Here is a 57,671-nt window from a genome sequence, read left to right as displayed (position 1 = left end):
TAACTACATTACCATCTAGTATTGGATTTACACCTAAACAAGGTTGAACTTGGTCCATATGAGCACATAAACAAAGAGGTCTACTTCCTTCTTCTCCTTTTATATATGCGATAACATTTCCCGTATTAGCACCATATTTTTCACCAGCATCATCTATAATAGCGTCTATATTTCTTTCTTTTAGATAGTTTACTATCCACTTGGACATTTCTAATTCTTGATTAGATGGGCTGTCAATCCTAACCATATCCATAAAGTTATCTATAAGTCTATTTTTACTTAACATAAATCATTTCTCCTTTTAGAAAAATTTAAATAAATTACATACTATAAGAAGGGAATATTCCAGGTCCTAATGGAATATTAAACACCATAAATAGTATCAATAGTATAGTCCATACTATCAAGAATGATATAGAGTATGGTAGCATATTAGCTATTACAGTACCCATACCAGCATCCTTATCATACTTTCTTGTAAATGCTAGTATAATAGGGAAGTATGGGAATAAGGGGCTAAGTGGATTTGTTATACAGTCACCTATACGATAAGCCATTTGTGTAAGTGCTGGATTGTATCCGACCATCATAAACATTGGTACGAATATTGGTGCAAGTATAGCCCACTTTGCAGATGCACTTCCTATAAATAAATTTATAAAGCATGATAATATAATAAATCCTATCAATAATAAAGGACCATTTATTCCTGCTGATTTCAAAAACTCTCCACCTTTTACAGCGAGTATCAAACCTAAATTACTATTTGTAAATAATTGCAAAAACTGTGAAGCAGCAAATGCTAGTATTATATATCCGCCCATATCACTCATTGCACCAGCCATTATAGAGACAACATCTTTATCCTTTTTTATCTTACCTATAGTTTTTCCATATACAACACCAGGTATAAAAAAAGCTAAAGCTATTATAGGTACCATACCTTTCATAAGAGGAGCATTATTTAATAATAAATCTCCTGTTTCTGGGTCTGCTAAGAATGGTTTTTGACCAATTACACTAAGTGCTATCATAATTGCTGCATATATTAATATACTTATACCAGCTTTTTTAAGCCCTTTTTTTTCTACATCACTAAGGCTACCATCAACATCTAACTCTGCATTTCCTTCGTATTTACCAAATCTAGGAGCTACAATTTTTTCTGTTACCCAAGTTGCTAACAATATTAATACAAAAGTTGATGCTATCATAAAAAATAAGTTCATTGTTGCATTAGCTTCAAATCCAGAATCAATCATCTGAGCTGCTGGTACTGTAAAGCTTGCAGCAAGTATATCGTTAACACTTATCATGATGTTTGCTGCAAATCCTAGACAGACTGCGGCATATCCAGAAAATAAACCTATAAGTGGATGTCTTCCAACACCAAGATATACAAGTGCAGCCAATGGTGGGAATAGTATTGTACCTGCATCTGATGCAATATTTGCAAGCATACCTATAGTCATTACAACAAGAGTTACTTTTGTTTCAGGAATTTTGCTTACTGATGCCTTTATTGTTGCTGTCATAAGTCCAGTTTTATCACAAACACCAGCGCCTATCATAGTAACTAAAACTAGTCCTAAAGGTGCAAAGCCTTGAAAATTACTAACAATATTTCCTAATAAAATCTGAAGTTGTTCTACAGTTAATAAATTTACAGCAGTTATAGTTTCGCCAGTACCAGGATGAACTACTGATATACCCATAGAACCGATTATGCTAGATAGTATAAGTAAAAGTACACATAATCCTAGAAATATTGTAACTGGGTCTGGTAGCTTATTACCAACAATTTCTATTCTGTTTAATGTTCTGTCAAAAAAGTTTTTCTTTTTAACTACGTTATCATTCATAATATCCTCCCTATGTTTTTAAAATATAATATTGAAAATAAGTATTGTGGTCAAATTTATAATATAAATTATGACTGTCAATTTAAGACGTGTCCACAATGTGTCCTAAAAAAAGTATAAAATAAACTTTTTCCTATGTCAATGTAATTTTCTGAATTTTCTGGATGAGTGATGTTAATTAAATATGCTTTAAGTAGATTAATGACGAATTATATCTAAGTTATTTGTATTATATATATACTTTAAAATTAATTTTAAAACAAAACTTTATAAAAATCTAGTGGAATATTAAGTTAGTAAAAGAATAAATTAATAAAATACAAAACTTTATAACAACTAAATAACAACTCAAGTGGAGTATTTAGGTTAGAACTAAAAAATAATATGTAAGGGGATAAATTGTCATAAGGTTATATGAAAAATATAAAAAGATTAAAGAATCGTAGAGAAATAGTAAAATACACAAGTTTATATTATGATGAATATAACCTATGTAGGAGCTCTTTTTAATGACTTTTGTATATGAGAATGATATAATATATTCTAACAATAAGTAAAGAAATATTAAAATAAAATTAAAAATATTAAGTTATTTATATGTTTTTGTAAACTAGATAGTAATATTATTATATTTTTATAAAAAATATATTGGAAATATAATCAATTTATATAATTGGAAATTATTGGGTTAATTTTAATAGAAAAATGAAAAAATATGAATAATAGCTCTATATGATAGTTAAATCACTCTTTAAATTAATAAATAATGTGAGAGTTCATTTATAAGTGTATCAACAGTAGTTGAATTATAGAAGTATTAAAATAATTCATGAATAAGAGTGTGGAATGTACAAGGGAGGTAGGATGTTAGAAACAATATTAAAGAATTTTAAAGCAAAGAAGATGAATTTGTATAAATCTGAAATTAGATTGAGAAATTATAGATGTTTCTGCGGTTTGTCATTATTAGGACTCACTATTTCAGCTATGGTGTTTGTATTTGGATTGATTTTATCAGAAGTTGTTACTTTTAATATAGAGTTTTTTATTATACTTGGATACTTTTTTATTCTTTATATTATTTCTAAATTTTACTTAAAAAAACACTTTCAGCATATAACGCTTATCTTTTATTTGGCATTAACTCCAGTTATGATAATGGGTATTTTGATGGGAACTTTTCTAGATAAAACAGAACCATCAATCACAATTATGGTCTTTATATGTGTACTTCCTTTATTCATATTGGATAAACCATGGAGAATTACTCTCTACATAACAGGAACTGCTATAATCTATGGTATTTGTTGCTTTATAGCAAAGGATATAAATATGTTTATGGCGGATTTAGTTGATTTAGTTACTTTTTATTTTTTATCTGTGGGTGTTAACTTTTTTATTCTGAATGACCGTATCGAAAGTGTAGAAAACTACATTAAATATAGAACTAAATCAGAAATTGATTTATTGACAGGTATATATAATCGAGGTGCTGGTGTTGAAATGATTGAACATCTTATGGACGAAAAAAAGTATGGTGCTTTTATTCTTATCGATATAGATGATTTTAAATATATCAATGATTCCTATGGTCATATTGTAGGTGACCGTTATTTACAAGCTGTAGCTGATAATATAAAGAATATTTTCTATGATAGTGTAGTTTTAAGATTAGGTGGTGATGAATTTGCCATCTATGCTAAGGATTTAAAGAATGAGGAGAATTGTAAAATACGCTTTGAGAAATTATTTGATGCATTAGATAATATGGAAGATTTATCACAAAATGATTATGTATTTCATATTAGTTTAGGATGTTCAATTTGTGATAAAAACATTGCTAATTTTGAAGATTTATATAGTAAGGCAGATGAAGCTCTTTATGCAGCAAAGGAAGCAGGAAAAGGGTGTTATCGAATAAACTGATTTAATATTTTATCATGATTTTTATGTATATGTAATATATAATTTTTAAAAAGAAAAACGGTAGTTTCAGCTGGAATTTTGAAACTGCCATTTTTCTTTTCTGATTTTTTTGTAACTGGAAGCCAGACTTCATGTTCTGCATTTTGTAGGTATGAATTTAAGTAAACTTCTATATCTGAAATATTTTCTACATATTTATAACTAGAGTCAGGAAGCCACTCTGTTCAAATTCAACGTTCTAAATATTGTATGCTTTCTACAAAAATGGTAACCTTGTAAATATTACAATAAGTAGCATCAGTAAATATCTATTATGTTTACCAATGCTATTTTTTGCAAATTTATAGTATAAAGTGCTAACTGTAATATCAAGTTTTTATTTTTCAAGGTATGCTTTTAAAGCAAGACCAATAAATTTTGATGCTCCATCTCCATATTTATTATCGTTAACCTCAATAAATACAGGGTTTGATATATAATTTTCAGACATAATAGGCCAATAATTATCTCCCATATCTATTCCATTATTAATTTTATTAGTAAAAGAAATCAGTTCTTTAACTAATTCTTGGACATCTAAAGATGCAACATCTTTACTTAGATTTTTTGTAAGTTTTCTTGTAATATCATCACCTTTTTTAATAAGGTTAAGTACTTCTGATTGAGAAATAGTAGTACTGTTAGATAAAAAATTTTGAAAGTTATTTTCCATAGCCTTTGTGTATTTTTCAAGACTTCCAAACTGCTTAATTGCCATATTTGCTATTTCATTTTCATATGATTTGATTTCTGAAGTTATTTTATCAAAATCTTCAATGCTTTCAGTTTGTGCGACAATCTCATCAGTGTGAGATTCTTTGAACTCAGTTAAAATATGAAAATACTCACTCATATTAAAATCTTTAAAATCCACACATTTATCTACTTTTATAAGTTTATTAAGTAATTCTAATAGAGCATTTAATCTATCTCGCTTTATTTGGATTAGTTCTCTTTGATTTTTAAATGCAGTTAGACAATCAAATTGAGGATTTTCCATGATTGCTTCAATTTCTTTTAATGTGAAATCAAGTTCTTTAAAAAATGTAACTTTTTGTAGAACTTCTAATGCGTTATCATCGTATAATCGTAATCCATCAGTAGTTATTTTTGTAGGTTTAAATAAACCAACTTCGTCATAAAACTGTAGAGTACGTATACTGACACCAGTTAATGAAGAAACTTGTTTTAATGTCATCATTTCAACTCACCTTCTTTCGTACCCTAATAATTGAGAGTTAGCTAATATTTTTTTATAAGAAATATACAGTATTTGTAAATGCTATCTCTAACTACTAATGTATGCTATTACTATACATGAGGATGAATATATTTGTTATATTTTTTCTAAATAAATATTGAGGACTTTACGAAGGAAAAGAAAAGATGGTATAGCTTTTAAAGCATATACCACCTTTGTATTATAAAAAGAATACTTAATAGACCTATAAAGTTTTGTCGTGTTTTTCTAAGAATGTTAAGTATTCTTCTTTAGTCATAACTGGTGTAAAGGCATCTAATATACCTTTAGTCTCTTTAGCATTATCAAAAAGAAGGTCTATAACTGTAAGTGCCATAGCCTTAGCAGGTACTATGTAAGCTAAGTCTTCATCAATTATTTCAAAATCTCTTGTATGAAGAGCACCTTTTACACCACCAATCATAGGGTGAAGGGTAGGCATTATATGAGATACATCTCCAAAATCAAATGAACCAGTGAAATCTCCACCATCAATAATTTTTCCTTTTAAACCTAAATCTTCAAGGTTATTTTTAAATAAGTTATCAAGGTTTTTGTATCTTAATATTGGTAGATACCCAGGAATTTCAGTTATTTCAACATCAGCTCCAACCGCCATTCCACCAGCCATCAATGCTTTATTTATTCTTTTATTAGCATCTATCATGCCGTTTATAGTTCTAGCTCTTACATATGATTCCATATGAACATCAGCAGGAACAACATTTACTATATCTCCACCTTTTGTGATGATAGGATGGAATCTAACTCTTTCAGATTCTTTAAAAGTCTCTCTAAGTGCATTTACATTATTTATAGCAAGCATTGCTGCATTTAAAGCATTTATTCCATCATGTGGAGCAGAACCAGCATGAGATTCTTTTCCTATAAATTTAACTTTTTTGCCGACAAAGCCATTACTTTCAGGACCAACTAGAGCCTTATCTTCTCCTAAATCTGAAGAGTGAAACATCATAGATATGTCTATATCATCAAAGTAACCTCTTTTTATTAGTTCTTGTTTTCCACCAAAGTAAGTTATTTTTCCTTCTTTTTTCAATTGTTCCCTGTATTCCAATTCAATAAATTCTTCAGCAGGAGTAGCCATAAATGATATTTTACCATCTAAATGTTCTAAAACCCCACTTTTTACTAAACCAATAGCTGCACCTAACATTCCAGCTATTTGTATGTTATGTCCACAAGTATGAGATGCACCTATTTCATTAGAATCTTTGTGTTCTTTGCATGATATACCATCTAATTCTCCAAGTATAGATATATGAGGACCTTCTTTACTAGAATTTGCATCTGCCTTACATCCTGTAACAGCTATATTTTTTTCGACAGATAAGTTTAGTTCTTGTTCAAAAAAGTTTGAAACAGCTTCTGTAGTTTTATACTCTTTATATCCATATTCTGGGTTTTTGTAGATTCCATGACCTATTTCTAATATTTTTTCTTTATTTTCATCGATAGTCTTTATTACTAGAGATTTTAATTGTTCTTTATTCATAATAAGTTCCTCCTATATTTTACCTTGAATACTTAAAACTATATGAGCTATACTTGCACATGCAAAGAATATAGTTGTAAAGACAACAAGTGATATTATAACTATTTTCCATGACATTTCCTTTAAAGCTTCTATTTTGTTTCCAACAGAAATTCCTGCAAAAGCTAATAGAGGAGTTGTTATAGCCATAAAATTAATATTATTAGTGTTAGTTAAGAATACTTCAGATGTTGGGCTATATGGCATACTAAGTAAAAGACCTATTATAGTTGCAAATCCAAAAGCAGGAAATATTGATTTAGGAAATAAATCCTTTATAATCATAGCAGCCATAGCAGCTAATATTAACATTACCATTCCAGGAAAAGCTGTTACTATAGATGTACCAACACTAATTCTTTGTCCTATAAGAATTATAACTCCAATAATAGACATAACCAATAATTGATATGAACTTTTCTTTAAATCTAAATTAGCAAACATTTATTAGCACTCTCCTTTTGTAGTTTTTGTTTCGTCAGTTTTTTTACTTCTTGAAAATTTAGGTTCTAAAATTTTGTACATAAAATTAGTAAATGGTAAAGATACAAAGACCAAGAATATAATTCCTGTTATACTAGACATCATATTACTTGTTGCTGCATAGGCAAGTATTGTATCTGCCATTTCTGGAGGTACCATGGTAGAAAGAGAGCCAGCAGCAGCAGTCATCATACTTCCACTACCAACACCACAAGCCATTCCTAAAGCATATGGATGAAGGCCACTATAAATTGAGACTGAGCCTAATACGCTAAAATATATAGTACCAAGAACTGTACCCATTAAATATGTACCAAGTACGCCACTACCTTCTGGAGAATTTATCCCATATTTTTCAGATATAACTCCTAAAGAGGGTTCACGGCTTATACTTGCAGTAGCTCCAATAGCTTCTCTTTTCATACCAAATATTAATGCAAGAGGTAATGCAACTATTGGTGCAAGTATGTGACCAAATTCTTGAGCAAGAAATGCAGGTCCAGCTTGAATTATCTTATCGATGTTTGGGCCAACTGTAGTCCCATATTTTATACCAAGCATTACTAGCGCAATTCCAACAACTTCACCAGCAATATTGATTTCTTTTTCTCCAATAACTTTTTTAAGTGCTTTAATTTTTTTGCCTAATAAGTCAGGTGTTATTATAAGTCCGATTATAACTGCATAAAGCATTGGAAATAGTATTATAGAAGCTGAGCCAATAGCTAATGTTCTTTGTCCTATAAATTCACATACTACTACTAAGATTAAGCAAGTTAAAAAGACTTGAATAAAGTGTTTTTTATTAATTTCCATGATTGCCTCCCTAAAAAAATAAATATTGTACTTATTTGAATTTGAAATAGAAAATACGTTTTCTTGAATATAATACGTTTTCCTAAATTACATAAAATTATATAGTAAAATTGTTTTTCAAATAAGTTTAAGAACTGTCAATAACATGTCCTTAATTAAGGATAAATCAAAAATTTAACATTGTCAACGAAAAAATATGTAAAATATTACATAACTTCAAAATATTAACATATAAATTTATTTATTAAAAATTTACTTAAATATTGTATGAATAAAATATAAAAAGCTTTAAAATAAATAATATAATTATAGAAAATAAAGATAAATATAATAATCTTAGTAGGTGATAATAGATGAAAATAAATAGATTAACAGAAATAATAGTAATACTATTAAATAAAAAATTAGTTACTGCTAAAGCATTGGCTGAGAGGTTTGAAGTTTCTACAAGAACTATATATAGAGATATAGAAACTCTGTCTATGTCAGGAGTACCAGTATATATGACTAAAGGCAAAGGAGGAGGAATATCTTTAATAGAAGAATATTCTATAGACAAAACTATATTGTCAAAGGAAGATAAGGAGAGTTTAATAATAGCACTTCAAACATTACAAGCAACAAAGTATCCAGAAATAAATTCAGTAGTAGATAAAATTGGCTCAATATTTGGAGAAAGTAATTTTGCAAACTGGATTGAAATAGATTTTACTGAATGGGGAAGTAATTTTAATGAGGATGATAAATTTACAAAAATAAAAAATGCTATTTTAAGACGCAATACTATAAATTTTGATTATGTAAATAGTTTTTCAAGTCAGACAAATAGGACTGTTGAACCGATGAAGCTAATGTATAAAAGTAAGACTTGGTACTTGTATGGGTTTTGCAAATTAAAGGACGATTTTAGAATATTTAGAATCAGTAGAATGAAAAACTTAGTAGTAAAAGAAGACATATTTTCAAGAAAGATAATTGAAGAGGCATACTTAGATGACTCTAAAATAATTAAAGAAGATACAGTAACTCTGAGGCTAAGATTTAAGGAAAAGATTCTCTATAGAGTTTTTGATGATTTTAACAATGATTTAATAACTAAAAATGAAGATAATACATATGATGTAATTGCAGAATTCCCAATTGGAGAGTGGATTTATGGATATATCTTATCTTTTGGAGATAGTGTTGAAGTACTTGAACCTAAATTCATTAGAGATAATGTTATAAATAGATTGAAAGAGATGCTTAAGATGTATTCCTTATAAGTTACTATTACTAAATTTAATTATATTAAAATATATGACATATAGATGTCGTATTTTATAAATTATAATTAAATTAAAGAAACAGATAATCAAAAGCAATCAATAAAGCTAAAGTGAGGTATAAAGTATGGATTATGAAATAGTACATATAAGTGAAAAAATAGTTGTGGGTGTATCAAAAGAAACTACAAATAACAACGGACAAGCAGTAAAAGACATAGGTGAATTATGGAAAAGCTTTATGGGGAAGGGTATCTATAATGCTATAAAAGGTAAAAAAAATGATAAAACAATAGGTTTATATACAGACTATCAAGGTGATTTTACAAATCCATATAACTTTGTAGCATGTTGTGAAGTAAATAGTGAAGATGATAAGGACAACAACTTAAGTGAATTTAATGAAAAAGATATTTGTGGAGAGTTTGTTATAAGCAAAGTTATACCAGGTGGTAAATATGCAAAATTCACTATAACAGGAGATATACAAAAGTCAGTAGGAGAATTCTGGTTTGAGTTTTGGAAAATGGATTTTGATAGAACTTATATAAGTGATTTTGAAGAATATCAAAATAATACATATGATATGAATAAGCAAGAAGTTCATATTTACATTGGAATAAGATAAATTCATTGATAAATTTTAATATATAAAACTTATTATAGGAATAAACAAGTTGATAATCATGAGGGAGTGTACTATACACTCCCAATTTTTATTTTATCTTTAAAAGTGATAATATTGTGATTTCTTTAAGTATACAATTTTTGAATAGTTCACAAAATTATCTATAATCGTTTATAATCAATATTTTGTTCATAATTTAAATCTTCCTTTAGCAATATGTAAGAATTTATTAATTAATAATAGGATATAAATTTAATTATAGTTCAGCCGATAATAGATGTATATTATATAAATATTTTCAATTTATTATATATCTATATAATTGGTTTTTGACAACTTTTTACGTTTTTGTGTTTTTTACGTTTTTATGTGATTATGTTTTTAATAACTCGTCAAAATGCAAAACATATATTACAATAGATATATAAGTTTTTTAATTTATAAACTGTATTAATAAAGTTGAATATAGTATAGCATGAATATGTACTTTTATTTATAGATGAAATGTATTTATTATGTAGGGAAAATAGTCAGTAAGTATAAACAATGACTGAAAAATAATAGCATTTATTGTTACAAGTATGGAGGAGTTAGTTTTATGGAAAATAAAATTTTAATAGTAGATGATGCTATTTTTATGAGAATGATGATTAAAGAAGCTCTGAGTAAAAGTGGCTACGAGAATTTAGTAGAAGCAAGTGATGGAGAAGAAGCTTATAATATGTTTAAAGATGAAATGCCTGATTTGACATTACTTGATATTACAATGCCTAAAAAAGATGGTCTAGAGGTATTAAAGGAAATAAAAATGTTGGATTCAAATGCTAAAGTGGTGATGTGTTCTGCAATAGGGCAAGAAAATATGATTGTGGAAGCTATAAAGCTTGGAGCACTAGATTTTATAGTAAAACCATTTAAAACAGAAACATTGGTTAAAGTTGTAAATAATGCCTTAAAATAAAGGCTGTAAATACACCTTTATATAGTAAAAATACATAAATGTAACAATAGAGGGAGGGGTTTATATTATAAATTATTCACAACTTGATAATATTCATATAGATGCTCTTAGAGAAATTGGTAATATAGGCTCTGGGAATGCAATTACTGCACTTGCATCCATGATAAATAGTAAGATAGAAGTATTAATACCCATGGTCAAGATACTTAAATATAATGAAGCTACAAATTTACTTGGAGGTCCAGAAAACAAGGTTGTATGCATTCTACTTGATATGAAAGGCGATATTAATGGGATGTTTATGTTTTTGTTGGATGAATCAATCACTAAACTTATGCTTAATTCTCTTTTTAATAAAGATGAAGCTTTCTTAGACGAAATTACAGGTATTGAAATTTCTGCAATCAAAGAAATAGGAAATATTATGGCAAGTTCTTATGTAAATGCTATTGCATCTATGCTAAACATGAACATAAGTATTTCGGTTCCAGATATGTGTATTGATATGGTCGGAGCTGTGTTGAATGTTCCTATGATAAGATTTTCTGATGTTGGGGACAAAATTTTATTTATAGAAAATAAATTTAAAAATAGCGATAATTATTTTATTAGCCACATATTGATGATTCCAGAAATGGACTCGCTTAAAGACATATTAGTAAGATTGGGATTATCAGTATGAGTAGAGAGATAGTAGTAAATATTGCAGACATGAAAATAGTGTATAAACCAAATGTTTTGGTTACTTATGCACTTGGTTCTTGTGTAGGAGTATGTTTAATAGATAAAACAGCAGGAATTGGTGGAATGTTACATGTTATGTTGCCATATAGTAAAGATGCTATTCACATTGAAAATAAATATAAATTTGCTGACACAGGAATAAAGGAACTTATTAAGTCTATGGAGCATATAGGTGCAAATAGGACATATATAAAAGCAAAAATAGCTGGAGGAGCCCAGATGTTTTTAGGAAATAGTAATTCATCAATTGCAAGCATAGGGTATAGGAATGTTGAAGCAGTAAAAAAAACTCTTTTAAGCTTAAAAATTCCAATAATAGCAGAAGATACAGGAATGAATTATGGAAGAACAATACGCTTTTATACTGAGACAGGCGATTTAATTGTAGACTCAATAAATAAAGGAAAGAAGAAAATATAGATTATTTTTATTTAGAAGATATTTAAGGGGGAGGTATTAAATGAGATTTCCAGATGACCCATATTTAGGTTATGAGTTAGTAGATGAGGGGATTAAGTACCTAAAATTTAAAATGGACGAACAGAACTTTGGTATTGAACTTGAAAAAGTCATAGAAATTGTTGGGAATCAGGAAATCATATTTATTCCAGAACTTCCAACCTATTCAAAAGGAATAATAAATTTGAGGGGAAAAATTATCCCGATAATAGATATGCATTTGAGACTGAGGAAAAATAATTTAAATACTACTGATTATGTATATATAGTAATAGCCGGATTGGAAAATTTAGTAGTGGGATTTATGGTTGATAAAGTTGAGGAGATAATAGATTTAGAAGAAAATCAGATATCACCTCCACCAAGGGTTACTCTTGAATATTCAGATTATTTTGTAAGTGGTATTGGAGAGATAGACAATCAAATAATTACCTTGTTAGATTTGAAGAAGCTTTTGACTGATGGAGAAGAACTTTTGATAGATGAATTGCTTTTTAAATACAATTAAACTATCATGTAACACAGATATATAATTTAGTGACATTGTAATTATATTATAATGAGAACATTTGGAACTATAGTGGTATAATTATTAAGTGTAAGAATTTTAAATTATTAAAATTTGAATATATTATGTTTAAGAGAGGTTTGGATATGGAAAATAAGCAACAAGGAACAATTTTAGTTGTTGATGATAGTGTTCTAATGTGCGATTTAATAGATAAAACACTTACAAAAGATAATTTTAAAGTCATAAAAGCATTTAATGCAATAGAGGCAAAAGAGTGTATTAAGGAGTGTACACCAGACATTATTCTGCTTGATATAATTTTGCCAGACAATTCTGGATTTGAATTGTGTAGAGAACTCAAATCTAATATTCGTACAGAAGATATACCTATAATTTTTATAACTTCAAAAAATACAGATACAGATGTAGTAAAGGGTTTTGGAGTAGGAGCAATAGACTATATGGTAAAACCTTTTAGTATGACAGAATTAAAAGCTCGTGTTATGGCTCATATTGAAGTCAAAAAATCTCAAGATAAATTAAGAAAAATAAATAATGAACTGGAATCTTCTCTTGAAAAATTAAATAGATTAGTTGTAAGGGATTATCTAACAGGTCTTTACAATAGACGTCATATAATTAATCAGCTTATGGAACAAAGAAAAATTAATAGATATAGTCATGAAACAGTATCTCTTATTCTTGGAGATATTGACGATTTTAAAGTTATTAATGATACTTATGGTCATGAAGCAGGAGATTTTGTGCTAACAGTAATCTCAAGTATAATTAAAAAGAATTGTAGACAAATTGATACTGTATCAAGATGGGGTGGAGAAGAATTTTTGATAATGCTCACTAATACTTCAATAGAAGGGGCAAAAATACTTTCAGAGAGAATTCGCAAAGAAATAAAGGAATTTGAATTTAACTATAAAGGAAATGAAATAAAGTGTACTATTACATTAGGAGTAGTAGAGGTAAACTCAAACATATCATTAGAAGAAAATATATCCCTAGCAGATAAGGCAATGTACGAGGGAAAAAATCTAGGAAAAGATTGCAGTGTAGTAAGTACAATGAATGGACTAAAGAAGATATAGATTGATATCTTGATAAACTTACTTTATAAAGGAGTATAGATATGAAAAGAGAAGTAAAGCTTTCCAAATTGGCAATAGTATTGCTAATTATTATAGTACTAGCTGTTATGGCAGGCATTTTTTCTTCAATTTCATCTTATAAAGCATTTGAAAAAGTGGAAAAAAGTATCAATGACATGAACAATTTGAGAAATGAAAGTCAGTATATAAAAGACACAACAAGAGAAGTTTGTGACATGTTAAGAAGGTACGTTTTTACAGGTGAAAAAAAGGATAAAGATGTCTATGAAAAAGAGCTATATGGAAAAACAAGAGAATCTGCTTTAAATAAACTTGAAAAAATTGGTCTTACAAAGACTGAGTCAAATAAAATTTTGGAAGCTAAGGAGATATCTGATTCTTTGGTACCAAAAGAACAAAGTGCTATAAATGCAGTTGAAAGTAATGACAAGAGCTTAGCTCAAAGTATAATTTTTAGTAGCGAATATGTAGAATCTCAGGAAAAAATGGATTCTTTAATAGATGAATTTCAAGAGGATGTAGTTACTCGTTCAAATTCTGAAATTGTAGAAGTTAAAAAAGAATTACAAAGTTTGATACTAAGAACGATATTTATACTCTCACTATTAATCATATTAACAATAATAGAATATGCAGTAATAAAACTAAAGATAGTAATTCCTATTAATAAAGTAGAAAAACATTTTTCAAGAATTGCATCGGGTGATTTAAGAACAAGTATAGATGTTGAAGAAAGTAAATCTGAAATAGGAATGTTAGTAAGTTCTGTCAAAAAGATGCAAGATATGTTATTAAATTATATAGACCTTATAGACAGTACATTAACTAGCATTGCAAAAGGGGATTTAAGAATAGACATAGAACAAGAATTTATAGGAGATTTTAAATCAATCAAAACATCATTAGAAAGTATAATAAATTCTTTTAATGATGATTTCTATGAAATAAATCTGTCAGCTGAGCAAGTTGCAAGTGCATCAGAACAAGTAGCAGCAGGAGCACAAGCTCTTTCGCAGGGTGCTACTGAACAAGCTAGTTCAGTAGAAGAATTAGCCTCTACAATTAATGAGATATCTGATGGAATTAAGCAATGTGCAGATAGTGCTAGTCTTGCATGTGAAGTATCTGACCAATCAGCATTACAAGTTGGTTTTGGAAGTAGATGTATGGATGATATGATGACATCAATGGAGGCAATAAGTGAAAAATCAAATGAAATATCAAAGATAATCAAAACCATAGATGAGATAGCTTTTCAAACTAATATTCTTGCATTAAACGCAGCCGTTGAAGCAGCAAGAGCAGGCCAATATGGTAGAGGATTTGCAGTTGTTGCAGATGAAGTTAGGTCTTTGGCTGGAAAAAGTGCTAAAGCAGCTCAAAACACAGCAATTCTTATAGAAGAAGCTATTAAAACAGTGGAAAATGGTGTCAAAATTGCAAAAGAAACTGCAAAAGCATTAGACTTAGTTGTAAATGGTGTAGAAAAAACTACTGATTATATTAATGGAATTTCTTCATCTGTGCATAGTCAAGAGATAGCAATTACACAGATTTTATCTGGAATAGAGCAAATTTCAATAGTAGTTCAAATGAACTCTGCAACAGCAGAGGAAAGTGCTGCAGCTTCAGAAGAAATGTCTGCTCAAGCACAAATTTTAAAAGAATTAGTAGAAAAATTTCATCTAAAAGAAAGTGAGATAAGAAAATCATCGTGGATTTAGATTATAGAATATTATATATAAGAAAAAATAGAAATTTATTTGTCGACTGTAGGTGATAAATATGAATTACATTGAACCAAGTATGAGACCAATGTTAGATATGTTTATATTTGAGACAAGTCTATTACTTGAGCAATTAGATGAAATTATGATTCAGACAGAAAAAGAAAGAATATTTAGCGACAGTAATATTAATGAAACTTTTAGAATTATGCATACAATAAAAGGCTCAGCTTCTATGATGGGTCTAGATAATATGTCTGCTTTAGCACACAGTGTAGAAGACCTATTTTATATTATACGTGAAAGAAAAATAGAGATTATAGATAATGATTTATTGTTTGATTTAGTTTTTCAAGCATTAGATTTTATAAAATATGATATTGGTAAATTACAATCAGGAGATTGTACAACTTCTGATTGCTCTAGCTTTATAAAAGATATTGAAGATTATGTAAGTACTCTAGAACTATCAAGTTCTACAAAATTACAAGATAAGTTGAACTTAGAAGACACATACGAAAAAGAAATAAATAATTTAAATTTTTCATATAAGGAAGGTTCAGACATAGTCAAAATAGTTTTTGAACAAGATTGTATGATGGAAAATGTAAGAGCTTTTATGCTTACATTTGAATTGCAAGATTACTGTGAATTTCTAGCATTTTATCCTGAAGACATAGAAAAGAATACAGGTACAGCAGAATATATTAAAAAATATGGATTTTATATACAATTTATTGCTAAAGATGATAAAAACATAATTTATAAAACAATAAAAGATAATCTATATGTAAAAGAGTATTCAAATGTTGATAAAGATGATATATATACAAGTGAAAAACAGGATGATATGTTGGTGAAAAACCCAAAAACTAATTTGGAGACAAATTCTAAAGATGAAAATAATTTTGTAAAAGAAAAAAGTGCATTACAAGAAAGTGTCTTAAATGAGAAAATTGACTTAGAGCAAGATGTTTTAATTGAAGGAAATGAGCATCTTCCTATAAGTAAACAAAATATTATGACTGTAAATTTAGAAAAACTAGATTTACTTCAAAATATAGTTGGAGAAATTGTAATTATGGAATCAATGGTTGTAAATAGTGTAGATTCTAAAGGTGTTGATATAGATAATTTCAATAAAGCAACCAGACAATTACATAAGCTTACAGATGAATTGCAGGATATAGTAATGTCAATGCGTATGGTTAAAATTGCAGGTGTATTTCAAAAAATGCATAGAATTGTACGAGACATGAATAAAAAATTAGATAAAAATGTTGAACTAGTAACTATAGGAAATGAAACAGAAGTAGATAAAAATGTAATGGATAATTTAGCAGAACCATTTATGCATCTTATAAGAAATGCTATGGACCATGCAATAGAGCCTGCTGATGAACGCATATCTAAGGGTAAAAAAGAAATAGGAACTATAATTTTATCTGCTGAAAATTTAGGCGGAGAAGCTGTCATAAGTATTTCAGATGATGGCAGAGGTCTCATGAAAGATAAGATTTTGGAAAAAGCTAAAGAACAAGGTCTTCTTAAACATCAAATTAATGAATATACTGATGATGAAATTAACTCTTTAATTATGACTCCAGGATTTTCTACAAAGGAATCTATAACTGAATTTTCTGGTAGAGGAGTAGGGATGGATATTGTTCGTAAAAGTATTGAAAAAGTTGGTGGTTCAATTGGTGTAAAAAGTACAAAAGATGAAGGAACAACATTTACTATAAAAATACCACTGACACTTTCTATAGTAGAAGGTATGGAGTTCAAAGTTGGAAACTCGATGTTTACTTTGCCAATATCATCAATAAGAAGTACATTTAAACTTGCAGATTTAAGCCAAGTAATTAAAGATGGTAGTGGAACAGAATTAATTACAATATATGGAGCATGTATTCCTATTATAAGATTGCATAAAATATATGATATTCATACAGATATAACTGAATTAGTAAATGGAAATATGATAATCATAGAAAATGAGTATAAAGCAGTATGTATTTTTGTGGATGAAATAATAGGAACTCAACAGGTTGTAGTAAAGCCATTTCCAGTTTATTTTAACAGATTTAATATGAAAAACAATGGTTTTTCAGGATGCACAATACTTGGTGATGGAAGTATAAGTCTGATTATAGATGCAGATAACATTATGGAAATATATTAGGGGATTTAAAGTATGTCTACAAATGATATTATAAAACAAGTATTAACATTTTATGTTAATGATGTTATTTATGGAATAGAATTAGAAAATGTAATTGAGACTATAAGGTTTCAACCAATAACATATGTACCACGTCTTCCAAATTATATAAATGGAGTTATTAATTTGAGAGGAAGAATTATACCAGTTATTGATATGCATATTAGATACAATCTTCCTGAAGTTGATTATAATGAGAGAACATGCATAATAATTATAAAAATTGATGAGTATCAAGTTGGAATTATTGTAGATAAAGTTGTTGATGTCGTTCTTATAGATGACTTAAACTTACTAGAGACAACTATTTCTAACAACATAAATATAAATAAAGTTATAAAAGAGATTGTAAAAGTTGGAGATAAGTCTATACTAATTTTAGATATTCGAAAGTTTCTAATTGACAGCATGTAATTAGCTTTGATAAATTGGCAGGAGGAAGTTTTTTGTATGATAAAACTCACTGATGAAGAATTTAAAATTCTTGGAAACTATATAAAAAAAGAGTACGGAATTGATTTAAGCAAAAAAAGAGTATTAATTGAAGGACGACTATATAATACAATGCGAGAGAGAAAGTTTAGTTCTTTTAGTCAATATATGAACCTATTATTTAGAGATAAGACAGGAAATGAAGCTATAAATTTAATAAATAGGTTGAGCACAAATCATACATTTTTTATGAGAGAACATCAGCATTTTGAGTATATGTATAATAATATACTTCCTTTTTGGGAAGAAAATAATAAACTCAGAAACTTAAATATATGGAGTGCAGGTTGCTCTAGTGGAGAAGAAGCATATTCAATAGCTATGACTTTAGATGATTATTTTGGGAGTAGGAAAGACCTGTGGAATATTAAAATTATAGCCACAGATATTTCAATGAATTCACTTGAAAAAGCTAAAAGAGCTGTATACACAGAAGCAAATGTTGATAATGTTCCAAAATTATGGAAGAAAAAATATTTCATAGATAATAAAGATGGTACATTTAAAGTTTGTGATAAGATTAGAAAAAGTGTATTTTTTAAACCATTCAATTTAATTGAAGATTTCTCACATCAACTTTTTGATTTGATTTTTTGTAGAAATGTTATGATTTATTTCGATTTAAAAACAAAAGAAGAGCTTATAAATAAATTTTATGATGTAACTAAAAAAGATGGATTTTTATTTGTAGGTCATGCAGAGATAGTAAATAGAAGAAATACAGAATACGACTATGTAAAACCTGCTGTTTATAAAAAATAGAAGAATATTTTAGATATATGATTTTGTGGGGGCGGTAATGTGGAAAATATTAATAACAGGGTCATTGCTATAGGCGCATCTATAGGTGGAACAGAAGCAATACTTGAGATTATAAAAGACTTACCAAAATCTACACCAGGGGTTGTTGTAGCTCAACATATGCCAGCTATATTTACTGAGATGTATGCACAACGACTTGATAAGCAGTGTATTATGAATGTAAGAGAAGCTAAAAATAATGATAGAGTAGAGCAAGGAAATGTACTTATTGCACCTGGTGGATATCAAATGAAATTACATTTAGATAAAGATGGGTATTATGTAACTTGTGAAGAAGGTGAAAGAATAAGTGGACATTGTCCATCTGTAGATGTTTTGTTTGATTCAGTAGCACAAGTAGCAGGTAAAAACTCAGTAGGAATAATACTTACAGGAATGGGTTCAGATGGAGCAACTGGACTTTTGAAAATGAGAGAGAAAGGTTCATTTACAATTGGGCAAGATAAAAATTCTTGCATTGTATATGGAATGCCAATGGTAGCATTTGATAGAGGTTCTGTTGTAATCCAATTACCACTTGATAAAATTTCAAGTTGTCTGATAAGTCATCTTAATATTTGAAAAGAAAAAGATTAATTTTTATAAATAAAAATTAATCTTTTATTAAATTATATGGATAAAAAACCCTAGAAACTCCAAATATAATAAGAGAGATTTATATTTAGGAGGAAAATAATAAGATGAAATTTTTTAAAGTAAATACGAAAGCTAGAGTTTTAAGATATGTGTTTGTTTTATCCTTGACTATAATAGCTATTTTAGCAATTAAACATGACTATAGATATAATAATTTGGGGAAAGATGCTTTACTTAATCTAAATAAAGACAAAGAAGCTGTAAGCGTTATGAGTAATCAATCATTGCCAAAAGATACTACAAATAGTAAACAAACTTTATCAGTAAGTACAATAGGAAGTAAGACAATAGTGAAAAATGATGAATATATAGAAAGTACTATAAATATGCCTATAATAACAAATTCAAATAAGATTGTTGAAAGGTCTACAAATGATAGAATAAAAAATGATATATTTGAATTTTATAACAAATCGTATAAAGAGGCAAAACAATACCTTAAAGATAATCCTGATGAAGAAAATAAATTTGTTGCAAATGTAGACTTTGAACTTAAAAAGAATACTGATTCTGCTCTTAGTATAAAGGTAAGATATTATACTTACAGTGGTGGAGCACATGGTTATTATCAAGATATAGCTTATAATGTAGATATGAGAACAGGGAAGTTTTTAGAATTAATGGACTTATTTAAAGATAATACTAAATATAAAGAAGTTATAGATGAGGAAATTAAACAACAAATAACTGATTTAGAAAAGAAAGATAAAGAAAATGTAGGAATATATAATTTTAAAGGGATAAAAGAAAATCAAAATTTTTATTTGCAAGATGATAACTTAGTTATATATTTTGATTTATACGATATAACTCCATATGCAGCAGGAATACCAGAATTTTCAATAAACAAAAAACTAATAAGCTATATGTTAAAATCGGAGTATGTAGATTTGTTTAATTTGAAATAGGATTATTTAATTTGAAATATATTTATTTAATATGAAATAGAATTTGTATTAAAATGTTATGTTATAATATCTAGCATAGAAACTTATTAAAATTGGGGGTATATAAAATGCTACTTTTAAAAAAAGACGACATAAAAAAAGTATTTACTATGAGAGATGCAATTGAGGCTGATAAAGAGGCTTTTAGAATTTATTGTGAAGGAAAAAGTGTAACTCCTTTGAGAACTAATATACCAGTTCCAAGTCAGGATGCTAGTATGTTATTTATGCCAGGATATGTAGAGGACTTAGGGTGTGCAGGAATAAAAATTGTATCTGTATTCCCTAAAAATGCTCAAAAAGGCAAACCAGTAATTCCAGCAACAGTATTATTATTAGATGGGGAGACTGGAGAAGTATGTGCTGCTTTAGATGGTACTTATATAACTCAAGTTCGTACTGGTGCAGCATCTGGTGCAGCTATAGATGTTTTAGCTAAAAAGGATTCTAAGATAGGGGCTTTAATAGGCTTGGGAGGACAAGGTGAGTCACAACTTGAAGCTATGTTAGAAGCTAGAAATTTAGATGAAGTAAGAGTTTTCAGTAGAAATAAAGAAAGTAGAGAAAAATTTGCAAAAGAGATGAACTTAAAGCTAAGTAAATATAATACTAAAATAGTTGCAGCTGAGTCATCTGATGAAGCCATAGATAATGCTGATGTAATAGTTTTAGCAACAACATCAAAAAAACCAGTATTTGATGGAAATTTGGTTAAAAAGGGAGCATTAGTGAGTGCTGTAGGTTCATACTTACCAGATATGCAAGAGATGTGTCCAACTTGTTTAACTAGAGCATCTAAGATATTTTTTGAATCAACAGATGCAGTTTTATCAGAATCAGGAGATATATTAATTCCTCTAGAAGAAGGTAAAATAAGCAAAGCTGATTTTAGTGGTGATTTGGGAAATGTTATAAATGGAACTATTTCCGGAAGAGAAAATGATGACGAAATAATTGTGTTTAAAAGTGTCGGAATAGGTGTACAAGATGTCGTAACAGCGAAAAGAATATATGATAAAGCAAAAGATAGAGGGATTGGAATAGATTGGGAATGGTAAAATTTTCAAAATAAACTTATAATTAGACAAAATTATGCTATAATATTAATAAATAAATTTTTTTATTCAATTAACTGAGGGAGGATATTTGTATGAAAATGGTAAAAAAATTAATCTTGTCTTCTATTATGGCTTTAGTTTTAGTTCTAACTATAGGCTGTTCTAATGCAGAAGAAAAAGTAAAGTCGAATTTTGAAGCTAATTTAGCAGCACTAGAAATGTATAAATACGATGAAAAAGGCATTTCTGATGCTTTAACAGAAGCTGAATATAAACAAATTCAAACTTATAATAACACAGATAAAGTTTCAATGCTTGCTCAATTAACACCTCTTTATGGAAAAGAGAATGCTGAAAAGATATATGAAACAATTGTTAAATTAATACAAGGTGTTGAAAAGACAGTAACAGTAGATTCTTCTAGTAAGGATAAGATAACTTTAAAAGTTGTAAGTAAAGCATTGGATACTAGTAAAGTAATGTCTGAGGCAAACGATTTAGTAAAATCATATGTAACTGATAAAAATAATTACAATAAAGCAGAAAAAGAAGTTCAAGATGATATGGCAAAAATGATTATAGACCTTTATAACAAAAAGCCAACGAAAGATGTTACAACTTCAATTACATATACAAAAAAAGATGGTAAATGGCAACCACCTAGCAATATACAAAAATTATGTGAAGGAATATATACAATTTAATTTATTTTAAAGACACTAAAACTATCTTTTAAACATATAATAAACTGTTTGAAAGATAGTTTATTTTATTATTTATTGAACACTACCTTTCAAATTTATTTGATATACTTGGCAGTTTTGACTATATAAAACTTTCAATACAATTATGCTATATCTTGATAAAACATGGTGAATAATTGTGTGTTATATAGTCGAAAATATGATATATTAATATTATATTATATGATAAAAGTTTATTTATATGCTTTTAGGGAGATTTTTTATATAAAATGAAAGGGGTGTTTTTTATGTTATCAAGGCAAGAATTAAAAAGAGTATCAAAAGCTCAGTTATCTGGAAACTGGGGAACATGTGCAATTAATATGGCAATATATATTGCGTTGATAGTAGCTATATCATTTATAGGATTACCTTTTGAACCCTTAACTACTATCATAGTAGCGATAATAGGTTTTTTAGTTGCAGCAGGATTTACATGTATGTTTTTAAAGATTACTAAAGATAAAAAAGTCAAGATGGGAGATATCTTCGTAAATGGAAGAATTTATTTAAGAAGTTTTGGACTTTATATATTAGAATCAATTGCTGTTTATATTTATTCTTTTATAATCACAATTATCGGAGCATTTTTGTCATTTGGAGTTTTAATTACTAGTGGAGCAATTGAATATCTATCAAGTAATAATGTTGGAGTAGGAACTGTAATTTCTACTGCCATAACTCTAGTTATTATAGTAATTGTGTTGATGTTGCCAGTTTATATATTGTTATTATACATTTCTCAAGCTGCTTTTTTAATATGTGAAGATAAAGATAATCTTGGTGTATTTAAAGCAATGGGTGCTAGTTTAGATATGATGAAGGGTAATGTACTTAAACTATTTATATTAAATCTTAGCTTTATAGGATGGTATATATTGACTATATTTACTTTAGGAATAGGTTTGTTATGGTTAATTCCATATATAGGAGTTACTAATTGTAATTTCTATAGAGAATTATTAAAAGATAATCCAGATGTAGAAGATATATTATTAGATAAGGAAAAATCTTATTCTATGTATTAAGATGGTTTTATAGTTAAATAAAATAAAGCTTTATTTAGATATTAAAGTATAAAAATGACAAGACTGTCTTTTACAAGAACTATTTCTTTAAAGGACAGTTTTTGTTATTAAAAAAATAAATGGTTGACATCACATAGACTACTGTGATAGTTTTAAATTATAATATTGACTATTGTGATAACCATATTTGAGGAGCGATTTTATATGGAAATAAAATTATTTGATTCAGAACTTAAGGTGATGGAAGTTCTATGGGAGATAGGAGAAAGTAAAGCAGGGGAATTAGTAAAAGTTTTAAAGGAAGAAACAGGGTGGAATAGAAACACTACGTATACAGTTATAAAAAAATTAGTATCAAAAGGTGCAATAGAAAGAATTGAACCAAACTTTGTTTGTAGACCTTTAATAAGCAAAGAAGAAGTTCAGAAGCATGAAACAGAAAGCTTAATTAATAAAATGTTTGGAGGGTCTTCAGAGAAATTTCTTTCAGCTTTTATTAATAAAGAAAATCTCTCAAGTGATGAGATTACAAAACTTAAACAGATTGTTGAGAAATTAAAGTGAGGTAAGATTAATGTTCACTAAATTGTTAGAAATGAGTGTTACTTCTGGGGTTTTAATTTTAATTGTTATTTTTATAAGAGCATGTTTGTTTAAAAAATTGCCTAAAAAAGTATTTGTATTATTATGGCTAGTTGTTTTGTTTAAACTTTTAGTACCAGTAAGTTTAAATTCTACTTTTAGTATTTATAGCATTATTGAGTCAAATTTTGATGCTCAATTGGGAAATGCATCCGCTGTGGATTATTCAATTAAGAAGAATAATAATTCTATCAGTAAGAATAATTTTGGAGATTCTAAGGCTTTATTCAATCTTGAGAATTTTACAGCATTGGAAATATCAAGTATTTTAACGTTTGGAATTTCTATTACTTTTATTATGTTTTTATGCTTTAAGTATACCAGGACGATTAATCTTTTTAAAACTTCGATACATATAAAAAATCATGAATTTATTAAAAAGTGGGCATATGATAATAGAGGTCTTAGAAAATTCTTTGTTTGTATTTCTGAATTTACTAAAACACCTCTTACAACTGGTATTTTAAAACCGAATATTATTTTGCCAAAACAAATGGACTATAGCAATAACCAAACTCTAAACTTTGTCTTAACTCATGAATTGGTTCATATCAATAGGTTTGACAATATATTGAAGTTGTTTATGATTGTAGCTCTTGCTGTCCATTGGTTCAATCCTTTAGTTTGGGTAATGCTTTTTTTATTGAATAAAGATATAGAATTTAGTTGTGATGAAAAGGTAATGAGTATAGTTGGTGAAGAATATAGAGCTGATTATGCAACTACGCTTATAAGTTTAGCAGAGGAACATAATACATTTCCAATGACACTTTATAACGGATTTGGAAAGACAAAGATAGAAGAAAGAATAGTTAATGTTATGAAGTTTAAAAAATCAACCTATATTACTTTTTTAGTTTCAGCTGTGTTAATTTGTGGGACTAGTGTTGTTTTTGCAACTGGAAATAAAGAAATTGATGAAGTTGAATCTTTTAATCTAATGGAAATTGAGCAAAGTAATAAAAACGACTTTTCAATAGGAGGTCAGCCATTAAAAATAGAATCTAAGATAAATAATACAAATATTTCTGTGGGATTATCAGCTAAAAGTGATGAAAGCATTGATTTAAGTACATCAGAAACATATAAAATGCAGAAAATTACTTCAAAGGTTGATGTAGAAGAAGTGTATTCTAATATGTCAAAGTATTCAGTTGTACCAACTGATAATATTTCTAAGAAGATATCTGTAACAAAAAGTATGAAGATTTTAACAAATAATAAATTGCAGTATAAAGATTCTGAAAGCAACTAGATATATGACAAATAAGGATGGGTTGAGAATTAGGAATACTATCTTAAAATAATTAAATTTATTTTGAGATAGTATTTTTTATTAAAAAATTTTATAGAAATACTTGACACAATTATGACTATTATGATAGTCTAAAGATGTAGTAAATAACTATTGCAATAGTCATAATGAACTACACTACCCAAATAAATCTCTAAGAAAGGAATATAAATTATGAAAATAAAAAAATCCCTTATAAGTGCAATGATGGTATCTGCTATGGTACTAGGAGGAACAGGAGCAGTATTTGCAAGTGGAAATGACGATGTATCTAATATTGAGTTATCTAAGTTTAAATCTCTAGTAGAATCAGGTGTAACTGATGCTGCTGACTTAGAAAAACATGGAGTTGAGTATTATACTTATGAAGAGTACGCTAAGCAGATTGAAGAGTTAAAAGCATATGCTAAAGACTCTTCAGCAGTTAAAGATGTAAGTTCAAAAGACCTTGAAGATACAATTAAGATTATGGAAAAAGATTTAGAAAAGATAAAAACTGAAGGCTTAAAGATAATGAAACCTATCGTAATAGATAATGAAGATGGAACTCAATTGGCAGTTTCTTTATCTAGAGCTGAATAATTAATATTAAATTTTTTAGATATAGGTGGAAAAAGTATTTAAAAAACTAAATAAGCGTAATTAAACATAGTAAACAAGAATAAAACAAGTAACAAATAAACGATAACAAAAGGCTTAAAGTCTATATGAAGATAGAGAAGTAAAAAATAAACAAATTAAATAGTATAAAAATAAATCTAGTCAAAGTAAAAGTATTAAACCCAGTTTGTAATGTTAACATTTTTTATATGTATTAAGAAATGTTAACATTACTTTTTTTATTCAAAATATGGATTTTTACTAAAAAACGTTGTAGAAATACTTGACATAAATATGACTATTATGATAGTCTAAAGGTGTAGTTAATAACTATTGCAATAGTCATTGTGAACTACACTACCCAAATAAATCTCTAAGAAAGGAATATGAGTTATGAAAATAAAAAAATCCCTTATAAGTACAATGATGGCATCTGCTATAGTATTAGGAGGAACAGGAGCAGTATTTGCAGATGGAAGTAGTGATGTATCTAATATTACGTTAGATAAATTTGATTCTCTAATAAAATCAGGAATAACTGAGCCTGCTGACTTAGAAAAATATGGAGTTGAGTATTACACTTATGAAGAATATGCTAAGCGTATTGAAGAATTAAAAGAGTATGCTAAAGACACTACACAAGTTAAAGACTTAAGTTCACAAGACCTTGAAAATACAATTAAGAGTATGGAAAAAGATTTAGAAAAGATAAAAAATGAAGGTTTAAAGATTATGAAACCTATTAGAATAGACAATGGAAATGGATTGATAGGTTTCTATGGTCGTTAAATAATTAAATGATACAAAAGTAAATCTAGCCAAAGTAAGAGTACTAATTCAGTTTGTAATGTTAACATTTTTTAATGTATGTTAAGAAATGTTAACATTACTTTTTTTTTATTTAAAATAATATTAAAAATATTATGAAAATTCTAACGAAAATTAATTCTTAATTATTAGAGTCATTAAAATTTAAAGAAAAATGGCAATTTGGTATTTTAAAAGTGAGTTTTAAAAAAATTAAGGCTATTGGCATGGCAATTGCTTAGTAAATAAAATAAGAACAATATTATAAATTTATGGATTCATATTATTATTTGCTATCAATATTTAAATTGTATTGATAATAAATATATAGTTGATAGCTTCTAAAATGTATCGCTAACAAATACACTAAGTTATCAAAGAGGTATTATTTCTAAGGAGGGGGAAAGCATGAAACAATTGCTTACAGGAAATGAGGCAGTAGCACGTGGTGCTTACGAAGCAGGCATATCTTATGCAGCTGCTTATCCAGGAACACCAAGTACTGAAATATTGGAAAATATAGCACTATATAAAGATGACATAATTGCAGAGTGGGCACCAAATGAGAAAGTAGCAGTAGAGTCAGCAATAGGAGCCTCTATTGCAGGAGGTAGAGCCCTTGCAGCTATGAAGCATGTTGGAGTAAATGTTGCTGCAGACCCAATATTTACATATGCATATATGGGAGTAAATGGTGCGATGATTATTGTATCTGGAGATGACCCTGGCATGCACTCATCACAAAATGAACAAGATAATAGACATTATGCTAAATTTGCAAAGATAGCTATGATAGAACCAAGCAACAGCCAAGAATGTAAGGATATGCTAAAGGCTGCGGTTGAGATAAGTGAAAAATACGATACAACAGTTTTATTTAGAATGGTGACTAGAATATGTCATAGTAAAGGACTTGTTGAGTTAGGAGAAAAAGAAGAAACAATTGTAAAAAAATATGAAAGAAATCTTTCTAAGTTTGATGCTATTCCAGCAACTTCAAGAGGATTAAGAATTAAACTTGAAGATAGATTAAAAAAGCTTGAAGAGTTTTCTAATGAAACTGACTTAAACTTTATAGAATGGAATGATAAGAAAATAGGCGTGATAACTTCAGGAGCTTCTTATGAGTATGCTAAAGATGTGTTTGGAGATACTGTATCATATTTAAAATTAGGATTTACATATCCTCTTCCAACAAAGAAGATAAGAGGTTTTGCAGAACAAGTAGAAACTGTTTATGTAATCGAAGAATTAGAACCTTATATAGAAGAACATCTTAAAGAAAATAACATACCATGTATTGGAAAAGAAAAGATACCTAATATAGGTGAGTTAAATCCAGATATTATAGCTCAATCAATTTTGGGAGAAAAAAGAAAACTAATAGAGTATAGCCAAGAAAAAATAGTTGGCAGACCTCCAACTTTATGTGCAGGATGTCCACACAGAGGATTTTTCTATGAGCTAGGAAAGGTTAAAAATGTACTTATAAGTGGAGATATAGGATGTTATGGTCTAGGAGGAGCAGAGCCTTTAAATGCTAAAGATACTTGTATATGTATGGGAGGAGGGCCAGGTGTAGCTCATGGAGCACAAAAGATATTTACTAAAAATAATATTAACATGAGGACTATATCTACAATAGGAGATTCAACATTCTTTCATACAGGAATAAATGGTCTCATAGATATAATCTACAACAAAAGTAATACTGTAACATGTATTCTTGATAATAGAATTACTGGAATGACTGGTCATCAAGAAAATCCTGGAACTGGATTTTCATTGCAAGGTGATGTTACTGAAATGATGGACATTGAGACTATAGTAAAAGCTTTGGGTTGTAAAAATGTAAAGGTAGTTAATCCTAATATGTTGAATGAAGTTAAAGAAGCATTAAATTGGGCTTTATCAATTGATGAACCTTCAGTAATAATCACTAGATGGCCATGTGCATTAAAAAAATTTACAGAAGATGATAAAAAAAGATTCGACCTTACACCATCAATTTGTAGCGTAGATGATGAGAAATGTATTGGATGTAAGAAATGCCTTACAACAGGATGCCCTGCTTTGAGATTTGATAAATCTAAAAAGAAATCAAGTATAAATCAGGCTCAATGTGTAGGATGTACAGTATGTGCACAAGTATGTCCAGTAAATGCTATAAAAAAGGTTGGTGAAAAGTAATGAAAAAGGTTAAAAATGTATTGTTATCAGGAGTAGGAGGTCAGGGTACTGTTTTAGCAAGTAAAATACTTTCTGCTGGTCTTATAGATGCTGGATATGATGTTAAGATGTCAGAGGTTCATGGTATGGCTCAAAGGGGTGGAAGTGTAACAACACAAGTTAGATATGGAGAAAAAGTACACTCTCCTATACTTGGAAAAGGAGATGTTGACGTATTAGTTTCATTTGAGACTATGGAGGCTTTAAGATATCTTGATTTTCTTAAGCCTGAGGGTAAATTAGTAGTAAATGATTATGAAATGCCTTCTGCACCAATTTTAACAGGTAGAGTGGATTATCCTGAAAATATAATAGACGATATTAAAGAAAAAGTGGATGTAACAGTGATAAAGGCAGTTGATATTGCCAGAGGTTTTGGAAATGAGAAGGTTATGAATGTAGTACTTTTGGGAGCATTGATTAAGGCTTTACAGTTAGAAAATGATATAGATTGGGAAAAGATAGTATCACAACAGGTTAAACCTAAGTTTATAGAAATTAATATAAAAGCTTTAAGAGAAGGAATGAATATTTAGAAAATAAAAATTACAGATAAAAAACTATATAAAGAATCAGAAAAAATAATTATATATAATATACAAAGGGTTAGGAAAGATTAATTATAGATATAATACAAAAAGGGTTAGGAAAGATTAATTAAAAATATAATATATAAAGGGTTAAAAAATAATTGCAAAAAAAAACTATATGTAATAGTTATTTAATGCAATAGCTATTTACTGAGATAGTTATTTAAAAATGAAATTTTATCAATTTAAACATGGAAAATGAATACCTAAGTAAGTAATATTTAATAAATATATTTATATAGAGATAACAATAAAATAAATACTTGAAAGGAAGGAGAACTATTTAGATTATTAAATAGTATTTATAATATGAAAAAAGGCGATTTTATATGGAGTGGAGTTCTTATTTGTCTTATTGCTATTTTAGTGATACCAAGTAGTAGAGCGGTATTTATGGAAGCAACAGGTGCACATCCATATATTGGAGGTTTTTTCAAGTTTGCTGTGTTAGCAACAATGGGAGACTTACTTGGTGCTAGAATTTTGCATAAAGACTGGAAAATACCAGTAGGAATCTTTTACAGAGCCGTAGTTTGGGGAATTATAGGTGTAGTTACAACATATGCTATGTCAATTTACTCAGCAGGTGTAGGGCAGGCACAAGTAGATGGTATGCTTCCATTTGAAGGAATAGCTTTTGCAAATGCTCTATTTAAGAGTGCAACTATGAATATATTAATGTCACCAACTGTATTTTTATTCCATAAGGTTATGGATTGTTTTATAGATAAAAAATACGAAGTTGGAAAGGGTGTTAAGGTAGTTCTTAAAGATGTAGTAAATGTTGTAGACTGGAATGCATATCTTGGTTTTAGTGTTTTGAAAACTATACCATTTTTCTGGATACCATGTCATACAATTGTATTCTTGTTCCCTGCTGAATATAGAGTAATTGCCTCTGCTTTTGCATCTATAGCTCTAGGATTAATTTTAGCATTAGCCAATAAATCTAAAGCTACAAATTAATATTATTAATAAAGTTAGAGTTATTAAGTTAGAATTATTGATTGCTGTTTTTAAGAAGCTTAAAATCCCCCATTTAAGAGTTTTAAGGTTCTAAAATAATAAGTTATAACTACAAAAAATGGCTGCTAAGACTATTATGATTATAGGTTAAAAAACTTATAACAGATAGTAGTTTATAACAGCCATTTTTTATGTTAAGCTAATAAGTTAGTTAAAATCTAAATTAGAGGATTTAAAGAAGCTATTCTAGTTGTAGCTACGTAAACCCTGGATATTTCATACCATGTCTTAAAGTCAACTACTCCAGTTTGAGGTAAACCAAAAATTCCTTGGAATATTTTTACAGAATTTTCTGTATCTGTACCATAGATTCCATCTTCCCTCACTTTTGGTATAGCTGGATAAGAATTAGATATAGCATTTAACTGGTTTTGTATAGTTCTAACGTATTGTCCAGAAGAACCAACTTGTAGTGTAGTTCCAGGAAATGATACTGGTACACCACTAACTACTGGAGCTTTTTCAAACACTATTTCGTCTCCATAGAAATATCTTAGTATTCTTTCATAATCGTATCCTTGGTCACCTAGGTCCTTACTACCCCATTGAGTCATTTGATTAGGACATTGAGATTTTTGACCATCACAATATTGAGCTAGTAGTGGCTGTCTTGATGTAGGAGGTCTTTTTATAAATGTATTAAATATAGCATCTACAACTACGTTAATTGGTTCAAATAAGTTTCTATTGTTTATAAATTTATGGTCATATGCTGTTGATGAGGTGATTGTAAAGTTATATCCTTTGTTTCTGTACCATTCAGTAAAGACTCTATTTAAAGTAAATGATATTATAGCTATTACATTTGCGTAGATTGTCTGCTCAGGCCAAGTTGAATATATTTCAGATGAGGCTATGTTTTTAATGTACTCTTTAAATGGAATCCAATAATTTGCCGCTGATGTATTTTCTGGTAAACCATCATGAACTACTATAAATTCAGGCACTACAGGGTTATCTAATACAACAAAACCAGTAGGTGGTGGTAATGGTTTTAGGTTACTTTCTGGAATTTTAGGAGGATAAGTACCGTATAAAGTATGTTCTCCTATATCAAAAATCAATTCACTTTGTCTTGAGAAGGAACGCTTACTTCTTGTTCTAGGAAACATAGGAACTCCTTGTCTCGCCTCAATTGTAGCTAGTAACTGTGTCCCTTCTATGACAACTGTCTCATATCCATCCGCTATAGCTTCTACTATATACTGGCTGTAAGGTCTAACATCAGATGGTTGTAGAGAGTAATCTACATCTGGTGCTGGTAATACTAATCCAGTCACTTGGCCAGATTCATTACTTATTAGGTTCTGGTATAAAGTTGATGAGCTTTGGCTACCATTAGACATTGAATATATGTTTACTGTTGCATTTTGAATGGGTCTATTGTTAGTAGCATCAATTATACTTACTGTTAAGAAACCATCTTGCATCAAATCACCCTTTCTTTAAATGAATTTAGTTCCCTTATATTTCAAGATATGAATATGGCTTGAGATTTGTTAAATAATATAGATATAAATTTAAATTTTTTTAAGTATTTTTAACCTATCAAATGATAAAGAGTTTAGTATATAAATTTGAGTGTAGAAAAATTTAAAATAAAAGCTGAAAGAAAATAAATTAAAAGTAAGTGTATATTTAAAACACAAATAAACTAAAAATAAGTAGTAATTATAAAACATGAATGAATTAAAAACTTTGAAAGGAAAATTACCTATGAAGCTGGATTTATTTTTATTAGCAGTAGTACCTATATTAATAGGTATGTTTTGGATAAGATCTAAAGATAAATATTGTAGAGAGCCACTAATCCATTTAATTAAATTTTTTATGATAGGTGCTTTTTTAAGTGTTATAATTATTCTTTTAGAAAATCTATTAATGAAGTTTAATGTATTTGAAGGATATTCAGAATTATTATATGTATCATTTATAGTTGCAGGTCTTGTGGAAGAAGGTGTAAAAGCTTTAATACTAATTCCTTCATTGATTAAAGAAAAGCATTTTACTGAAAAATTAGATGGTATTATTTATTCTGTATTTTTATCTTTAGGATTTGCAACAATTGAAAATATAGTTTATATTTTCTCTGAAAGTAGAAATTTAGCACTACAGGTTGGTATTAATAGAGCAGTTATCTCCATTCCAGCTCATGTAATGTTTGCTATTACTATGGGATATTATATTTCTAAGTATAAGTTTGAGGGGAATGAAATTAAAAAACGTGAATACTTATTTATGGCTGTATTAATTCCGATTTTATTACATGGAGTTTTTGATTTTATATTGATGATAGAATATAGATGGGCTATTATATTATTTATAGTTTATGTCATAATTTTGTGGAAGATAAATCTTGATAAACTTGAAAAATATATGAATAACTCTAAAAAAGTGTTTTTTGGAAACTTAAAGAAAAAGAAAATAAAATAAATGACGAACAAGTAACGCAGATAAAAAGGGGGATTATAAATTTGGCAAATTTACCAAAAGAATTTTTAGAAGATATTAGAGAAATACTAGAAGATGAATATGATGATTTTATAAAAAGTTATAATGAAGAAAAGACTACTGGTCTTAGAATAAATACACTAAAAATTGATAAAGAAAAACTATTGAATTTAAATTTATTTGATTTATATCAGATACCGTGGGCAGATGAAGGTTTTTATTATGATGATAAAATTAATAGGCCTGGTAGAAATCCATTACATGAGGCTGGAGCATATTATTTACAAGAGCCTTCTGCAATGAGTGTAATACCAAAAGCAGATATTAAAGAAGGAGATAAAGTACTTGATATGTGTGCTGCACCTGGTGGCAAATCTACATATATATTATCTAGATTAAACAACACAGGTTTATTGGTTTCTAATGAGATTAATACAAGTAGAATTAAAGCTCTAGGAGAAAACTTAGAACGATTTGGGGCGAGAAATTGTATAATAACAAATACTGATTCTAATAGCTTAAGAAAGACATTTAATGGGTATTTTGATAAGGTGATTATAGATGCTCCTTGTTCTGGGCAAGGGATGTTTAGAAAAGATGAAGTGGCCATCTTAGATTGGAGTCAGGCAAAAGTAATTGAATGCCAATCTATTCAAAAAGAGATTATAAGAGATGGATATAAAATGTTAAAGAAAGATGGTATTTTAATTTACTCAACATGTACTTTTTCAAAAGAGGAGAATGAACATGTTATAAATGAGTTTATCAGTGAATATCCACATGCAGAACTTGTTGAGATGGAAAGGCTATGGCCTCATAAAATAAAGGGAGAAGGTCATTTTGTAGCTAAGATAAAAAAATTAGAAGAAGAAGAAAGTAATGTAAAAGAATTAAAAATAAAAAATTTAGATAAAGAAATAAAGGATTATAGGGAGTTTGAAAAGAAATTTTTAAAGACTGATTTTTATAGTAATAAAAAAAATAAATTTTATTTAAGAGGAGAAAATTTGTACCTACTTCCTGAAATATATCCAGATACAAAAAAACTAAAAGTATTGAGATACGGTTTGCATTTAGGGGTTTTAAAGAAGAATAGATTTGAGCCTTCTCATGCATTATCTCATTACTTAAAAGTTGAAGATGTAAAAAACGTTGAAAACTTTAGTGTGCAAAGCGAATCGATTCTTAAATATTTAAAAGGGGATGTTATAAATTCTAATGAAAGTAGAGGATGGGTTTTGGTATCAGTTGAAGATATACCTTTAGGTTGGGGAAAAGAATCTGCTGGTACAATTAAGAATCATTACCCTAAAGGTCTTAGAAAAGTATTTTAAACTATTAGAAAAAAGAAGTATAATATTTATATTGTAAGTTTATGGTAGATTAGTTTTGCTGTAGATTGACTTAATATTGAACACAGAGGAGACGATTTTAGTGGGTGAAGCAGTTAAAAAAGAAGTTGTAGAGTGGATAAAAGTGATTGTCATAGCTCTTGTTTTGGCATTTGCAATAACGCGTTTTATAGTGCCAACAATAGTTAAAGGAGAATCAATGTATCCTACGCTTGTAGAACGTGATTATTTGATAGTCAATAGAATTGCGTACAAAGTAGGAGAGCCAAAATACAAAGATATAATAGTATTCAAAACCGACTTAACAGAAGAAAATGGAAAGAAAAAAGATTTAGTAAAAAGAGTTATCGGGGTTCCTGGTGACCATGTAAAGATAAAAGACTCCAAGGTATATGTAAATGATAAATTGTTAGATGAAGTTTCCTATATACATAATAATCGTACTGATGGAGATATTGATATAGTAGTTCCAGAAGGAAAATTATTTGCAATGGGAGACAATAGAGAAAGAAGTTTAGATAGTAGATACGATGAGGTTGGATTGGTCGACGAGCACACCGTTCTAGGAAAAGTTCTAGTCAGATTGTATCCATTTTCTAAGATAGGAACTATTGACTAAACATTATAAATATAAAATTTGGAGCAATCGCTGATTAACTGAAATCACCAGACCATACACAATAGTTGTCTATATAAAAAAGACAACACCTTATTTAGTAGACTTATCTAAAAGATAGTGCTTAAAAGTAGCATTATCAATAAAGATAATATAACTATAAAGGAGAATTTGTGAATGAATGAAACTATTAAAGAAGAGATTGTAGAGTGGATAAAAATAATTATTACTGCACTTTTTTTGGCATTTATTATAACTCGCTTTATAAAACCAACATTAGTAAATGGAGAATCAATGTACCCAACACTTAAACCACACGATTACTTAGTGGCAAATAGAATAACATATAAATTATCAGAACCAAAATGTGGAGATATAATGATATTTAAGACTGACTTGTTGCAAGATAATGGGAGAAAAAAAGAGTTAGTAAAAAGGGTTATAGGTGTACCAGGAGACCATTTAAAAATTAAAGATTCTAAGGTTTATATAAATGGTAAGTTATTAAATGAAGTTTCATATATACATGATAATTATACTGAAGGCGAGATTGATATGGTGATTCCTCAAGGTAAAGTATTTGCTATGGGAGATAATAGAGAAGTAAGTTTAGATAGTAGGTATAAAGAAGTAGGATTAGTGGATGAACAAAATATTAAAGGAAAAGTTATTTTAAGAGTGTTTCCTTTTACACAAATAGGTATTTTTGAGTAGGTGATTTGTATGGCAGTTGGTGTGGCATCTTTGTTATTTAATATTGAGGGTGCTTTAAAACTTTGTGAAAGTACAAAGGAAATAACTCATTTGGAAATTGGTATTGATAATATATATGAATGTAGTGAGTTATGTAAATATAAGCAGAGAATTTCTAAACTAGGGTTGTCTATAGGGATACATTTACCTATGGAATTAAACACTTGTGAAAATATAGAATATATACGAGCTTCATGGATAAGTTTTATTGAGAAGATAGAATTAGAGCTAAAAGGATTTGATATAAGGTACTTTAATCTTCATTTGGGTTATGTTATGACAAATAGACTTAAAAATAATAGGGACAAGTATTTAGATAATAGTGTAGATTTTTTTAATAAAATAAATACAGATTCACATATTTGTATAGAGAATACTTATTCAAAAGGTGGAGATTTTTCAAATATTGGAAATATATCCTATGATTTTGAATATATATTTAAGAGGATTAAAAATTCTAAGATTTGTTTTTGTTACGATACTGGACACTGTTTAATTGATGAGGATGATTATTTAAATAACTTGAAAGATAAGATAAAATTGATACATTTAAGTGATAATGATGGTATCAATGATATACATGTTGGTATAGGAAGAGGTATTTTATCTGAAGAGAGTGTTAAAGAGGTTTTAAAATTAGATGCAGAATATTTAGTATTAGAAATAAATTACGAAGACATTGAAGATACTATAAGTAAATTGAATCATATTGTAGGAGAGGGTTAAATACCTCTCTTTATCTTGTTGATATGCCTCGTTGATTAAAATGTATATTCATCAAAAGGAAGGAGATGTTGAAGTGAAGAAAATAAATTTAAAAATAGACGGAAGAAGTAAGGAGTATTCATTAGACGAAAATTCTTTGGGAATTAGACTAGGAGATATAGCAAAAGAGTTTTGTGATGAACATAAAGGATATATAACACTTGCGGTTGTAGATAATAAATTGAAAGAGTTAAATTATAGAGTGAAAAAGGATTGTGAGATAGAGTTTTTGGATACGACAAATGAAGATGGAGAAAGAGTTTACTTTAGAGTCATGTCATTTGTGTTTGTGATGGCTTGTAGAGAGATATTTTGGGACAGCAGAGTTACAATAGAACATTCACTATCTGGTGGACTATATTGTGAAGTTCATATAGAGAGAAAACTTAAAGAAGTTGATGTTGAAAATATAAAAAATAAAATGAAAGAGATAATAAATAATGACTACACTATAGAAAAAATAGAAGTTACGAGGGATGAAGCTATTTCTATATTTGAAAATAATGAGATGTATGAAAAAGCAGAACTTTTGAAATACAAGGAATATGATAGTGCTAAAGTATATAAATGTAGAAACTATATAGACCATTTTTATGGATATATGTTGCCATCAACTGGTTATATAAAATCGTTTGATATCATACTTTACAATGGAGGTATTATAATTTTAGGGCCTAGTGAAGAAGATAAGACTCTACCTATGAAATTTATACCTCAACCTAAGCTATCAAACGTATATTATGAAGCAGAAGAATGGTCAAGACTAATGGGAATTGATAAGGTAGTATCACTTAACAGAATAATAGAAAATAATGAATATGGAGATATAATAAGAACATTTGAAGCATTACATGAAAAGAAACTATCTCAAATAGCAGATATGATAAAAGATAACAATAAGAGAGTAGTTTTAATAGCAGCGCCATCATCATCTGGAAAAACAAGCTTTGCTCATAGACTATCAATACATCTTAGAGTAAATAACTTAAATCCGATTTCAATATCTTTAGATGATTATTTTATAGATAGAAAACATACTCCTTTAGATGAATATGGAAACTATGATTTTGAGTCAATTTATGCTATAGATTTAGAGAGATTCAACTTAGATTTAAATAAACTTTTAGCAGGTGAAGAAATTGAGGATATAAGGTTTAACTTTAAAGCTGGGGAAAGAGAATATACTGGTAAAAAGATAAAGATAGACTCAAATCAACCAATTATATTAGAAGGTATACATGGGCTAAACCCTATTTTAACAGCATCTATACCAGATGAAGATAAATTTAAGATATACATAAGTGCCCTTACTCAAATAAATTTAGATGACCATAATAGAATTCCTACTGCCGATTTGAGAATGATAAGAAGAATTGTTAGAGATTATAATTTTAGAGGATATAGCGCTGATAATACTATTTTGCAATGGGCATCAGTTAGAAGAGGAGAAAAGAAAAATATATTCCCTTATCAAGATGAAGCAGATGCTATATTTAATTCCGCTTGTGTGTATGAATTAGCGGTTTTAAAGCGATTTGCTAAGCCTCTATTGGAGGAAATAGATGAAGATAATCCTGCTTATATTGAAGCTACTAGATTATTAAAGTTTTTACAGTATTTTGTTGAACTAGATGATATTTCTGATATACCAGGAACTTCAATCCTTAGGGAATTTATTGGAGGAAGTAAAATAGTTGATTAGCATGTATTATTGATTATTTTATTGTACTCATATTGAACTAAATATTTTTTTAGAGATACTGAATAATCTATGGTTTATATTTTAAGTAATATTGCTGGAGTATTAAAGTGAAAATTCTATTTAGTTATCAAAAATTCTTTGTTTTGTGAGAATTAGTATAGATAATAAATACTATTTAACTTTAATACTCCTTTTATAATATTATGATATTTTTTATAATATGTTTGAAAAATAAAGTTAAGTCTGCAAAAAATAGTTTTAAAGTATAATTTCTTTTAACACTGTTTTATTATAGTATAAACTTGTGCTAAAATAGAGTATATAACATAAGATGATGAGGTGCATATGAATACGTTAGATGAGACATTATTAAAAGAAATTATAAGTTCTAATAAAAAATATACAAATTATGGACAAGTTGCTAGTTACATACCAGAATTAAAAAATGCTCGTAGAAATGATTTAGGAATTTGTATTATAGATAGTGAAAATAACATTTATAGTGCTGGAAATTGTAGCACAAAATTTACAATACAAAGCATTTCAAAACCAATTGTGCTTGCCATGGCACTTATGGACAATGACTGGGAAGACGTTTTTTCAAATGTTGGAATGGAGCCAAGTGGAGACCCATTTAATTCTATAATGAAACTTGAGATTAATGATACTAAAAAGCCTTGTAATCCAATGATAAATGCAGGAGCAATAGTTACCACTTCTCTTATAAATGGGAGCTGTTTGGAAGAAAAAGAAGAAAGAATGCTTAGCTTTTTTAGAAAATTGGCAAGAAATGATAACATAGGAATAAATTATGATGTCTATAAGTCTGAAAAAATGACTGGAGATAGAAATAGAGCTATGGCTTATCTGTTAAAAAGTGATGGATTTATCAGAGGTAATGTAGAAGATGTTTTAGACCTTTATTTTAAACAATGCTCAATTGAGGTGGATTCTATAGATTTAGCGAGAATTGGTATAAATCTTGCTAATTATGGAGTAGACATAGAAAATGGAGAGCATTTAATGAGTGAAATGGTATCTAGAATTGTCAAGACATTTATGATGACTTGTGGAATGTATGATGCTTCTGGGGAATTTGCTATTAAAGTTGGAATTCCTGCAAAATCTGGAGTTGGGGGTGGTATAATGGCTTCTGTGCCAGGACGTATGGGTATTGGTGTTTATGGACCTGCACTTGACAAAAAAGGTAACAGCGTCGCAGGAGTTAAAGTTTTAGAGGAGTTGTCAAATAAACTCAGATTAAATATTTTTTAAAATTTTAAGAAAGGATTTTTTTGACAACAACATATAATTTAATATATAATTAAATTGTAAAGAAATATGAATTAAATAAATTTTTTAGGAGGGGTCAATGAAAGAGGTATTGGTATTACGAGATTTGGAGTGCATAAAGGCTATTGCACATCCACGTAGAATAGATATTCTAAAAGCATTTGACAAATCGCCATTGTCAGCAAAACAATTATCTCAATTATTGGAAGAACCTCATGCAAAAATAAACTACCACATAAAAATGTTATACAAAGTTGGTATTTTAGAATTAGTTGAGGAAAAAATAAAGTCGGGGATTGTGGAAAAATATTATTATCCAAGTGCAAAAAATGTGGTTATAGGGAATAGGATACTTAATTTTTCTTTAGACAATGGGGAAGAAAAAGAAGAATTGTACATATCAAGATTTGAAAATATGAGTGAAGTTTTTTATAAAGCAGCAGAGGAAGATGTTTTAGAAAATGAAAATATAGTTGATTATCATGATATTTCTCTTACTCATGATGAATTAGTTGAACTTAATGATACTATGAAATCAAAGATAGATGAAATTTTAAATAAAAGACAAGACAGCGTTGAAGGTTCTAAGTATGATATAGCTATGGTTGTAGTTCCTACAGTTGAAGAAGAATGTCCTAATTAGAATCATTAATTATGTATTAGTTATAAAACATAAGATTAGAGATTGAACATCAGAATTTACTTAATAATCAAAAAATACTTTTGAGCATGAGTAAAATAATGATTTTTAATCTCTATTTTTTTGTTATTTGAATGACTAAATATACTCTTTGAAATTTATCAAAATGGGTATAATTAAACTATAAATATTAAAATTTAGAATTAATATATACGAAATTAATTATAGTTATACTAAAATTAAGACTTAAGTATCAAAAATTTATAAATTAAAATTATGTACAACCAAAAGGAGATTAATATGATTAAATTAGGAACACATATTTCAATAGCAAAAGGATTTGCAAAGGCAGCCGAAACAGCTGTATATATTGATGCAAATACATTTCAATTTTTTAGTAGAAACCCAAGAGGAGGAAATGCTAAAGAATTTGATGAGAAAGATATAGCTAAATTTCAAGAAATTAGAAAAGCAAACAATTTTGCACCATTACTTGCACATGCTCCATATACTATGAATCTAGGTGGAGTGAAGGATGATGTTTATGAATTCGCAACAAGAGTAATAGATGAAGATATAAGAAGAATGGATTCACTAGGTATAGAATACATGTGTTTTCACCCTGGAAGTCATGTAGGTGGTGGAGTAGACTTTGGTATAGATAGGATAGTAAAAGGGCTAAACAATGCTATTAAAGGAGATGAAAATATAACTATACTCCTTGAAACAATGTCAGGAAAAGGGACTGAAATAGGATTTAGTTTTGAGCAGTTAAAGAGCATAATAGACAATGTCGAACATAAAGAAAGAATAGGTGTGTGTCTTGATACATGTCATATTTTTTCAGCTGGTTATGATATAGTTAATGACTTGGATGGAGTTTTAGGGGAATTTGACAAGATTATAGGTATAGATAGATTAAAAACTATACATTTAAATGATAGTATGATGCCATTTGGGGATAAAAAAGATAGACATGCTCCTATAGGTGAAGGTAAGATAGGGCTAAAAGCTTTAACTGATTTTATGGAACATCCAAGCATTAAAGATTTGCCATTCTTCTTAGAAACACCTTTTGATGAAGAAGGTCATAAGAGAGAGATTAAGATGATTAAAGAAATTTTATCTAGTAAATAGTATTTTGATATGATGTAAATAATATTTTGATGCTATTTAAGTAGCATTTTGATTATATTTGGATTAAATTTAGATTATATGCTAGTGAAATATAGATTGGTATATTATGAAGCATATTAAATAAAATTTTGATGTAATATAAAAGAGCATATTATAAACTATATAAATAAACTTGATAAAATGTGTATATATTTTAAATAGTATATAAATAGATTGCAAAAATTCTCATAATTTGTTGTATAATTAAAAGTAACATGTTAATAATGTTTAAAATTAATTAAAAGTTAGGTGGGGAAAGCTATGAGAAATTTAGGCAAAACTAGTATGAAGATAAAAAGAGTCGGTTTTGGGGGAATTCCAATACAAAGAATTACACAAGAGGATACTAATTTAGTTATAAATGAGCTAGAAAAACAAGGAATAAACTTTATTGATAGCGCAAGGGGATACACAATAAGTGAAGAAGCTATTGGAATTGCTATAGAAGGAAAAAGAGATAAATTTTTCCTAGCTACTAAAAGTATGTCTAGGGATTATGATTCAATGAAGAGAGATGTGGAAATAAGTTTAAATAACTTTAAAACTGATTTTATAGATTTATATCAATTCCACAATGTTAAAGAAGAAGAGTATGACAATATTTTTAAAGATAAAATGGCTTATAGTGCCCTTTTAGAAGCAAAAGAACAAGGGAAGATAAAACATATTGGTATAACTAGCCATAACTTAAATACTATAGAAAGAGCTTTAGAAAGTGGCAAATTTGATACTATACAATTTCCTTACAATATAGTTGAAGGACAAGCAGATGAGGTATTTAAAAAAGCTCATGAAAAAGGAATTGGTATAATAGTAATGAAACCTTTAGCTGGTGGAGCTTTAGATAATGCTACATTGGCTATTAAGTATATATTGTCTAAGGATTATATAGATGTGGTTATACCAGGAATGGATAGTGTTGAACAAGTTAGACAAAATGTCGCTGTGCTTGAAAATCTTGTATTAGATGAGGATGATGAGATAAAAATTGAAGAAATAAGAAATTCTCTAGGTAAAAAATTCTGTAGAAGATGTGAATATTGTATGCCTTGTGCTGTTGGAATAAATATACCTTTAAGCTTCTTATGCGAAGGATATTACACTAGATATGGATTAGAGGAGTGGGCTAAGGAAAAATATGAGGTTATGGATGTTAAACCTACTGAATGTATTGACTGTGGTCTTTGTGAAAGTCGATGTCCATATGAACTTCCTATAAGAGAAATGTTGAAGACTGTTGTTGAAAAGCTAGGATAGATTTTACTTATTGAAATCGGTGTAATAAATTTACGCCGATTTCTTTTTTTATGTAAGTATAATTATTATGATAAGATTGTGTTTATGAAAGTATTAAGTGTTATGTCAATGCAAGTATTAATTATTATATAAATATTGTTTTTGCATCAATATAGATTTATATAGCATATACAGATTTTTATTTTTCAAAAATATTATAAGATATATCGTATTTAGATATTGGATAAAGTTCAATTTCAACTCTAGGATTGTCCTTATCTATAAAATCAAATAAAAGTACTGGCTTAAGCTGCTTATCATTTTTTATTATTCCACTTTTTTCAATACCATCACAAATGCTCTTTGGATAGTTATGTAAATCTCCCATTCTCTTGTTAGGGAAGAATAATTTTAACACTGTTATTAAATTTTCTTCAACAGTTTCTCCTTGATACTGTTGATTTATAAAACCTGCAATCATGTTCTCATATGCTAAATACTTAGAATATTTTCCCTTTGAAGGCATCCATGCTTGACCATTTATATTATGAAGTTTAAAATTAGATTTACTAATGGGTCTACCTGGTATTGTTATTTTAATCAATTTATTCACCATCCTTATACAGTATTTATTATAATCTGTGGATGATTTAAAAGCAAATTCTTATTTGTTGTACCTTTCTGAATAACAAAGTCTAATTGGATAAGATATGATTTTAATAGTGTAATATATATTAGATTGTTGTAGATATGAAAGATATATTATAGAAGAAATACAAGGTAGCAATAGAGGGAAGAGATATGAAAGTTAAATTATAATAATGTTGTAGAACAACAAAAATATAGATAATGAAAAATAAGTAGTGTTATAAGAGTAAAATAGCTAAAGATATAATATGGATGAAAGCTAAGCTATACAAATATTGTAGAATAACAAAATATAGATAGTTAAGAATAAGTAAGTGTTATAAGAGTAAAATAGTTAAAAATTAAAAATAGATAGATGTTAAATTATACTAAGATAACAGCATATAAAAGTCAAATTATATAGTAAATAAATTATATAAACATGTAAATTTTAAAAATTAGACTATTTAGACTATATATATTTAGGCTGTATAAATGTTGTTATGTCTAAACAAAGAAACATATGTAGCATAATTGTGATTTTAGAATTTAAGTTGAAAAGGAATAATTTTATGGATAATAACAGATTAAAAGAATTTTGTAACCTCATAGGATTAAAGTGTGTAGGAATAGCTGGAGTAGACAAGTATGAAAATCTGAGAGAGATACTTGAAAATAGACAGAAAAAAGACTATTTAACAGGTATGGAAGAACCCATAATTGAAAATAGAATTAATCCTAGAAATATAATGGAAGATGCTAATTCTATAATAGTGTGTGCTTTTCCATACCATATAAATAGACAAGAAAAGAATAAAAATTCAAATTTATCAAAATATTGTCATGGAAAGGACTATCATATTGTAGTAAAAGATTTTTTACAACAAATTTGTGATTATATTTCCAAAAATGTAGAAGGTTTTAAATATAAGATATTTGCTGATAATGGACCATTAGTTGACAGATATTTAGCTTATTTATCAGGTATTGGATATTTTGGAATAAATAATAATATTATAACTGATGAATATGGTTCTTATATATTTATTGGATATATAGTAAATAATTATAAGTTTGAAGAAGATAAACCACTAGAAAAAAGCTGTTTTAAATGTGGAAAGTGTGTAAAATATTGTCCGGGAAATGCTATATTGGGAAATTATGATATGAATCCTAAAAAATGCTTATCATATATAACTCAAAAAAAGGGAGATTTGTCAGAGGAAGAAAAGTATGTTTTAAAGAAAAGTAAAAAGATATTTGGGTGCGATATTTGTCAAGAAGTATGTCCTCATAATATTGAAATACCAACAACTCACATCTTGGAATTTAAGGAAGATATAATAGACTATTTGGATTATGATGAGATACAAAATATATCAAATAAAGAATTTAAGAGGAGATATGGAGATAGAGCCTTTAGCTGGAGGGGTAAAAATATAATAAAGAGAAATATGGAAATAATTTTAGATAAGTATGATGACTAATAATAAGAGTCTACTTCATATACTTTAATGTGTATTTACTTTAACACTTATGGTGTAAAAGTCATATTATATCATTAAAGTTAAATATGAGGAGGTGGGGGAATATTGAAATATAATAATACATCTGAAATAAGTCCACTAGATAGTATATTGGGTCAAGAAAGAGCAGTAGAAGCTATGGAGTTAGGTTTAAAGATAAATAATCCAGCCTACAACATATACCTAGCTGGGGAATCTGGAACAGGTAAAAGTACTTATGCCTTAAAGGTTTTAAATGAATATGCATCTAAAAAAAGTACACATAAAGATTGGTGCTATATATATAATTTTGAAAACCCTAGAGAACCTATGATAGTTGAATTAGAAAAAGGGTTTGGAAGAGAACTTAAGAAAGATATGGAAAAGTTAGTAGAAAGTCTTTTAGAAGATTTTAAAAATGCATTTGAAAGTGAAGATTTTGAAATAGAGAAAAATAAACTTTTGGATGAATATGAAATAGAAAAAGATATGTTACTAAAGCAGATTAAAAAATATGGAGAAGAAAAAGGATTTAAACTAAAACAAAGTAAAATGGGAATAGTTTTCATACCTTTGAAGGAAGATGAAGAAGAAAGTGATATATCAGATGAAGAGTTTTATAAGGCTAAAAGAGAACTCGAAAACATGGCAATACAAGTTGTATATAAAATTAGAAACTTGGAAGAAAAAGCTGAAAAGGCTGTGTTAGAGCTTGAAGAAGAGATAGCTAAGCTTGTAGTAGAACCTCATATTAAAACGTTGTGCGAAAAATATGAATGTTATGAAAAAATTCAACTTTACTTAGAAAATATAAAAAAAGATATCATAGAATACATGTATTTATTTTACTTAGATGAAGAAGAATTGAAAGATAAGTATGATAAAGAACACTTTATAAAGTATAAAATTAATTTATTTGTAGATAATGGAGGTTCGAAAAAGAAGGAATCAGCACCTGTCATAGTAGAGATAAATCCAAGCCCATCAAACCTATTTGGAAAGGCAGAATATGATTATGCAAACGGAAATATAAAGACTGATTTTACAAAATTATTATCAGGAGCATTTCATAGAGCTAATGGCGGATATTTGGTGCTTTATGCAGACCAGTTATTAAAGTATACTATGTCTTGGGAAATTCTTAAAAAGACATTGCAAACAAAAAAAGTAATTTTGGAAACACAGACAGCAATTAAACCAGAAAATATGCCATTAGATGTCAAAGTGATATTGATAGGAAGTCATTATATATATGATATTTTATATAGATATGAAGAAGATTTTGGAAAATATTTTAAAATATTTGTAGATTTTGATAGCGAAATGGATAAGAATAAAAATAATGAAGATGGAATAGCTAGATTTATAGCATATCAATGCAATAAAAATGGCTTAAAACATTTTACAAAAGATGCAGTTGACGAAGTTGTTAAGTTTAGCACTAAATTGTCTGGTGATTTAGAGAAGCTATCAACTAAGTTTAATAAAATAATGGAAGTTATAATAGAAGGAAGTGCATATGCAGAATTTAGAAGTTCCGATTATACAGAGCGAGATGATATTAAAAAAGCAATAAGTGAAAAGAAAAAGCGTATTAATAGAGTAGAGACACACATGGATGAATCAATTGAAAATGGTTTTACTCTAATAGAAACAGAAGGGAAAAAAGTTGGAGTAATAAATGGGCTATCAGTTTTAAGTACAGGAGAATATTCTTTTGGTAGGGCTTCAAGGATTACAGCAACTACTAGTCCAGGAAGCAATGGTATAGTAAATATAGAAAGAGAAGTAAATATGAGTGGCTCAATACATAATAAAGGAGTGCTTATATTAGGGGGATATCTTTCTGAAAACTTTGCACAGGATTTATTGATGTCATTAAATGCATATATTTGTTTTGAGCAAAATTATGGAGGTATAGATGGGGATAGTGCATCTTCTGCGGAGTTATATGTATTGTTATCATCTCTTAGTGGTGTAGCAATTAAGCAAAATATTGCAGTTACAGGCTCTATAAATCAAAAGGGAGATATACAAGTAGTTGGTGGAATAAGTGAAAAAGTAGAAGGATTTTATTCTATATGTAAAACTAAAGGCTTAAACAATGAACAGGGTGTAATAATTCCTAAAAAAAATCAGAGAAATCTTGTTTTATCAGATGAAGTTAATGATGCTATAAAAGATGGAAAATTTAAAATATATACAGTTGAAAGAGTAGAAGAAGCTATAGAGATATTGACAGATGTCAAATTTGAAGAAATAAAAAAATTGGTCAAAGAAAAACTACTATCTTTTAGTAAGATACAAATTGAGTCAAAAGAATAAGTTTATAATAGAATTTAATGGGTATTTATATGTATAATAAAAAGCAGGAACTTTAATAAGTTTTTGCTTTTTTTGTGAAATATCTGTAGAGTAAATTTTGTTTTGTATGTTGATGTTTATTTTTTGTTGATATGATTAAACTATATATAAATAATGTTTTATAAATTGGTATTTTAAGGGGGATAATTATGAAAAGTGTAAATAAGAAAGATATAAGTAAGAATGATGTAACTAAGAATGATGTAAATAAAATTGAAACTCAAAAAGAAGTAGATGAAATAATTGATGAAAAAGATATAGAAAATTTTGTAGATATTAAGGATAATAAAAAAAGTGTCAAAGTTAGCAAAAAAGATGCTCAAAAAAGTGAAAAAGATAGTAAATTAAAAGATAATAAATCTAGTAAAAATATACAAAAAGTGAGTAATAAGAAAGCTAAAAGTAAATCTGTAGATAAGAAAGAATCTGCAAACGAAAAAGATGTAAATAAAATTTTAGATGAATTAGAAAAATTGTATCCAGATGCTACATGTGAACTAAATTATGGGACAGCCTTTGAACTTTTAATAGCAACTATATTATCCGCTCAATGTACTGACGTAAGAGTAAATAAAGTTACAGCGGAATTGTTTAAGAAGTACAATACAGCAAGAGATTTTGCAGATTTAAGTATTGAAGAAATTAGTAAAGAGATAAAAAGTTGTGGTCTTTATAAAAGTAAGGCTCAAAAAATAAAAGCTACATCTGAACAGTTGTGTGAATTATATAATGGTGAGGTACCAGATACTTTAGAAAAGCTTGTAAAACTTCCTGGTGTTGGGAGAAAGACAGCAGGCGTTGTTCTTAGTAATGCCTTTAATCATCCAGCAATAGCAGTAGATACACATGTATTTAGAGTCAGTAATAGAATTGGAATAGTAGATGAGCCAAACCCTCAAAAAACAGAATTTGCACTTATGGAAGCCATACCAAAAGAAAGATGGTCACACTCACATCATGTATTAATTTTTCATGGAAGAAGAATGTGTAAAGCTAGAAATCCAGAGTGTGAAAACTGTCCAATAAAAGATGATTGTAATTATTATCAAGAACTTAAAGAAATGAAATAACTTTTCTAAAGTAAGTTGTACAAGAGTGATTTTCTGATATAATAATACTTATGAAAATGTTAGATAGAAAACTATTATATATAATAATATAAAAATTATTATTAACATTATTATATATGATAGTATAATATTATTGTTATTCTGTTTATAAAATAAAGTTTAGTAAACAAGAACGATATTTAGGAGGATAAAAATGTCATTAAATATAGTATTAGTAGAACCAGAAATACCTCAAAATACAGGAAATATAATAAGAACTTGTGCAGCAACAGGTTCAACTTTGCATTTAGTAAAACCATTAGGTTTTTCATTGGATGATAAGCACTTAAAAAGATGTGGTCTTGACTATTGGGATATAGCTGATATACAATATTACGATAGCTTTGAAGAATTACAAGAAAAATATCCAAACAGTAGATACTTTTTTTCTACAACAAAGGCTAAACAATCGCATTCAGATGTAAAATATGAAGAAAATTGTTTTATAGTATTTGGGAAAGAAACAAAGGGATTATCAGAGTCTTTGTTGAAAGCAAATATGGATACTTGTATTAGAGTACCTATGTTAGATGTTGAAAAAGCTAGGTCATTAAATTTATCAAATTCAGTAGCTATAGTAGTATATGAGGCTTTAAGACAAATAGGATACCCTAATATGAGGTAGTTTAAATAATCCTAAATTAGAAAGGAGCATACTTAATGAAAAATCTAAAGATAATCTGTGACAGTTTATCGGACGTGCCAAAAGATTTGTTAGATAAATATGATATAGATATTGTTTCATTAACAGTTATATTAGAAGAAAAAGAATACAAGGATAGGATTGATATATCTGGAGATGAATTTTATAAAAAACTTAGAGAAGAAAATGCATATCCAAAAACTTCTCAAGCTACTTATGCCCAATTTAAGGAAGTTTTTGAAAAATACACGAGTGAAGGTAGAGCAATACTTTATATAGCTGGTTCGGCTACAGCTACAGGAACATATCAAAGTGCTGTAATGGCGAAGAATGATGTAGAAGGTGAAATATATACATATGATTCTAACTTACTTTGTATGGGAACTGGTCTGCTTGTAATAAAAGCAGGAGAGCTTGCAAGTGAAGGAAAATCTATTAATGAAATATTACCTGTTTTAGATGAATTAAAAGAAAAAGCTTTTGTTATATTTTCAGTGGATACATTGGAGTACTTACAAAAGGGAGGAAGAATATCATCTACTAAGGCGGCAATAGGAAGTATATTAAATATAAAACCTATTCTTGAAATAAAAGGAGGGTTAGTCTCACAATTATCTCAAGTAAGAGGTAAGAAGAATGTAATTTCTAAGATGATGGACTTGATAAAATCGAATTGTGGGGATGATTTATCAGACCAAGTTATATATATAGGATATAGTGATGACATTAAGGAAAAAGAACAATTGTCTAAAGTTATAGAGGATGAATTGAGACCTAAGGAAATTAAATTTTTCCAAATTGGTGTGTGTATAGGTGCACATGCTGGTCCTGGTGTAACTGGAATTATATGTCTAAAAAATAAATAACAATTTTTTATATTGGGATTATTTATTTTTTTATTAATTTATGATAAGATATGTTAAACATTGATACACTAGATATGATTTGTTTTAGATAGAATTAAGTGTTGATATATTAAGTTGAGTTTTTAGGGAAGTGTGTAAATAGATAGAAATCTATTACACACTTTTTTATGGTAAGTTTATTGAAAAAATTAAATAAATACTTGCAAATGAGGTATAACAAATCAGTAATATAGTATGTAAAAGTAAATAGGATATAAAAATGTCACAAAAATATAAGGAGTGGATTTTGATGCGTTTAAAAAAATTGTTGGTATTAATGTTAACTGTAGCAATGACTGCTGGAATGTTAGTTGGATGTAGCAGTAATTCAAGTAATAATTCTAGTTCTAATCAAGATAATAAAAATAAGCTAAGTAACAAAGAAAATTCAAAAAAATCTGTATCTATGATATTAGATATTGAAGGGTCAAATAATGGAGTCATGAATAATTCAGCTTTGTTAGCGTTAGATACTGCACAAAAAAATCTTAACATAGATACAAATAAAGTGGAATCAGAGGATTCATCAACTTTTTCTAATAGCATAGATATTTTATGTAATGATAATACTGACTTGATTATAGCTGTTGGTTCTAGATTTGCAAAGCCTCTAGAAAAGATAGCCAAGAAATACCCAAAGCAACAGTTTGCCATTGTAGATTATGAGTATGACAAACAACCATCTAATATAACTTCAATTTCTTTTGAGGATAATAAGACTGGATATTTGGCTGGATTAGTTGCTGGAAAGATGACAGAAACAGATAAGGTTGGTTTTATAGGTGGAGTAGAGGGTTCTAGTAGAAATAAATTTGAATCTGGCTTTAAAGAAGGTGTTAAATTTTCTAATAGCAATATAAAAGATATTTCAGTTGAGTATGTAGATATTTTTAAAGATAGTAAATCTGCTGAATCTGTTGCTAAAAAAATGATGGATAGTGGAGTAGATATTATTTTTTCTAATACTGAAGATGATTCAAAGAGTGTAATAAATATGGTTAGAGCAAAGAATAAAAAAGTGATAGCAATTAATAAAGATCAGCATGAGTTGGCTCCAGAAAATGTTATAAGTTCTATTGTAAAGGACTTTGAAAAACCTACTTATGACTTAATACAAAGCTTTGTAAAAGGAGATTATAAGGGTGGTAAAGTTATAGAAAATACAATGAAGTCTGGAAGTACTGGACTTGCTCAAAATAGTTCTCAAAATATTCCTCCTGATGTGTTAGAATATGTAAATAAGAACAATAAATAATTTATAGAGACTTCATGTTCTATATCAGGGAGTGAGTTTTGTGAAAATAAAAAGGATATTGATGTTTTGTTTTGTCATGCTCTTTACAGTTTTTATACTATTTATCTGTAATTTTGATTTTGGATTTAATAGAGTAAATAATAATTCTAATATAAATAATAATAAGTCTAAACAAAGTGAATCTAAGAATGTGTCAACTTTGTCTGATAAAGATAAGTCAAATAGTGAAAGTAGCAATGATGAGGATGAATTGGAAGATGATTCTTATGTAAGAAAAACTGTTGGAGTATTGTTAGATACTGAAAATTTAGGTAATGAATCGTATAATAATAATGTACTGTCAGCTTTAAAAAGAGCTGATGAGGATTTTGATATTAGAGAGAAGATTGAAAGACCAAAGACTTTTAATGACTTTGCAAATAGCATAGAAAAATTATATAAATATGAACCAGACTTGATAATAGCAGTTGGAGCTAGATTTGCAGAACCGATTAAACAAGCTGCTACAAAATATCCAAAACAGCAATTTGCAATAGTTGATTATAATTATAAGGTTCAACCAGCTAATGTAATTTCTGTATCATTTCAAGATAATTCCACTGGATATTTGGCAGGTCTTATTGCAGGAAAAATGACTGACACTGGTAAAGTAGGATTTATAGGAGGGGTTGAAGGCTCTAGTAGAGACAAATATGAATCTGGATTTAGAAAAGGTCTTAAAACTTCAAATAAAAATGCTGATTTATTGGTAAAGTATGCAAATGTATTTGAAAATCCTGAGTCAGCTAGAACTATTGCAAAAGAAATGAGAGATTCTGATAGAGATGTTGTATTTTCAGCCACAGAGGATGATGGGAAAAGAGCTATTCAGGTAGCTAGAGAAAATGGTGGTAAAGTTATAGCTATTAATAAAGACCAATATGATATGGCTCCAGATAATGTAATAAGTTCGATTGTAAAGGATGTAGAACAGCCTGTTTATGAATTGATACAGAATGTTGTAAAGGATGGTTTTAAGGGAAGTAAAGTCATAGAGTTTAAGATAAAAGATGGAGAAATTGGACTTACTCCAAATAGCAATAGAAACATACCACCAGATGTTTTGGAATATGTAAAAAAAGAGTACAATAAGGTGAAAAGTACATACTAATTATTGCTGAAGATATGTATAGTATTTGTGTAGAATGTTATAATTATCTATAGAGGAGTTGATACATATGGAAGACAAAATTTTGCAATTTCTAGACAAAATGCAAAACAGTATTAACGACAGATTTGATAAATTAGAAAACAGATTAGATAAGGTGGATACAAGACTAGATAAAATGGATGCTAGATTTGATGAGGTAGACATAAGACTAGAGAAGATGGGTACTAGATTTGATGAAGTTGACATAAGACTAGATAAAGTAGATGCTAGATTTAATGGAATAGACTCTAGATTAGATAAGATAGAAAATAATCTAGTAGAAATTAAAAAAGATTTAAAAGACACAAAGGTAGAATTAGAATATACAGAAAGACATGTTGTAGCTGTTAAAGGAGACACACAAGAGATAAAAAGAGACTTAAATAAAATTGAAATAGTAACAGCAAGCAATTGGAACGATATAGCTAAATTAAAATCAATTAGATGATAGAGTAGAGTTTTTATAAAAATTTATCAAAAAATACATTAATTAATTTAGATTAATTACATAAAAGTCCAATAATAAGTGTGTAAGTAGAAAAAATCTACTGCACACTTTATTTATATTCAAATAAAAAATTTATCAAAAAAAATAAAAAGGAGTAAAAAATGGAATTTACAAGAGAGCCATTTATACTAGATGACGATTTGTGTCTAGCTTTGGTGGACAAAAGAATTAGTTATCTAATGGAAAATGAATTAAAATTAAGAAATATAGAAATAATAAAAACAATAGAATGTAAAGAATTATATGAAAGTATAAAATATCACCCAGATATATGTATTTGTAATTTAGGAAAAGGAGATATAATTGTTGCGCCGAATGTATATAATCAATACAAAGAGTTATTAAGTAAACATAAATTTAATATAATTAAGGGAGAAGCTAATTTATCAAATAAATATCCTTATGATATACCTTACAATATTGCTATAGTTGGTGATTATGCCATACACAATTTTAAGTACACTGACAGAGCGATATTAGATTATATTGAAAATAATAAACTTAAAAAGATAAATATAGAGCAGGGCTATTCTAAATGCTCAATCTGTATAGTAGATAGAACATCTATAATAACATCAGATAAAGGTATTTGGAAAAGCATGAAGAATACAGAAATAGAGTGTTTATTAATAGAAAAAGGTCATATAAATTTATTTGAGATGAATTATGGATTTATAGGTGGATGTACAGGGTTAATTTCTAAGGATAAACTAGCTTTTTGTGGAGATGTTAAAAAACATCCTGACTATGAACGTATAAAAAGTTTTATAGAAAGTAAAAACAAGGAGATAGTTACACTTAGTAGTGAAAATTTACTCGATATAGGTTCTATAGTTCCTCTCATGACGAGAAAGGAGCGATAACTTTGGTTGAGAAGGATAATATTTCTTCTATGAAATTTTTGAGGAATAATAATGTAAACGATAGATTAATATATACAAATGACATTGTAGAAGTCGTAATTGATTCTGCAAAGCAAGAAGTATTAAATAAGAAGATACTTAATGGTACTAAAACTGAACAAAGAGCTCTAAATATTGATGAAATATCTACAGAAATAACTAGTATGATAATAAGTATAATGAAAGAGAAACTTTTAAAAGAATACATTCTAAAATGCTATGGGCGTACATATCCTGAAGATAAAAATAATATATACATATATTCACTAAACATATTTGCTAAAAAAGAGATTTTTATGAGAGAAACAGTATTTACAAGGGTTAGGAACTATATAGAGGAAAATGATTTTATAAATGTCGAAGGTTTTATTAGATTTAGAATGAGAGAATTTATGAAATATATTTCTGCTATAGGTGATATTGCAGTTGAAGAGTATTTAATAAAAAGAGACCAAGATGAGTTTATAAGAGTTTTAAAATATTTTATAGATACTCAAGAAGAAAAGATAGATTTACTTAAAGTTCATATAATGGAAGATAATACATTTATTTTATACGATAAAAATGGAAATAAAATAGACAGTATAGATGATGAAGAAATTATAAATATGGTCATAAGAGAAAATTTAAATTATGAGGACTTTTTAATAAGTACCTTATTAACTTTATGCCCTAAGAAGATAGAAATATTAGATTTATTAAATAACAATTGCTCAAAGGAAATCATAGATACAGTAGAAGCAATTTTTGAAAATAAAGTTAGTATAATTATGGAAAATTAGAATTGAAAGATATAATTTAAGATTTGAAAAGATAGTTAAAAATAAAAATATACTCAAATTACAGATGAATCAGAGTTAAAAGATAGTAAAATACAACTAAAATAATAAAAATAAAAATTAGAAATCAAAAAATTCTTTTGAAATCGACACGAAAGACTTATAATTGTATATAAAGCTATAATATAACTAGAGTTATTAAAGATAAAATATAGCTAACAAATATACAATTGATAAGGAGAAGTTTTATAATGGATAATTTAATTAGGATACTAATATTAGCTGTTATTGGTGGATTTATAGGTTATGTCACAAATGTAGTTGCTATAAGACTGATATTTAGACCAATAGTACCTATTAAGATACCTATTTTAAATATAGAGATAGTAGGTCTTATACCAAAGAGAAGAGCAGAAATAGCAGCAAATGTAGGTGAAATAATTCAAAACGAATTTCTTTCAATGGACGAAATACTTGCAAATATCATTACTGACGAAGATAAGGAAGAAGTTGTAAGATACATAAAAGCAAGGGTGAAAATTATCATACATGAGAAAGTTTCATTTATACCAAGCAGTATAAAGAACATGATTCAGGACTATTTAGGAGATATAATTGAATCTGAAGTGAAACAGAGCATAGATGAATTGAGCAAAAATATAATAAATAAAGCAAATGAGCGTATAGATATACAAAAAATGGTCGAAGATAAGATTAATGAACTAGATTTATATGAACTAGAAGAAATAATCATAAGAATAGCTAAAAATGAATTAAAACATATAGAAATCTTAGGTCTTGTATTAGGTTTCTTAATAGGTATAGTTCAAGGATTGGTGACTATATTTATCTAGTTATATCTATCATGCATGTAGATATGATTTAAAAATTTAAAATTAGTGAAAATATTATAATATTACTATAAATCAAAAGATTAAATTAATATAAAATATAAGAATATTAGTTTAAAATTGATTGAGATGAAAAATAATGGGTAATTAATATATTACATTAATGTTGATTGATGTATGACTATCTGTTATAATGAAAATATATCAAAAATTATAGTGTTGAAGAGGAAGAGTAGAGTGGAAACCATTCACAGAGAATCTGGGTCTATGGCTGAAAACCCATGTAATAGGTCTATTTGAAAACTACCTTGGAGCTGAGCTTATTAGCAATATTTGTTTTACACGATTTGTGAAAGTGCTCGGGTGACTACCTTATAGTCATCAAGAGGGTTGTATATATTTGTATACACCAACTTGGGTGGAACCGCGAATTAATATCGTCCCAAATATATTTGGGGCGATTTTTTATTACAAAAAAATTAAAAATTATCTCAATAAGGAGGAAAAAACAATGATTAAAGTTGCTTTAAAAGATGGTTCAATAAAAGAATTTGAAAATGCTCTTTCTGTTATGGATGTGGCTAAATCCATTAGTGAAGGATTAGCTAGAAATGTGGTAGCAGCATCTGTGAACGGAGAGGTTGTAGGTCTGGACCACATGATAGATAGTGATTGTGATTTAAACTTATTTAAATTTGAAGATAAAGAAGGAAAAGACGTTTTTAGACATACATCAGCACATATGTTAGCTCAAGCTATAAAGAGACTTTACCCAGAAGCAAAACTTGCTATAGGGCCAAGTATAGAGAATGGATTCTATTATGATATAGATTTAGAACATAGATTAGTTCCAGAAGACTTGGAAAAAATAGAAGCTGAAATGAAAAAAATAGCTAAAGAAGATTTAAAAATAGAAAGATTTGAACTTCCTAGAAATGAAGCTTTAGAACTTATGAAAGAACAAGGAGAAGATTATAAGGTAGAGCTTATATCTGATTTACCTGAAAGTGAAATAATATCTTTCTATAAACAAGGTGATTTTACTGATTTATGTAGAGGACCACATTTACCATCTACTAAAAAGGTTAAAGCTGTTAAATTACAAAGTGTAGCAGGTGCATACTGGCGTGGTGACGAAAAAAATAAAATGCTTCAAAGAATCTATGGAACTTCTTTTGAAAAAAATAAAGATTTAGAAGAGTACCTACACTTATTAGAAGAAGCTAAAAAAAGAGACCATAGAAAATTAGGTAAAGAATTAGGTTTATTTATGATACCTGATGAAGGTCCTGGATTCCCTATGTTCTTACCAAAAGGAATGGAACTTAAAAATGAATTATTAAAATTCTGGAGAGAAATACACAGAAAAGCTGGATATATTGAAATAGAATCTCCAATTATATTAAACAGAAAATTATGGGAGACTTCAGGTCACTGGTATCATTACAAAGAGAATATGTATACAGTTAAAATAGATGACGAGGATTATGCTATAAAACCTATGAACTGTCCTGGTGGATTAATTTACTACAATTCTCAATTACACTCATATAGAGATTTCCCAATGAGAGTTGCAGAGCTTGGTAGAGTTCATAGACATGAGTTATCTGGAGCATTACAAGGATTAATGAGAGTTAGAGCATTTACTCAAGATGATTCACATATATTCATGTTACCAGAACAAATCAAAGATGAAATAAAAGGTGTAGCTAATCTAATAGATGGTATTTACAAGACTTTTGGATTTGAATACAATCTAGAATTATCTACAAGACCAGAAAATTCTATGGGAAGCGAAGAAGAGTGGGAAGCAGCTGAAAATGGATTAAGAGAAGCTTTAGAAGAGTTAGGTCTACCATATACTATAAATGAAGGTGATGGGGCATTCTATGGTCCTAAGATAGACTTCCATTTAAGAGACTGTTTAGGAAGAACTTGGCAATGTGGTACTATCCAATTAGATATGCAACTTCCAAGACAATTTGATAATACTTATATTGGACAAGATGGTGAGAAACATAGACCAGTTATGATTCATAGAGTTGCTTTTGGTAGTATAGAGAGATTTATAGGTATATTAATTGAACATTATGCTGGTAAATTCCCAGTTTGGTTATCTCCAACTCAAGTTAAGATACTTCCTATATCTGATAAGTTTATGGATTATGCTAATGAAGTTAAAAAAGTATTATTTGATAAAGGTATAAGAGTTGAATTAGATGATAGAGCTGAAAAAATTGGATTTAAAATAAGAGAAGCTCAACTTGAAAAAGTTCCTTATATGTTAGTAGTAGGTGAAAAAGAAGTAGCTGAAAATAATGTTTCTGTAAGATCAAGAGATAAAGGTGAAATAGGCAGTATTAAATTAGATGAGTTTATAGCTAGTATTTCAAAAGAAATTGAGTCAAGAGAAAGTGTTATTCAAAACTAATATATAAAATAAAGTGAGACTGTAAATTAATTTGTGCTTTTAAAGATAATTTCTACTTTATAGCAACAATTATTTATTTACTATTAATATTTCCCAATATATGAATTTTATTCTAATAAATTGTAAAAAATATATACTGGG

54 protein-coding genes and 1 other annotated feature (1 of these 55 running past the window's edge) are annotated in these 57,671 nt (G+C 28.1%); of the genes, 46 read left to right on the top strand and 8 right to left on the bottom strand.

What is annotated here, in order from left to right:
• Together IC173_RS15685 and IC173_RS15680 are read right to left on the bottom strand one after the other, a co-directional pair.
• A protein-coding gene (locus IC173_RS15685) for a M20/M25/M40 family metallo-hydrolase (protein ID WP_227855834.1) crosses the window boundary here: on the bottom strand, nt 1-286 show its 5' end (the start). The gene continues 833 nt to the left of window position 1, outside the view; the window shows 286 of its 1,119 coding nt (coding positions 1-286); its start codon is at nt 284-286; its stop codon lies off the left edge, out of view.
• 34 nt (nt 287-320) lie between these two features.
• Nucleotides 321-1,862: an AbgT family transporter gene (locus IC173_RS15680; RefSeq protein ID WP_227855833.1), complete on the bottom strand. Its 1,542-nt coding sequence runs from the start codon at nt 1,860-1,862 to the stop codon at nt 321-323.
• Between the two features lie 864 nt (nt 1,863-2,726).
• Here IC173_RS15680 and IC173_RS15675 point away from each other — a divergent pair.
• Nucleotides 2,727-3,788: a GGDEF domain-containing protein gene (locus tag IC173_RS15675; RefSeq protein ID WP_227433645.1), complete on the top strand. Its 1,062-nt coding sequence runs from the start codon at nt 2,727-2,729 to the stop codon at nt 3,786-3,788.
• 376 nt (nt 3,789-4,164) lie between these two features.
• Here IC173_RS15675 and IC173_RS15670 read toward each other — a convergent pair whose 3' ends face one another.
• The 4 genes from IC173_RS15670 to IC173_RS15655 all read right to left on the bottom strand — a co-directional run bounded on the left by IC173_RS15670 (nt 4,165) and on the right by IC173_RS15655 (nt 7,921).
• Nucleotides 4,165-5,028, bottom strand: coding sequence for a MerR family transcriptional regulator (locus tag IC173_RS15670; RefSeq protein ID WP_227834806.1), 864 nt, complete (start codon nt 5,026-5,028; stop codon nt 4,165-4,167).
• 244 nt (nt 5,029-5,272) lie between these two features.
• A complete protein-coding gene (locus tag IC173_RS15665; protein ID WP_227433643.1) occupies nt 5,273-6,583 on the bottom strand; it encodes a M20 family metallopeptidase in 1,311 nt (436 codons plus the stop codon).
• A 12-nt stretch (nt 6,584-6,595) separates the two neighbouring features.
• Nucleotides 6,596-7,066, bottom strand: coding sequence for a hypothetical protein (locus tag IC173_RS15660; RefSeq protein WP_227433642.1), 471 nt, complete (start codon nt 7,064-7,066; stop codon nt 6,596-6,598).
• A gap of 3 nt (nt 7,067-7,069) precedes the next feature.
• The gene (locus tag IC173_RS15655; RefSeq protein WP_227433641.1) at nt 7,070-7,921 is read right to left on the bottom strand and encodes a DUF3100 domain-containing protein; all 852 of its coding nucleotides are present in this window, start codon (nt 7,919-7,921) and stop codon (nt 7,070-7,072) included.
• 353 nt (nt 7,922-8,274) lie between these two features.
• Between IC173_RS15655 and IC173_RS15650 the strand changes: the two genes are divergently transcribed.
• The 23 genes from IC173_RS15650 to IC173_RS15540 all read left to right on the top strand — a co-directional run bounded on the left by IC173_RS15650 (nt 8,275) and on the right by IC173_RS15540 (nt 30,418).
• Nucleotides 8,275-9,186, top strand: coding sequence for a helix-turn-helix transcriptional regulator (locus tag IC173_RS15650; RefSeq protein ID WP_227834805.1), 912 nt, complete (start codon nt 8,275-8,277; stop codon nt 9,184-9,186).
• A 127-nt stretch (nt 9,187-9,313) separates the two neighbouring features.
• The gene (locus IC173_RS15645) at nt 9,314-9,814 is read left to right on the top strand and encodes a GyrI-like domain-containing protein (protein WP_227433639.1); all 501 of its coding nucleotides are present in this window, start codon (nt 9,314-9,316) and stop codon (nt 9,812-9,814) included.
• A 598-nt stretch (nt 9,815-10,412) separates the two neighbouring features.
• Nucleotides 10,413-10,775, top strand: coding sequence for a response regulator (locus IC173_RS15640; RefSeq protein WP_227433638.1), 363 nt, complete (start codon nt 10,413-10,415; stop codon nt 10,773-10,775).
• A 34-nt stretch (nt 10,776-10,809) separates the two neighbouring features.
• Nucleotides 10,810-11,457 carry a chemotaxis protein CheC gene (locus tag IC173_RS21025; protein WP_413926631.1) on the top strand — a complete coding sequence of 216 codons (648 nt, stop codon included), beginning with the start codon at nt 10,810-10,812 and terminating at the stop codon, nt 11,455-11,457.
• Nucleotides 11,454-11,939, top strand: a complete 486-nt coding sequence (locus tag IC173_RS15630; RefSeq protein WP_227433637.1) for a chemotaxis protein CheD — start codon at nt 11,454-11,456, stop codon at nt 11,937-11,939. The genes IC173_RS21025 and IC173_RS15630 overlap by 4 nt, the downstream gene beginning before the upstream one ends.
• Nucleotides 11,940-11,979: 40 nt before the next feature.
• A complete protein-coding gene (locus tag IC173_RS15625; protein ID WP_227483652.1) occupies nt 11,980-12,486 on the top strand; it encodes a chemotaxis protein CheW in 507 nt (168 codons plus the stop codon).
• A 146-nt stretch (nt 12,487-12,632) separates the two neighbouring features.
• Nucleotides 12,633-13,592 (top strand): diguanylate cyclase, encoded by a 960-nt coding sequence (locus IC173_RS15620; protein ID WP_227433635.1) that lies wholly within the window; start codon nt 12,633-12,635, stop codon nt 13,590-13,592.
• Between the two features lie 41 nt (nt 13,593-13,633).
• On the top strand, nt 13,634-15,337 hold the full coding sequence (locus IC173_RS15615; RefSeq protein ID WP_227433634.1) for a methyl-accepting chemotaxis protein: 1,704 nt from the start codon (nt 13,634-13,636) through the stop codon (nt 15,335-15,337).
• A gap of 61 nt (nt 15,338-15,398) precedes the next feature.
• The gene (locus IC173_RS15610) at nt 15,399-17,525 is read left to right on the top strand and encodes a chemotaxis protein CheA (protein WP_227433633.1); all 2,127 of its coding nucleotides are present in this window, start codon (nt 15,399-15,401) and stop codon (nt 17,523-17,525) included.
• Between the two features lie 12 nt (nt 17,526-17,537).
• Nucleotides 17,538-17,978, top strand: a complete 441-nt coding sequence (locus IC173_RS15605) for a chemotaxis protein CheW (RefSeq protein WP_227433632.1) — start codon at nt 17,538-17,540, stop codon at nt 17,976-17,978.
• 36 nt (nt 17,979-18,014) lie between these two features.
• Nucleotides 18,015-18,818 carry a CheR family methyltransferase gene (locus tag IC173_RS15600; protein WP_227483651.1) on the top strand — a complete coding sequence of 268 codons (804 nt, stop codon included), beginning with the start codon at nt 18,015-18,017 and terminating at the stop codon, nt 18,816-18,818.
• Nucleotides 18,819-18,857: 39 nt separating this feature from the next.
• The gene (locus tag IC173_RS15595; RefSeq protein WP_227483650.1) at nt 18,858-19,439 is read left to right on the top strand and encodes a CheB methylesterase domain-containing protein; all 582 of its coding nucleotides are present in this window, start codon (nt 18,858-18,860) and stop codon (nt 19,437-19,439) included.
• 119 nt (nt 19,440-19,558) lie between these two features.
• Entirely contained in the window at nt 19,559-20,422 is an 864-nt protein-coding gene (locus IC173_RS15590; RefSeq protein WP_227433629.1) for a DUF3298 and DUF4163 domain-containing protein, read from the top strand.
• Nucleotides 20,423-20,529: 107 nt separating this feature from the next.
• A complete protein-coding gene (locus IC173_RS15585; RefSeq protein ID WP_227433628.1) occupies nt 20,530-21,519 on the top strand; it encodes an ornithine cyclodeaminase family protein in 990 nt (329 codons plus the stop codon).
• A 92-nt stretch (nt 21,520-21,611) separates the two neighbouring features.
• Complete coding sequence (locus IC173_RS15580; RefSeq protein ID WP_227834803.1) at nt 21,612-22,223, top strand: hypothetical protein; 612 nt, start codon at nt 21,612-21,614, stop codon at nt 22,221-22,223.
• A 287-nt stretch (nt 22,224-22,510) separates the two neighbouring features.
• Nucleotides 22,511-23,290: a DUF975 family protein gene (locus IC173_RS15575; RefSeq protein WP_227855832.1), complete on the top strand. Its 780-nt coding sequence runs from the start codon at nt 22,511-22,513 to the stop codon at nt 23,288-23,290.
• Between the two features lie 204 nt (nt 23,291-23,494).
• On the top strand, nt 23,495-23,854 hold the full coding sequence (locus tag IC173_RS15570) for a BlaI/MecI/CopY family transcriptional regulator (protein ID WP_227433625.1): 360 nt from the start codon (nt 23,495-23,497) through the stop codon (nt 23,852-23,854).
• Nucleotides 23,855-23,864: 10 nt separating this feature from the next.
• Nucleotides 23,865-25,187: a M56 family metallopeptidase gene (locus IC173_RS15565; RefSeq protein ID WP_227433624.1), complete on the top strand. Its 1,323-nt coding sequence runs from the start codon at nt 23,865-23,867 to the stop codon at nt 25,185-25,187.
• A gap of 213 nt (nt 25,188-25,400) precedes the next feature.
• Complete coding sequence (locus IC173_RS15560; protein WP_227433623.1) at nt 25,401-25,808, top strand: hypothetical protein; 408 nt, start codon at nt 25,401-25,403, stop codon at nt 25,806-25,808.
• A gap of 411 nt (nt 25,809-26,219) precedes the next feature.
• Nucleotides 26,220-26,615, top strand: a complete 396-nt coding sequence (locus IC173_RS15555; RefSeq protein ID WP_227433622.1) for a hypothetical protein — start codon at nt 26,220-26,222, stop codon at nt 26,613-26,615.
• Between the two features lie 426 nt (nt 26,616-27,041).
• Nucleotides 27,042-28,823, top strand: coding sequence for an indolepyruvate ferredoxin oxidoreductase subunit alpha (gene iorA / locus IC173_RS15550; protein ID WP_227433621.1), 1,782 nt, complete (start codon nt 27,042-27,044; stop codon nt 28,821-28,823).
• Nucleotides 28,823-29,398, top strand: coding sequence for an indolepyruvate oxidoreductase subunit beta (locus IC173_RS15545; RefSeq protein ID WP_227433620.1), 576 nt, complete (start codon nt 28,823-28,825; stop codon nt 29,396-29,398). The genes iorA and IC173_RS15545 overlap by 1 nt, the downstream gene beginning before the upstream one ends.
• Nucleotides 29,399-29,761: 363 nt before the next feature.
• Nucleotides 29,762-30,418 carry a hypothetical protein gene (locus tag IC173_RS15540; RefSeq protein ID WP_227433619.1) on the top strand — a complete coding sequence of 219 codons (657 nt, stop codon included), beginning with the start codon at nt 29,762-29,764 and terminating at the stop codon, nt 30,416-30,418.
• A gap of 218 nt (nt 30,419-30,636) precedes the next feature.
• Here the strand turns inward: IC173_RS15540 and sleC are convergent, their stop codons facing one another.
• The gene (gene sleC / locus IC173_RS15535) at nt 30,637-31,908 is read right to left on the bottom strand and encodes a spore cortex-lytic germination protein SleC (protein WP_227433618.1); all 1,272 of its coding nucleotides are present in this window, start codon (nt 31,906-31,908) and stop codon (nt 30,637-30,639) included.
• Nucleotides 31,909-32,158: 250 nt separating this feature from the next.
• Between sleC and IC173_RS15530 the strand changes: the two genes are divergently transcribed.
• The 10 genes from IC173_RS15530 (at nt 32,159) to IC173_RS15485 (ending at nt 42,483) form a co-directional block, all read left to right on the top strand.
• A complete protein-coding gene (locus tag IC173_RS15530; RefSeq protein WP_227433617.1) occupies nt 32,159-32,911 on the top strand; it encodes a PrsW family intramembrane metalloprotease in 753 nt (250 codons plus the stop codon).
• Nucleotides 32,912-32,952: 41 nt separating this feature from the next.
• Complete coding sequence (locus tag IC173_RS15525; RefSeq protein ID WP_227433616.1) at nt 32,953-34,263, top strand: RsmB/NOP family class I SAM-dependent RNA methyltransferase; 1,311 nt, start codon at nt 32,953-32,955, stop codon at nt 34,261-34,263.
• Nucleotides 34,264-34,363: 100 nt separating this feature from the next.
• Complete coding sequence (gene lepB, locus IC173_RS15520; protein ID WP_227433615.1) at nt 34,364-34,900, top strand: signal peptidase I; 537 nt, start codon at nt 34,364-34,366, stop codon at nt 34,898-34,900.
• A 174-nt stretch (nt 34,901-35,074) separates the two neighbouring features.
• Nucleotides 35,075-35,611: a signal peptidase I gene (lepB, locus tag IC173_RS15515; protein ID WP_227433614.1), complete on the top strand. Its 537-nt coding sequence runs from the start codon at nt 35,075-35,077 to the stop codon at nt 35,609-35,611.
• Nucleotides 35,612-35,620: 9 nt separating this feature from the next.
• The gene (locus tag IC173_RS15510; protein WP_227433613.1) at nt 35,621-36,376 is read left to right on the top strand and encodes a sugar phosphate isomerase/epimerase family protein; all 756 of its coding nucleotides are present in this window, start codon (nt 35,621-35,623) and stop codon (nt 36,374-36,376) included.
• Between the two features lie 73 nt (nt 36,377-36,449).
• Nucleotides 36,450-38,117 carry a nucleoside kinase gene (locus tag IC173_RS15505; RefSeq protein ID WP_227433612.1) on the top strand — a complete coding sequence of 556 codons (1,668 nt, stop codon included), beginning with the start codon at nt 36,450-36,452 and terminating at the stop codon, nt 38,115-38,117.
• Between the two features lie 345 nt (nt 38,118-38,462).
• On the top strand, nt 38,463-39,392 hold the full coding sequence (gene glsA, locus IC173_RS15500) for a glutaminase A (RefSeq protein WP_227483645.1): 930 nt from the start codon (nt 38,463-38,465) through the stop codon (nt 39,390-39,392).
• 97 nt (nt 39,393-39,489) lie between these two features.
• Nucleotides 39,490-40,053 carry an ArsR/SmtB family transcription factor gene (locus IC173_RS15495; protein ID WP_227433610.1) on the top strand — a complete coding sequence of 188 codons (564 nt, stop codon included), beginning with the start codon at nt 39,490-39,492 and terminating at the stop codon, nt 40,051-40,053.
• Between the two features lie 297 nt (nt 40,054-40,350).
• Entirely contained in the window at nt 40,351-41,187 is an 837-nt protein-coding gene (locus IC173_RS15490; RefSeq protein WP_227433609.1) for a deoxyribonuclease IV, read from the top strand.
• Nucleotides 41,188-41,487: 300 nt separating this feature from the next.
• The gene (locus tag IC173_RS15485; protein WP_227855831.1) at nt 41,488-42,483 is read left to right on the top strand and encodes an aldo/keto reductase; all 996 of its coding nucleotides are present in this window, start codon (nt 41,488-41,490) and stop codon (nt 42,481-42,483) included.
• A gap of 178 nt (nt 42,484-42,661) precedes the next feature.
• On the opposite strand, the gene IC173_RS15480 is transcribed toward IC173_RS15485, so the two are convergent.
• Nucleotides 42,662-43,066, bottom strand: coding sequence for a RusA family crossover junction endodeoxyribonuclease (locus IC173_RS15480; protein WP_227433607.1), 405 nt, complete (start codon nt 43,064-43,066; stop codon nt 42,662-42,664).
• Between the two features lie 595 nt (nt 43,067-43,661).
• Here IC173_RS15480 and queG point away from each other — a divergent pair.
• From queG to thrS, 12 genes are all read left to right on the top strand, one after another.
• A complete protein-coding gene (queG, locus tag IC173_RS15475; protein ID WP_227483643.1) occupies nt 43,662-44,576 on the top strand; it encodes a tRNA epoxyqueuosine(34) reductase QueG in 915 nt (304 codons plus the stop codon).
• Between the two features lie 105 nt (nt 44,577-44,681).
• Nucleotides 44,682-46,919, top strand: a complete 2,238-nt coding sequence (locus IC173_RS15470; protein WP_227855830.1) for an ATP-binding protein — start codon at nt 44,682-44,684, stop codon at nt 46,917-46,919.
• Nucleotides 46,920-47,107: 188 nt separating this feature from the next.
• Entirely contained in the window at nt 47,108-48,028 is a 921-nt protein-coding gene (gene nth / locus IC173_RS15465; protein ID WP_227855829.1) for an endonuclease III, read from the top strand.
• 193 nt (nt 48,029-48,221) lie between these two features.
• Nucleotides 48,222-48,692: a tRNA (uridine(34)/cytosine(34)/5-carboxymethylaminomethyluridine(34)-2'-O)-methyltransferase TrmL gene (trmL, locus tag IC173_RS15460; RefSeq protein WP_227855828.1), complete on the top strand. Its 471-nt coding sequence runs from the start codon at nt 48,222-48,224 to the stop codon at nt 48,690-48,692.
• A 35-nt stretch (nt 48,693-48,727) separates the two neighbouring features.
• Complete coding sequence (locus IC173_RS15455) at nt 48,728-49,576, top strand: DegV family protein (protein ID WP_227433603.1); 849 nt, start codon at nt 48,728-48,730, stop codon at nt 49,574-49,576.
• 289 nt (nt 49,577-49,865) lie between these two features.
• Entirely contained in the window at nt 49,866-50,870 is a 1,005-nt protein-coding gene (locus tag IC173_RS15450) for a BMP family ABC transporter substrate-binding protein (protein ID WP_227433602.1), read from the top strand.
• Between the two features lie 40 nt (nt 50,871-50,910).
• Nucleotides 50,911-52,020 carry a BMP family ABC transporter substrate-binding protein gene (locus tag IC173_RS15445; RefSeq protein ID WP_227851398.1) on the top strand — a complete coding sequence of 370 codons (1,110 nt, stop codon included), beginning with the start codon at nt 50,911-50,913 and terminating at the stop codon, nt 52,018-52,020.
• A gap of 67 nt (nt 52,021-52,087) precedes the next feature.
• Nucleotides 52,088-52,507 (top strand): hypothetical protein, encoded by a 420-nt coding sequence (locus IC173_RS15440; RefSeq protein WP_227855827.1) that lies wholly within the window; start codon nt 52,088-52,090, stop codon nt 52,505-52,507.
• A 161-nt stretch (nt 52,508-52,668) separates the two neighbouring features.
• The gene (locus tag IC173_RS15435; protein ID WP_227433599.1) at nt 52,669-53,430 is read left to right on the top strand and encodes a DUF6873 family GME fold protein; all 762 of its coding nucleotides are present in this window, start codon (nt 52,669-52,671) and stop codon (nt 53,428-53,430) included.
• A 29-nt stretch (nt 53,431-53,459) separates the two neighbouring features.
• Nucleotides 53,460-54,251, top strand: a complete 792-nt coding sequence (locus IC173_RS15430) for a putative sporulation protein YtxC (RefSeq protein WP_227845491.1) — start codon at nt 53,460-53,462, stop codon at nt 54,249-54,251.
• Nucleotides 54,252-54,499: 248 nt separating this feature from the next.
• Entirely contained in the window at nt 54,500-55,102 is a 603-nt protein-coding gene (locus tag IC173_RS15425; RefSeq protein ID WP_227433597.1) for a DUF445 domain-containing protein, read from the top strand.
• Nucleotides 55,103-55,309: 207 nt separating this feature from the next.
• Nucleotides 55,310-55,547, top strand: a binding site (T-box leader).
• Between the two features lie 63 nt (nt 55,548-55,610).
• Nucleotides 55,611-57,530: a threonine--tRNA ligase gene (gene thrS, locus IC173_RS15420; RefSeq protein ID WP_227433596.1), complete on the top strand. Its 1,920-nt coding sequence runs from the start codon at nt 55,611-55,613 to the stop codon at nt 57,528-57,530.
• Nucleotides 57,531-57,671 lie beyond the last annotated feature (141 nt).

This window comes from Clostridioides sp. ES-S-0048-02 (genome assembly GCF_020658495.1).
Taxonomy (GTDB): Bacteria; Bacillota; Clostridia; order Peptostreptococcales; family Peptostreptococcaceae; genus Clostridioides.
This window is presented reverse-complemented; position numbering and strand designations above follow the sequence as displayed.

Excerpts from the sequence above, each read along its gene's own strand:
- IC173_RS15540 (WP_227433619.1), top strand. The coding sequence starts at position 29,762 with ATGAAAAAAGGCGATTTTATATGGAGTGGAGTTCTTATTTGTCTTATT.
- IC173_RS15645 (WP_227433639.1), top strand. The coding sequence starts at position 9,314 with ATGGATTATGAAATAGTACATATAAGTGAAAAAATAGTTGTGGGTGTA.
- IC173_RS15485 (WP_227855831.1), top strand. The coding sequence starts at position 41,488 with ATGAGAAATTTAGGCAAAACTAGTATGAAGATAAAAAGAGTCGGTTTT.
- IC173_RS15680 (WP_227855833.1), bottom strand. The coding sequence starts at position 1,862 with ATGAATGATAACGTAGTTAAAAAGAAAAACTTTTTTGACAGAACATTA.
- IC173_RS15600 (WP_227483651.1), top strand. The coding sequence starts at position 18,015 with ATGATAAAACTCACTGATGAAGAATTTAAAATTCTTGGAAACTATATA.
- IC173_RS15450 (WP_227433602.1), top strand. The coding sequence starts at position 49,866 with ATGCGTTTAAAAAAATTGTTGGTATTAATGTTAACTGTAGCAATGACT.
- IC173_RS15675 (WP_227433645.1), top strand. The coding sequence starts at position 2,727 with ATGTTAGAAACAATATTAAAGAATTTTAAAGCAAAGAAGATGAATTTG.
- IC173_RS15565 (WP_227433624.1), top strand. The coding sequence starts at position 23,865 with ATGTTCACTAAATTGTTAGAAATGAGTGTTACTTCTGGGGTTTTAATT.
- IC173_RS15435 (WP_227433599.1), top strand. The coding sequence starts at position 52,669 with ATGGAATTTACAAGAGAGCCATTTATACTAGATGACGATTTGTGTCTA.
- IC173_RS15545 (WP_227433620.1), top strand. The coding sequence starts at position 28,823 with ATGAAAAAGGTTAAAAATGTATTGTTATCAGGAGTAGGAGGTCAGGGT.
- IC173_RS15670 (WP_227834806.1), bottom strand. The coding sequence starts at position 5,028 with ATGATGACATTAAAACAAGTTTCTTCATTAACTGGTGTCAGTATACGT.
- IC173_RS15665 (WP_227433643.1), bottom strand. The coding sequence starts at position 6,583 with ATGAATAAAGAACAATTAAAATCTCTAGTAATAAAGACTATCGATGAA.
- IC173_RS15425 (WP_227433597.1), top strand. The coding sequence starts at position 54,500 with ATGGATAATTTAATTAGGATACTAATATTAGCTGTTATTGGTGGATTT.
- IC173_RS15555 (WP_227433622.1), top strand. The coding sequence starts at position 26,220 with ATGAAAATAAAAAAATCCCTTATAAGTACAATGATGGCATCTGCTATA.
- IC173_RS15430 (WP_227845491.1), top strand. The coding sequence starts at position 53,460 with ATGAAATTTTTGAGGAATAATAATGTAAACGATAGATTAATATATACA.
- trmL (WP_227855828.1), top strand. The coding sequence starts at position 48,222 with ATGTCATTAAATATAGTATTAGTAGAACCAGAAATACCTCAAAATACA.
- IC173_RS15490 (WP_227433609.1), top strand. The coding sequence starts at position 40,351 with ATGATTAAATTAGGAACACATATTTCAATAGCAAAAGGATTTGCAAAG.
- IC173_RS15605 (WP_227433632.1), top strand. The coding sequence starts at position 17,538 with ATGTCTACAAATGATATTATAAAACAAGTATTAACATTTTATGTTAAT.
- IC173_RS15580 (WP_227834803.1), top strand. The coding sequence starts at position 21,612 with ATGAAAATGGTAAAAAAATTAATCTTGTCTTCTATTATGGCTTTAGTT.
- IC173_RS15455 (WP_227433603.1), top strand. The coding sequence starts at position 48,728 with ATGAAAAATCTAAAGATAATCTGTGACAGTTTATCGGACGTGCCAAAA.
- IC173_RS15615 (WP_227433634.1), top strand. The coding sequence starts at position 13,634 with ATGAAAAGAGAAGTAAAGCTTTCCAAATTGGCAATAGTATTGCTAATT.
- iorA (WP_227433621.1), top strand. The coding sequence starts at position 27,042 with ATGAAACAATTGCTTACAGGAAATGAGGCAGTAGCACGTGGTGCTTAC.
- IC173_RS15660 (WP_227433642.1), bottom strand. The coding sequence starts at position 7,066 with ATGTTTGCTAATTTAGATTTAAAGAAAAGTTCATATCAATTATTGGTT.
- IC173_RS15530 (WP_227433617.1), top strand. The coding sequence starts at position 32,159 with ATGAATGAATTAAAAACTTTGAAAGGAAAATTACCTATGAAGCTGGAT.
- IC173_RS15630 (WP_227433637.1), top strand. The coding sequence starts at position 11,454 with ATGAGTAGAGAGATAGTAGTAAATATTGCAGACATGAAAATAGTGTAT.
- IC173_RS15570 (WP_227433625.1), top strand. The coding sequence starts at position 23,495 with ATGGAAATAAAATTATTTGATTCAGAACTTAAGGTGATGGAAGTTCTA.
- IC173_RS15625 (WP_227483652.1), top strand. The coding sequence starts at position 11,980 with ATGAGATTTCCAGATGACCCATATTTAGGTTATGAGTTAGTAGATGAG.
- IC173_RS15590 (WP_227433629.1), top strand. The coding sequence starts at position 19,559 with ATGAAATTTTTTAAAGTAAATACGAAAGCTAGAGTTTTAAGATATGTG.
- glsA (WP_227483645.1), top strand. The coding sequence starts at position 38,463 with ATGAATACGTTAGATGAGACATTATTAAAAGAAATTATAAGTTCTAAT.
- IC173_RS15560 (WP_227433623.1), top strand. The coding sequence starts at position 25,401 with ATGAAAATAAAAAAATCCCTTATAAGTGCAATGATGGTATCTGCTATG.
- IC173_RS15575 (WP_227855832.1), top strand. The coding sequence starts at position 22,511 with ATGTTATCAAGGCAAGAATTAAAAAGAGTATCAAAAGCTCAGTTATCT.
- queG (WP_227483643.1), top strand. The coding sequence starts at position 43,662 with ATGGATAATAACAGATTAAAAGAATTTTGTAACCTCATAGGATTAAAG.
- IC173_RS15510 (WP_227433613.1), top strand. The coding sequence starts at position 35,621 with ATGGCAGTTGGTGTGGCATCTTTGTTATTTAATATTGAGGGTGCTTTA.
- IC173_RS15620 (WP_227433635.1), top strand. The coding sequence starts at position 12,633 with ATGGAAAATAAGCAACAAGGAACAATTTTAGTTGTTGATGATAGTGTT.
- IC173_RS15655 (WP_227433641.1), bottom strand. The coding sequence starts at position 7,921 with ATGGAAATTAATAAAAAACACTTTATTCAAGTCTTTTTAACTTGCTTA.
- sleC (WP_227433618.1), bottom strand. The coding sequence starts at position 31,908 with ATGCAAGATGGTTTCTTAACAGTAAGTATAATTGATGCTACTAACAAT.
- IC173_RS15640 (WP_227433638.1), top strand. The coding sequence starts at position 10,413 with ATGGAAAATAAAATTTTAATAGTAGATGATGCTATTTTTATGAGAATG.
- IC173_RS15440 (WP_227855827.1), top strand. The coding sequence starts at position 52,088 with ATGGAAGACAAAATTTTGCAATTTCTAGACAAAATGCAAAACAGTATT.
- IC173_RS15495 (WP_227433610.1), top strand. The coding sequence starts at position 39,490 with ATGAAAGAGGTATTGGTATTACGAGATTTGGAGTGCATAAAGGCTATT.
- IC173_RS15650 (WP_227834805.1), top strand. The coding sequence starts at position 8,275 with ATGAAAATAAATAGATTAACAGAAATAATAGTAATACTATTAAATAAA.
- thrS (WP_227433596.1), top strand. The coding sequence starts at position 55,611 with ATGATTAAAGTTGCTTTAAAAGATGGTTCAATAAAAGAATTTGAAAAT.
- IC173_RS15585 (WP_227433628.1), top strand. The coding sequence starts at position 20,530 with ATGCTACTTTTAAAAAAAGACGACATAAAAAAAGTATTTACTATGAGA.
- IC173_RS15610 (WP_227433633.1), top strand. The coding sequence starts at position 15,399 with ATGAATTACATTGAACCAAGTATGAGACCAATGTTAGATATGTTTATA.
- lepB (WP_227433614.1), top strand. The coding sequence starts at position 35,075 with ATGAATGAAACTATTAAAGAAGAGATTGTAGAGTGGATAAAAATAATT.
- nth (WP_227855829.1), top strand. The coding sequence starts at position 47,108 with ATGAAAAGTGTAAATAAGAAAGATATAAGTAAGAATGATGTAACTAAG.